We start from the raw sequence: 57671 nt of genomic DNA, 5'->3' as shown, positions 1-57671 counted from the left end.
CATTAAACTGGACCGCTATAATTTCACGACCAACGTAGACGCCAATATCACCAAGACGACCAAACTGGAGCTGGGCGTTAACGGTTTTATCATCAACAGCAACTATCCCGGCATTGGTACCGGCGCATTGTTCAACCTCGCCACGCAGGTGCCGCCGCACCTGATCCCGCCGCAATACTCCAACGGGCAATGGCCTAAGATACCCGGCGGCAGCTACCCCAGCCCATACCGCAATTTGACACAGTCCGGCTATGCAACAGAGTATCGCAACACCGTCCGCTCCAATATCAGGGTACGGCAGCAACTCGACTTTGTACTGAAAGGCTTGTCCTTCACCAGTATGTTTGCATTTGACTCCTACAGCTGGAATAACCTCAACAGAAAAAGAGAAGTGCAGACCTATTATGCCACCGGGCGCGATTCCGCCGGTAACCTGCTGACCCGCATCGTGGACCCGGGTTCCAACGTACTGGGCTTTGAAGTGTCCAGAGGCGGCGACCGGCGTTTCTATACCGAATCAGCACTAAACTATGCCCGTAAATTCGGGGACCACGACGTGTCGGCATTGTTGCTCTATAATCAGTCTGATTATATCAATGCAGATGCCGGTGATCTCATCAGCTCCATTCCTTTCCGTATCAGAGGTCTAAGCGGCAGAGCCACCTATGGCTATAAGAGGCGTTATTTTGCAGAAGCGAATTTCGGGTATAATGGCTCTGAGAACTTCACCCCTAAAAAACGTTATGGGCTCTTCCCTTCGTTTGGCGCCGGCTGGGTGGTATCTAACGAACATTTCTTCGAACCGCTCAGCAATGTTATTTCCTATTTCAAACTGCGTTACACCTATGGCCTGTCAGGCAACAGCAACACAGGCTCCCGTTTCCTCTTCCTTACCAGGATAAAAAGCAGTGGCGACCTCGGTTATACGTTTGGCGTTCCAGGCAACACCACCTCATTCAGTGGCCTGCAGGAAGACCAGATCGGTTCCGAGGTAAGCTGGGAAACCGGCAAACGGCAAAACCTGGGTATCGAGGTAAAAGCCTTTAAAGACGAACTGTCTGTTATCGTTGAACTGTTTAAAGAGAGAAGGACCGGTATCCTGTTGCGGCAATATGACATCCCTTACGCTTCCGGCTATACGTCAGACAACATTCCCTATCGTAATATCGGTATCACCGAAAACAAGGGAATTGATGTGACGATAGACTACAACAAGGCATTCTCCAAAAATTACTGGGTAGCGTTCCGGGGCAATTTTAACTTCAACATCAACAAAAACGTGTATGACGGCCTTCCACCGTGGCAGTACCCATGGCTCAACCGTACCGGCCACACCATTGACCAGCGTTTCGGTTATGTGGCACTGGGACTTTTCTCTGATTCCGCAGATATCCTTAAATCGCCCAAACAGGCCGGCGATGTGCGCCCCGGCGACATCAAATACGCAGACCTGAACGGCGATGGCATCATCAACAGCTTTGATCAGCAGGCCATTGGTTATGGCCCGGTGCCCCGCATCGTATATGGCCTTAACTTCAGTGTTGGCGCCAAAGGCTTTGACCTCAGCCTGTTCTTCCAGGGCGTGGCCATGGTGGACTTTATGTACAGCGGCGGTCATGGCACCAATCCGTTTTATGAAGGCCCCACTATCGGTAACCTATATACGGTAGCCACCGACCGCTGGACGCCGGACAACTCCAACAGCCAGCCTTTCTATCCACGTATGTCAACCCGTCAGGATATCACCACCAACTATTACGCCAGCACCTGGTGGCTCAAAAGAGCGGACTACATCCGCCTGAAGAGCGCCGAGCTGGGATATACCTTCAGCATGAACCGGCTGCAGAAATACGGTTTAAAAAACCTGCGCGCCTATGTTAACGGCACCAACCTCTTCACCATTTCGCCCTGGAAGATCTGGGACCCTGAATTGGGCGATGGCAGAGGAACCGCCTATCCCAACACCACTTCGTACAACTTCGGCATCCGCGCCAGCTTCAAATAAAACCTAATATCATGACCCATTCATACAAAAACATACTGCTGTTGTTCCTGCTGATACTGTGTGCGGCAGGTTGTAAAAAAGGTTACCTCGATACGGTGCCGGACAATATCACTACGCTGAAAGACGTGTTCACCAACCGTACCATGACAGAACAGTGGCTTGCGCGGCTGTACAATCCCATGCCCGACATGTGGAACCAGCCGTATGGCGTTCCCTGGACAGGCCAGTGCGATGAAGCCGACTATGCCTGGGTGCAGCCCGGCATCAACTCCGGCGCCATTACCCCCGACAATGCCAGTCCGTCGTATTGGAACAGCTACTATCAAACTATCCGGCAGGCGGCCATCTTCCTCCAGAACGCAGACCAGAACCAGGAGATCAAAGCATTGCCCGACGGTAACAGGCTGTTGAAACAGTACAAAGCAGAGGCCCGTTTTCTGCGCGCCTACTACTACTGGCTGCTGATGCGGCAATATGGCCCCGTTGTGCTGATGGGCGAAACGGCCAGTCTTCCCGAAGACAATTTCCAGATACCCCGCAGTCCGTGGGACGACTGTATCGGATTCGTGCTTTCCGAAATGGACAAAGCCTTCCCCGACCTTCCGGTGCAACATGTGAACCCGGTAGATCCCACACAGCCCGACGTAACGCAGACAGGGCGTATCACACAGCCTATCGTGCTGGCGGTTAAATCGCAGATACTGTTATATCATGCCAGCCCGCTGTTCAACGGCAACAAGGATTTCGCCTCTTTTACCAACCAGGACGGCACCGCGCTGTTTAACCAGGCTTATGACAAAGAGAGATGGAAACGGGCCGCCGATGCAGCCAAAGCGGTGATAGACCTCAATCGCTGGGATTTGTTTACCGTCTCCGATCCCGATCCATTCCGGGCCGCCTTTCTCTCCTGCCGCAACCTCTTCTTCGATGGCTGGCAGAAAGAAGCCATCTGGATACGCACCTCTTCCGGGCATGTCAGCAACTGGGAGCGCCACTGCTCTCCCCGCTGCGCCAATGGCCAGGGCTGGAACGGTATCGCGGTCACACAGGAGCAGGTGGATATATTCCGCATGGCCAGTGGTAAAACGATCAACGACGCCGGCAGCGGCTATTCCGAGAGTGGTTTTACCACCACCGCTACGCCTTACTATGTTAACGGCACTTACAATATGTACACTAACCGTGAAGCACGGTTTTATGTAGATGTGACCTTCAACGGCTCCACTATCCCTGTTGTTCCGGAATCAGGCCAGACAAGAGTGGAATTTTTCTTCACCGGCAATTCCGGCAAAAACGGCGCTCCCCGCGACTGGCCCTCCACCGGCTATACCGCACGTAAAAACATCCATCCCAACAACGATTTCAGAACAGGGAGGAACTTCGCGCGGCCGGCAATGATGATACGCCTCGCTGAAATTTATCTTAACTACGCCGAAGCGCTGAACGAATACACGCCCGGCCACGCCGACATTCTTAAATACCTCAACAAAATCCGCAACAGGGGCGGTCTTCCAGACCTGTTGCCCGGACTCTCACAGGACGAAATGCGGGCACAGATACGGCTCGAACGCCGCATTGAACTGATGTTTGAAGGGCACCGTTATTGGGACGTGCGCCGATGGAAAGTAGCCGACAACCCCGATCAGCACCAGGGCGGCGCCTTCCATGGCATGAATATCGAAAAAGGCAGCTCTTTGTCTGATCCGGAGTTTCATAAAAGAGTGACATCGTTCACAAGAGCAGCCTGGCAAAACAAATTTTATTTCTATCCTGTGCCGCAGAGTGAGATAGACAGAAACAAAAAGCTGGTGCAGTTCCCCGGATATTAAGAGTGGTAATAAAAAGCCCGCCCGGAACGAATCCGGGCGGGTTTCCAATAAAAACGCGTCTTCAGGCGTTCAAAAAAATCTGAACGAAAGACTGTAGAGCATCTTTAATATTCAACAGGATATCGGTTTATCGACATTCCTCCAACGATGCCAAGACCGTAAAGGACATTGTTGAATACAATTACTTTCTCCGATAATATATTGTCATTTTTTTCTTCTGCCATCATGGAACTGTACAAATAGTTGTAACTGGCGTAGGTTAAAGTTGTCACTTCAATAACAACCGGGTTTTTAAAGCCGAGCCAGCTGGTAGCGATAAAACTCAGGCGGCGCCTGCGACCGTCCAAAAACTGGTCATCTATGAATACTTCCTGTCGTTCTTTTTTTCCAAACATTACGTCAGATGGGTCGGAAGACTGGATGGGCAACTGGAGCAGTGATTTGTCAGTACCAACATCGTCGTGGTTTAGGTGTTCGTATATTCTGACACGGTAATAGTTCTTTATTCCCGGATCGCCCCGTATTTCAAAGCTCACATTCGCTTTAGCCTCCCGTTGATTATCAGATATTTTTTTTACGCTCATTTCACCTACAGCAACCGGCAATGGTATCGCGTCAGCACCTTCTACAGCCGGAATGTCGGGAGCGTCGGGAAGTTCGGCCCTAACAAAATATTTAAAGCCGGGTTTCGCGCCGAAAGTACTTAGATAATACGCATAATTTCCCTGTTTATGCATCGTCATGGTTTCCTTAAAGACATCGTTTTCGTACAAGAACACCCTTGCATTGCTTATTGTCTGTATGCTTCCCGAGGGGTCAGGTGCGTTCCTGATCTCAATATATTTCGACATCAATATTTGAGCGGTGATCAGGCTGTCCTTAGCCATCAGCAGATTCATCACCAGTTTATTACCCTCGTCCGGGATAGTTATTGTCACCTTTTTACTACAGCTGCCGGCTACCGCTGCCAACAACAGCATTAGTCTTATTTTCATGATCTAAAATTTCAGCTCATATGAAACACTGGGAAGAACAGGCACCAGGGAAACCGCATTCAGGGTTACTTTAGGTTGCCTTCTGTCAAAACTCTCCACATAGTAGAAGAACGGATTAAACCGGTTATAGGCATTTAACAAACTTACATTCCATGTCCGTACAAGTCCGTTTTTTTTGTATTTGATAAAACTAACGCCCAGGTCCAAACGGTGATATGCCTGTATACGCGTATTGTTACGTGCACTTACATAGTCGATGTGGCGGGAGGTACCCCAGTTCCCTGTGCTGGAAACGGGGTCCGTGATACCAAAATAGGACGTCAGCGGGATGGTAAAAGGAGCAGCACTCTGATAAGTCCAGGAGCCGGACAACTCTATACCTTTACGCAGCCTGTAAATCGCTACGATGTGAAAGTCATGCCGGCGATCGTATTTATAGGGAAACTGCCTGCCGAAGTTTACCTCCGGAAGCCGGCGGTTGGCCCATGCCAGCGTATATCCCACCCACCCGGTCAGCTTGCCGGTTTTCTTTTGCAGCAGCAGTTCCATTCCGTATGATTTTCCTTCGCCGGCTGTCACATGCTGTTCCCAGGTATCGCCTTTAGCAGCCGTCAGATAATTGGCCCCTTCCTTGTACTCAATTACGTTGTGCATGTATTTGTAATAAGCTTCTGCCGAAAATTCAAACTTCCCGCCAAACAGAAAATGCGTAACGCCCAGTGCGTACTGGTCAGCATCCTGGGGCTTCACCTTGTCGGTAGCAGGCACCCAGAGATCTGCCGGCAGGGATATGGAATTGTAAGCCAGCAAATGTATGTACTGGGTCATCCGGGTATATGAAGCCTTCAGCGCCCAGTCTCCGGGCAACAGGTAGCGGGCGCTCAGCCGGGGCTGTACAGACCGATAGTGGCGACCCTGCACGTTAAATCCACTCACATGTAACCCCGCATTCACCTTCAGCCTTTTAGATACTTCCCAGTCATCTTCCGCATAAAGGTTCATTTCCAGTGCATAGATGCCGTGGTTATTGTTGGAAGAATCTGCCAGCACCTCGTCATTTTCAGTTTGCCTTGATTCCAGTACGCCCGGTGTAAAAACGCGGTACATCACCTGCGCTCCCGCTTTGATGGTGTGCGCGGGGTTTAACTGATAGTCTAAATCTATTCTGCCGCCCAGGTCCCGGATACCGGAATTCAATTTCTGGTGATCTGTAAATTTGGTGGACGCTGCCTCCCCCACCTGGTCAAAGCGCGACTGAAAACGATAATCGCTTCCCATCAGCATCACATTGGAAAACAACTTCGGCGAGTACACATGGTTCCACCGGATGGTGCCCGTATAGTTGCCCCAGTGTATGCTGGTGTTAGACACATAATAGTTGAGAGCGTTCACACTATTGAAATCCACCTTTGTCGCCATCTTATCACGGCCGCCATAGAAGCTGAAGTATAATTTGTCTTTGTCCGAAAATTTATGATGAAGTTTGGCGTTCACATCATAAAAGTTCAGTTTGAATTTACCCGGATCACTGAGCTCTTTTTGGTTGTTCAGGTATATTCCGGCGGCGATGTCAGGGTATGATCTGCGGACAGATACCACAAAAGTTGTCTTCTCCTTTTTGATGGGCCCCTCCAGCATCGCCTGCGCTGAAAGCAGCCCCACAGAAAAATTTCCGTGTAGTTGGTGCATGTCTCCATCCTTTGTGGAGATGTCCACCACTGAGGACAGCCTGCCGCCGTAGCGCGCCGGGAATGCCCCTTTGTAAAGGGTCACATCTTTCAGTACACTGGTGTTGAAGTTGGAGAATAAGCCCATCAGGTGTACGGGGTTGTACAAGGGTGCGCCATCGAGCAAAATAAGGTTTTGGTCAGGAGTGCCGCCACGTACCAGCAAAGCGCTGGTAGCTTCGGTGCCTTGTTTAACACCAGGCATCAGCTGGAGGGTTTTGAACAGGTCCGGCTCCCCGAGAAGGCGGGGCGCTGACTGAACCAGTGATGCCGATATATTCACACGGCTCATCTGGGAAGAGGACACGATATTGTCTGTCCCCACACCCCGGATAGTCACTTCCCCCAGCTGGCTGCTGAGTGTCTTTAGGCGGAAGGAGAAACTCCTGGTGTTTTCCATGGTCACGAATGTGTCGAGGCGCTGATATCCAAGGTATGACAGCTGAATCCTGACAGTGTCTGCCGGCAAGGTAAGGCTGTAGAACCCATAACCATTGGTAACTGTGCCTGCTTCAAATTGAGGCGCCACTAACGATACGCCGATCAGTCTTTCGCCGGACGCGGCATCTTCAACGTATCCGCTAAGCGTATGGACCGCCTTCACTGCCGGTCCGACAATGATCTGGCCTCCCCGTCTTTTGAAAGTGAGGGATGTTCCTTTCAACAGGTAGGTAAGCATCGTTTCCAGTGGCGCCTCTTTAAAGCTGTGTGCTTTAATGGTTATTCCCTGTACTCTTGTGTATTCATAGGATATTTGTACGCCGGTTTGCTGTTCCAGTATTTTCAGCGCCCCTTCCAGCGTAGTGGCCGGGATGCTGATACTGAACCTGGCATCGTTTTGCTGACCGGCAGCTGCCAGTCCGCAGACTAAGAACAGAACGGTTAAAAAATGTCGCATTCATCGATTTTTGACAAACACAGCTCTCCCCTGCTGCCTTCAGGGCAGCTTTGCACAGGTGGAGCAAATGCAGTTACTGAATGATTATTGTTGTATACCGGTAACGGTTATACGGTCTTTACTAAGCGTGTAGGTCATACCACTCAGGTCATTTAGCATCCCGAATGTTTCCTGTAATGGTGTGTGGGCGGCAATCCGCAGGTTAAAACGATAGTTGGCCATCATGGCCGTGTCATAGGAAACCTGTACCCCGTAATGATTTTGGAGGATGCGGGCCACTTCCGCAAAGGAAGCGTTCAGTAATGTCAGGTCGCCATTCCTCCAGTCGTCTACCGGGCCGTCCGTCCGTGTAGCCGTATGCGTTCCCAATTGATATACGATCTGCTGGCCGGCTTCCAGTACGCCCAGCATTGTAGTGCTGTCCGCCACCTGTACCTTTCCCGAGCGAACGCTCACCTGTACATACCTTGTTTCCTGATATGCTTTCACACTGAACTCCGTGCCCAGCACTGTCGTTCGTATGCCAGCAGGAGTGCTGACCATGAACGGTGCTGATACACCTGGCGCCACCGAGAAATAGGCGAGGCCGTCCAGTATCTGCACGTCACGGCTTTTTTTGCCGAAAGCGTCCGCGTAACGCAGCCTGGAGCCTGGCTCCAGCCACATGGCAGAGCCGTCAGGCAATGAAACATGCAGCACATTTTTACCGGCCGGAGCAACTATTTCTGTATAGCTCATCGGCTCCGGCTTGCCCCGCAGGACATAAAAAAGGTCGCCGATGGCAATCAACAGCAGTATGGCCGCCGCTATCTGCCAGTACAGCCGCCGCAACGGCTTCCTCTCCGGCACCGCCTCCGCTGCACCGATTATCTCAAAGATCCCTGCCTTCATCAGTTCCCGCGTCGCCTTTCGCTCCGCTTCGTCTTCAAATACACGCCCTTCGGCCGGAAAGGACGCATACCACCTGTCGAGTACAGCACGCTCTTCCTCGGTACAGATACCCAGTGCATGCTTTTCAAGCAATCGATCGATGAGTGATTTATCAGGGAGGCTCATATGCTGTTGTTTAATAGACAATTGTCAGGTTCCGGTAGTACTATGCCGATGAAAAAAATTATTCCAAAAAGAAATTACCCAGTCCTTCTCTTAGTTTCTTTAGCGCGGATGAAAGCTGGTTTTTAACTGTTTGTTCCGACAGGCCGTGCTTTTCAGCTATTTCGCGGACAGACAGCCCGTGGTCGCGGCTCTCGATAAATACCTGCCGCATCTTATCGGGTAACCGTTGCAACTCCCGGCGGTAACTGGCCTCCAGGTCAGCGCCTGCCAGTGTCTCCTCTGTGGCATGCGTGATCTCCGGTATTTCCCGCCCCGCCAGTTGACTGTATTTATCTCTTGCCTGTTCTGATTTGAGGTGGTTGAGCACCTTAAACTTTACGGCCGTGCGAAAATAGGCTTCCACCGATTCGGTGATATGGATCTGTTCTCTTTTCTGCCAACAGTAAATAAATACTTCCTGTACAATATCTTTTGCAGCGTCTTTGTCGTACAGCCGCCAATAGGCGGTTTCATACAGGGTTTCCCAATAGCGTTCATATAATTCTCCATAAGCGGGCAGACTGTCCTGACGGGCCAGCTGCCATAATTCGGTATCCGTTGTGTCTTTGAGGATAGATGTTGACATGTAAATGGGCAAAATCAGGCGCGAAGGTAGTTTGTTATTTAGAAAAGAGGTAATAATTATCTTGTATAACGTCTACGGATATACAGAAAAACCCACCGGAAAGAATTCCGGTGGGTATCTTACAAAAAAACTGCGGCCTTAATTCCAAAAACACTTCTCCTGAATATAAGAGCGGAAAAAGCACACATTGGCATCTTACCTGTTTTTACTACATACATTCAGGCGTGGACGCTTGATAACGCTGATTGATAAACATGGTTTCCGGCGCCGCCTTCCTGGCAGCTTTATTGAGCTAATACATCGGTCAACATTCCCGCATTCGGGAGATGAATGTTGTCCCGTTGCTTAATAGACAACTGTCAAATTCCGGTAGTACTATGCGGGTGAAAAAAATTTCTCATTCATTTTTATCGTGCCAATGACAGCGGTGAAACGCGGGAGTAAAGGTAATCTTGTACCCCAACAGGGAAGGACATTGAACACGAATACCGGAAATCAGGACATGACCGACGTGTAACTCAGAATACCTTTTTTTAAAAGTCAGGAACAACAACCGCCTGGCAAAACGATAAGATTTGATGTATCTGAGCTCAGAAAAAAGCAAAAAAAAAGTACCCAAGCGTCGACGAACCTTTTAATAAATAAAATATAATCGATTCATTATCAAACAATTAAAAAACATCAGCAACACAAAACGAATACCAACCCACATGAAATACCTATCCAACCACCACAACTATACCGAACACTTAAATGAAAACTTAAAAAAAATCCTTCGCGTTTAGATCTTGTTAACAAATCCTATCTACGAAAATCGTTACTTGCACCTCGCAAGTTTATTAACCTGTTAAACGTCCACCAAATGACAATCTGAAACATCCACTACTAATTTGAACACTGTAGCACTATTCTGACAATTGACAGTTCAACCAATGTCAAATACAATGAAACAGGCTACGTTACTGAGAATCCACAACATTTAAACCGGAAAAAACCGACAAAAATGCCAGAGAACACATATCGGTCCTCGGGAGGGGACTTCCATGCCCATGAATACTTTCGATTATTTAGAGAAGGCAACCAGAAAGGAATGAACTATATCTATAATCTTCTGTACAACACCGTATTTAGTTGTGCCCGTACCATTATATCAGATGAATTCGAGATTATGACCATCATTCAAGACGCCTTTAATCTCATCTGGAACCGGCGGAGCATGATGGAAAATATAGAACATATTAAAAACTACCTGTGTAAACGTGTAAAATGGGATTGTTTAACCTACAGTGTAAAGGGGAAAAACCGTCCTCTCTCTTTAGAAAGTTTCCAGGAACAGGGCATTTCGTTAGCCATCTTTGACCCACAAGAAGAAGCGGCCCACCGCGAAAGACAATTGACTGATGAGGAAAATCTGGACCTTATCTGGAAAGCCCAGGAATATCTGCATCCAAAAGAAGGAAAACTGATCAAATTAATGCTGGAATGCTACAGTTATGCAGAGATTGTTACAATAACCGGATATACGCGCCAGTTCATTAACCGGGAAGAAAAGCGGCTTATAAAAAAACTGAGCCCATACATCGAGCGTTTAAAAAAAGCGTCCCAACAAGCTAATTACCAGTATGCGTCAAACATAGCCTACTACGAAAAATTCCTCACGCCGTTGCAGATCATGATCATGAAGCTGTATTATGAAAAAGGATACACTTTTCATCAGATATCAGAGGAACTGAATATTACAATAACAAAAGTGATGAAGGAATACCTCGCAGCGGAACAATGCATCAGGGACGCCCGCAAACACTAATTTGTACTATCCTATGAACCCTAATTTTCAGTTTAACAAACATTAAAAAAAACAACATGGAAGTACGTCCAATCTCCGATCTCTTTAAAAATATCATCATTCACAATAAACTAAGGTCTGTACGCAATGTGTTCCAGGTCAATACTGACCAATTCCATATCCTGAATTATAAACCTTCCTACCAACGCAAATATGTATGGACCGACGTAAAAGCAACCTATCTTATCGAGACCATTCTAGTACATGGAGAAATTCCTCCCATTGTGATATATATTAAGGGTAAAAACTGGGAAGTCATCGACGGCAGGCAGCGCTGCGAATCCATTGAGCGTTATATCAAAAATGGTTTTTCCCTGAAACCACATGGGCTGGATAAGTTATGGAACCTGGCAGGCAAAAAATTCTCACAACTGGATGAAAAACTTCAGGAACGCATCCTCAGTGCCTCACTACGGCTAATTCAGATAACAGCAGCCAGCGAAGCAGCTATCAGCAATTATGAAGAGGAAATCATTAAAAGGGAAATATTTAAGCGCTATAACTTAGGTATCTCTCCTTTGAAGAAGGAAGAAGTATTTAAAGCCCAGTATATCCAGGATGAAATCAACATCTATTTTAAAACACAGTTTGAAAAATATCCTGAGTTATATAACGAGGTAGCAGCATTATTTGATCATAGAAGCAAAAAACGGGAAACCATCATGCAGCATATCAGGCAGATGCTGGTATTACAACACATTCCTATCAACAAGTTCATTCACGACCGCGAAGATGTAGTGAATATGTATTATGACTACCTGTCCTTTAATACTGTCAACAAAGGCAACAAGTCACAGATTCCACTGATTTTTGGCCAATTCCGGGAAAAATGTAATTATCTCACCACTATTAAAACCAGACTACACGAATTAGGCTACCAAACGAACGGATTGGTACATGAATGTCTATTCTGGGCTTTATCCGTATGCGAAAAGGAGAATATAAATCCCGCTGAGTTCAATAGTCCTTCCTTTAAAGAGCGGCTGGTACAACACATTGGAAAACAAACGCAGAACTATCACACAGAACGCAACAACCATACACAAAGGATTATGAAGAGATATAGTACCGCCGCTGCATTTTTCACTTCCCAGCTGGACATATCCTTTGTCAGATATCTGAAAAGCGATGAAACTTTCGTTGTTGAGCATAAAGAGAAGATGCAAAAATACTTAGAAGAACGTTTCACGCCTGGCAAAGAGCAGGAGCATTTTTCTAAAATGGACCCTACTTCTTCGTCTGTCAGCGATATGCTCGACAGGATTAAAAGAGGAAAATTCAAATTAAAACCTCCCTATCAACGAAATGAAGTAATGAATATCTCCAAAGCATCATCATTAATAGAAAGTATGTTACTGGGCGTGAAAATACATCCGCTATACATCTACCTGAGAACAGATGGCACAGCAGAAGTTATTGACGGTCAGCAGCGGCTGCTGACGATTATCGGTTTCCTGGGAGAAAAATATGCTGATGAGCACGGGAAAATGGTCCGCTCGAAAAAAGATCGTTTTTCTCTTAACCTCCGTACCAGCCTAACACCCCATCTGCACGGCAAAAAGTTCAGTCAGCTTTCTCCTGAAGATCAATCCCGACTAACCAACTATGATCTGGAGGTAATAGAGATCAAAGAAGAAAACAATAAACACTTCCTTCCTGAAGAGTTGTTCAAACGCATCAACCACAAGCCGATGCCTATAAAGGAACACACTTTTGAATTCTGGAATGCATACGTTGATCATGATATCGTTGACGCCATCAAAGACATCTATGAGCGAAACACGTGGCTATATCTGAGAAAGGACGACAAAAGAATGCTCAATGAAGAACTTATCACAAGCCTGGGTTATCTGCACTACGTGAACTTAGGGGATGCCAATATGAAAAACATCAAGGATGTGCTGGATATTGGAAAACGTGGCTCCGCAGCTATCGCCAAATTAAAAAACAAGGCTAATATTACCCAGCTACTGGAAAGCAGGGCTTTTAAAGCTGAATTCCTATTGTCCTTAAATTGCTTTGAAGCCGAATTTGTTGAGAAAGTGAGACTATTGATCGGAAAATCAAATGGGAAATCATCTGAAGTATTCAGTGCCCGAAGGCTTGACGAGATCATTCATCAAACCAAAAGTGCAAGAATATCAATGAACTTCTATTTGTTGTGGGTCATCTTAAAAGGCATACCGGTCGATTACATCCGGGAATCGAAGACAGCGGTGCTTTATCGGATCACTAAGATATTCTCGGCACTAAGAAGTTATGATTCCGCCGAAAAAATTGAGAAAGTGATCAAAGAGACCTGGTCCTCTGTACAGAGCGGTCCGAATGCTACTCAGAACAGTCAATCATTGTTGGTTTAGCACCCCAAAAGACTTACTGCTTTAATTACCCATCAGCAGGACCTCCCAAAAATGTCCCGACTAAATGGAATGAAAAACACAGTCTTTTAGAAAGTAATCTTAACCGCAGCCTATATATTCAAAAGAAAGAGGGCGTCTCATTTACTTTTTGAGACGCCCTCTTTTTATTTATGTTGTATAATATTCTGTTGGCTTAAAACATCAGACAGCACCGACAGGGCTTAGTTGCTGGTCTTTTTTCCTCCCTCTCATATATACCACCAGTCCTGTGAAAGCGATTATCAGTATAACCGGAATGATCATGGTGGTATTTAATATTTCAGGTCCGGCAGCTTTCTTTGCCTCAGTCAACGCGGATGCCATGGCGGAACCGGGAGGCGCTTCGTTATACAGTTTCAGATCAGCTCCTGCCGGCAGTTTCTGCGCCAGCAATGTATCATAATGACCACCAATGAACATCATGTACACGGATACGGCAAACATACCTGCTCCTCCCATGAAGTTCAACCCTACAGCACCGGTACGTGGCAGATTCTCCGATACAAACCCCAGCATGGTAGGCCAGAAATAACATACGCCCACCCCAAATATCAGCGCACCCACAAAAATCATATTACCACTGGTATGCCCCAGCAAATAGATGCCCAGCGCAGCAAAAACAGATGACAACAACAACACGCCCTGCGGAGACAACCGGTGTACCACCGGCTCGGCCAGTCCCCGTCCTATTACCATCACACCGGTAGTAAGTGTAAGAATTAGAATGGCATTGCTGGTCACATTTCTCAGTAATACATCGATCCATTGATTGGTAAATAATTCTGTGATGGCTGTACCAAACATACATACCATCATAAAGATAAAAAGCGGATTTAATAAAGACCTGTACATATCGCCGGTAGAAACACCTGCCGCAATACGTTCGGTAACCGGGAATTTCAACCTGGAGAAAAGATATCCGTAAATAAGCGTGGGAATAAGCATAGTGGCCACCTGCACCTTCCATCCAAGGCCCATTTTATTAAACGCCAGTACCACCAGTGTTCCGATCACTATCCCACCCGGAAACCAAAGGTGAAAATGATTCAGCTTCGTTGTTTTATTATCCGGATAAATAGCCGCCACCAGCGGATTACAGGCTGCTTCCACGGTACCGTTGGCCACACCGATAAACAGCGTGGACAGGAAAAGCGTCCAGTAGCCGCCAGCTACAATAGTAAGCAGAATTCCCAGCAGGTGAAATACAAATGCAGTCACCAGCAGCTTCTTCATCCCGATAATGTCTACCACCATCCCTCCGATAATTACCGCCAGCGGGAAACCCCAGAAAGCGGAAGCGGAAATGATGCCAAGTTCACTTTTACTCAGGTTAAATTCGGTCCCCCAGGTATCCAGTAGCCCTGCACGGATACCAAATGACAGTGAAGTAACAAGTAGCGCGAAACAACTGGCCATGAAAAGCTGGCCGCGATGAATATTTGGTTGCATGTTAAGTGTGTTTTATCGTGGTAAATGGTAATAAAATCGTCATAACGTGGAAAGCGTATCTATTGCTGTCGGCAGGGAATATTGCGCTACTTCATTCTTTATTGGACTGATTGTCTGTTTCCAGTTCAAGGGCCCGCCGGCAACGGCCAAATGACCGGTCCGGCAGCGTGCATGTGTTTTTCCATTCAATTCGGGCGTCTATATACCTGGCAAATTCTTCCATACAAGTATAGTAAAAGTTTTTCCTTTTACATAGCGGGACCATTTTTATTTTCATTTTTTTCAAACACGCCTATACTTAACCATGCAACCGACTACTGGCTTCTACCAGGGAAAGTCAACACGTATCCATCTGGCGGTACTTACAGTATCCGGATTAAAAGGTTTCCGGTCCCATACATAGTCTACATACGAAGGTTTACATGAATAGTCCTGATCGCTTACCGGGTTAAAAATAATCTTGTTGTTTTGTACAAGGTTCGATGCGGACTGGGGATAAAGGCAGCTCCCGTTATGAGGGGAGTATTTAATGGCTGCATAAATCGTTTCCGGCACATTAGGATTAACGTTGGAGAATGAAGTCCATACAAGTTCCGGTGTATAATACCTGAACATACTGATCGGATCATAATCATACTTTAACGTTAGCACCGGATTTGATGACAGGGCGGTCGCCCGATAGGTAGGATTGGCCGGGCTGGTGGTGGCGTTATAAATGCCACAACTGGCGGAAAAGCTGTTAGTGTCTTCCATTACCGTGGCCGTAAGCGTACCGCTGGTTATCAACGGCACGTCGAAACTGACAGATATATTCGAACCGGCGCCCACATTTACCGTCTGCCAGCCCAGGAGCGATGATCCGGACGAACTGCTTTTTAATTGTATCGTAAAAAGTTCGGTACTGGCGGTATTATTAGTGAAATGCACGGTAGCCACCCCGTAACCGGTAGAGTAAATATAGTTTACATAAAGATCCGTTACCGCTGCGCCTGAAAGAAGGCTTGTGCCGGTATGCCCGGCTAATGCTGTCCGGACGGCCACGCCGGCTTTCTGTTGGATTTGCATTTCAGCAGGTTTACTACAGGAAAACAGTGCCAGTACGGCCACTGGAATGAGCAGATACATTTTCATGGGGGATATTTTTTTTGTGATGAATTAAGCAACAATATTCCAACACACCTGAATCCTATCGGGTAACTATGCAACACGGCTAAACGAAGTTAGCGGTCTCTGACTGGCAACTTCACCACATTCTTCGCAAAGACAGATGTTTTCTTTGCCCAACCTGCTATTCTGACTACAGCGACAGCGTTTTGCTGAAATTCATGCAGGTGATAAAAACGACAGGAAAAAACGCCCTTCGATACCTGCGGCACAGCCCGTAACTCCCCATGCACGCCAATTTTACCCGTAAGAAATTTGCTGTGATTTCAATAAAACACTATTTTTAATACCAACACAACGATCGTTTTTTATACACGTATTATCTTCGACAGAACTCAACAGTAACCATTTTTAATCTTTAACCATGTCCCAAACCCTTTCAGAAAAGCAGTTTTATGCCGGGCTACAGCATTTGCCTAAACCCAGGTATCCATTTCCGGATTTTATTCACCCGGACTTCCAACAACAACGACAGGAATATTATGATTGGATTGACAGAGAGTATACCTTTCATAGCGAAGCCGCCCGGAAAAAGCACAAACAGCATAACCTGGTGGATATCGCCGCCCGGGGATGTCCGTTCCTGAACACCCTTGCAGAATTACGCCCGCTTGCCAACTATACAGCCAATGGCGCCATGATGGATGATTATTTCGACCGTTGTTCGCACCATGAAATGCAAATGGTAACGAACCGTATCAAGAATATCCTATCGGGGGAAGATATTAGTGAGCCCGCCGACATGGGAATATTTCACCAGTTTTGGGTGCTGCGGCAAGATGCCATTAAATGCGTACCGGACCGGCACTACCGCAAATACATATCCGCTATACACAATGTATTCGTTGGCTATACAGAGGAGAGAACATATTACAGGACCAATACGACGCCGCCACTGCCTGTTTATCTGGTTATCAGGCTGCATACCAGCGGAGGACTTCCGTATTGCAAATATGTGGCCATGCAGAAAAACTATCGTGAGCTACCGGACGACGTACTGGAACATCCACATATCCTACGCCTCCACGATCTCTGCTCCTGGATGATAGGTATGCATAATGATTTTATTTCACTGCCCAAGGAACTGCATCGGGAAGGAGACACCATGAACCTGGTAAAAGTGATACAGCATGAACACAACATACCGCTCCATGAAGCCTACATGGAGGCGCTGAAGATCCATGACAGCTACCTGGATGAATTCAGGCTGTTACATCAGCACCTGCCGTCTTTCGGGGAACTGCAAGGCACTGTACACGACTACGTACAGGACCTGGGCATCATGGTAGCAGGTGTTTATGCATGGCATGTCAACGATGTGTCCCGCTATGTGAACGGCGGGTATGTGGAGGGAGAGTACGCCAGTAAGAAATCTTAGGCGTTGGGGCGATCTCTTCGGTCCATTGCCTCTAGCTACTTTATCAGATCATTCGTATATTGCTGTTGATGCAGTGACCGCTCATTTTAGATAAAAAAAATAATGATCATCTGGATTAATGGCGCATTCGGAGTTGGTAAAACACATACCAGCTATGAGCTTTGTCGAAGAATCGACAACGGATTTTTATTTGATCCCGAAAAGGTAGGATATTTTCTGCGAGAGAATCTGCCACGGGCCAAAGAATACGATGACTTCCAATATTTGCCGCTCTGGCGCAGACAGGTATTGGAGAACCTGATCTATTGCGAAGAAAAGCAGGTCATCACCATCGTCCCTATGACAATTGTCAACGATGAGATCTTTGATTTTATTATCGGTGGCCTGAGACGTCAGGGAGCAGATGTCAGGCATTTTTCATTGATGGCCGGCAAGGAGACCATAGAAAAACGGTTAACAAGACGGGGCGACAAAAACGCCTGGAATTTCAAACAAGTGGACAGGTGTTTGTCTGCGCTGATAAAACCCAAATACAATATGCATATTGATACCGATAAACACAGCATCGACGAAGTAGTGGAATTAATAGCGGACAACGTTCAGCTGACACTTTCAACAGGAAGACTAAAGGGGGTTTTAAAAGGCATAAACCGGATAAGAACAACCCTGAAAAATATCAGGTAAGGCTTATAACCGCTGTAACATAATATCCAATACCACGCAGCCAAACCTGGCACCAGGATCATCCACCTGCGTAACGTCATATACAAACTGCAGTATATTATCCGACAGCTGATGCACGGTGGTTGTAATATCATAAGGCACACCCACGGGCATAATACGTGCGGGATGGACAGCAACGCCATCTACCACCAGCCTGGTTTCAGGCAGTTCTCCCAGCACGTCCTTTATCCATTTTTCTGCTTCCAGGTGTAATAACCGGAACAGGAATAACGCCGGCACGCAGGGATATCCCTCGAAATGGCCGAGGCAATGTATTTCATCGACAGGAGATAACCTGGACTCATAATGCCAGGCATTCTCAAAAGAGACACGGCTGATAACAGGCAGGGGCACCAATTCGTTGTGTGCCGGTCTTCCGGTACTTTTGAGGGAAGCAAACTTACTCTTGAAGTCTGTTTCATTCCACATATAATAATCGTAAAGCACCTGGTAGACCATATCTCCCGCATCATCCAAAATACGGATAACACTCTTTCGCTTTCTTTTACTGATTTCCAGTGTATGAAGCACCACTTTTAAAGACGTATCTGCCAAAAAGTTGCCACTGCGCATGCACCTGAACCGCTCTGCCAGCATATACTGGTCTGTCCCTTCAGCGTACAGGCGGCAGGCGTTCCATCCTTCCGCCGACAGGCATTGCCGGATCATTACCACAAATTGAACACCCTGAAAATTACTGGCAGGCCCCAGGTCTACCTCCAGGTATTTCCCCCTGGTCACCAGAGCGGTAGCGGGCAACTGGAAAAAGGGAGGCCGCATGCCTGTTTGAATATCCCCCGCCGGAACAACCACCTCCTGGTATATCCTGAATACATAGTCACAATTGCTGTTTTCATCTACCGCAGACGCAAGTGTTGCTACCTTCCACCCCGGTGCGGCCACATCCCGTATCCCTTCCAGGAACGGCAGTATCACCGGCCATTTCAGGAGATGGGTTATTTGCAGCTGCTGACTGATCCGATGATAACGGTCTGTTCCGCGGATAGTGAAAACCACTTCAGCCGCCGAGTAGCTATTGACCTCGAAATTAAATTCGGGGCTGGCGGTAAAGATGGCAGCGATAATAATTTCGATAGCACCTCTGGGATCGCGCTCCAGCAAAGGATATGCGTCGATTATTCTCGCGGCTTTGTTTTTGCCCAGTGTATATATCAGTGAAGAAGAAAGGGCTTCCGCCATATCAGGTCCGTTCAGCACAACTGCCTGCTGTAGCAGCAAACCATAAAAAGAAGCAGTGATATCTGACATCCCCTGCATCAGCTGCTGTAAACTCCCCGGGGAATACCGGCTGAACACAGCAGCTGCATCCATATCCGGGTGATAACTGTCCTTGTTTCTGAGAGCGGATAATTCCTGCGCAAGCGCGGACAACGGATACTTTTCAGGAGACATGGTTACAAATATTAGACATAAAAAAATAGGGAAACAACAGGCGTCTTACGAAGCTATAGCCCCTCCATGCACTTTAGACAGCAGTTGAAATATGCCGTGCTACTTCAGCAGCTGTTGATAACTTTGAACAAGTTACTGTCCACTATCCATTTTGTTAGATATACTAATTGTTACCCCTTTTTACTATCTTAAAAAACCTGACTATGAAAAAGTGCAATGCGGTTGTCACAGCAGTCGGCGGATACGTCCCGCCTCACATCGTTTACAACGAAGAATTGGAACAAAAAATGAATATCCCGTCCGGGTGGATTCTTAAATATCTTGGCGTTAACGAGCGGCGGTATATCCGGGAGGAAGGCGTCGGCACTTCTGCCATATGCGTGCAGGCAGCCCTTGAAATCTGCCGTAAACGCGGCATACAGCCATCAGAACTGGATGCCATTGTACTGGCCACGGCCACGCCGGATATGATCACGCCTTCCACCAGCAATATTGTTGCCCGTGAAATCGGCGCCAGCAAAGCCTGGGCTATCGATATCAACGGCGCGTGCAGCGGTTTTCTCTCTGCCCTGGATATTGCCTCCCGGTATATAGAACAGAACATATACCGCTACGTGCTGGTACTGGGAGCAGATAAAATGAGCAGTATTATCGGCGGCCAGGACCGCATCACCTCCTGCCTTTTCGCCGATGGCGGAGGGGGTGTGTTACTGGAGCCCGGGCCTCCCGACAGCGGAATACAGCACTGTTTCCTTCGTACAGACGGCAGCGGCGCCGACCTGCTGTATGTGAAAGCCGGAGGTTCGCGCTGGCCGTCCTCTGCAGCCACGGTCAACAACCAGGAACATTATCTCTACATGGACGGCAAAGCTATCTTCGATTATGCAGTATTACGCCTCACGGAATCCATTACCAATACAATGGTGAAAAACGACCTGTCAGCACAGGACATCACCTGGCTGGTGCCCCATCAGGCTAATCAGCGGATCATTGACCGCACGGCAGAAGTGCTGTCTTTTCCTACTGAAAAAATAATGCGGAACGTTGACCGCTACGGCAACACCACTTCCGGTACAATTCCCCTGTGCCTGTGGGATTACGAGTCACAGCTGAAAAAAGGGGACCGCCTGCTGCTTGCCGCTTTCGGCGCCGGGTTCACCTGGGGAGCATTGTATATGATCTGGGGATATGATGGTCAGGGCTAGTATTGTCCGGTATGTCACGCCGGAGTTTATTCTTTACTATCTTTGCACCCAAAATATAAGATAAAAATCCCCGCTAATGCAAATATTTAACGGACGTTTGTATCCCGAAGAAATTATACCCTATCTGGAGCAGTTCGATAAAGAGGGTTATACAGCAGAGTTGAAAAGCGCCATTGACCAAGGGTTTCATAAGATCAGCCAGCATCCCGCTACGGCGTTGTACACCTGTTGTATTGCAACCGACATCTATAAAATGGAAACAACCGTCTCTTTCGATGATTTTGACACCAGCGGACAATACAGGAAAAACCTGTTTGCGGCTTTAGAAAAGCGGTACCGCCAAAAACTCGAACAAGGGAAACTGACCAAAAGAGACCGGATACCGGATATGAATAACATACCACGTAATTACGATGAACCGGATAAATATGCTTTCCCCCGCATCGCCAGTATAAAAAACACCTCCATCCCGAAAAATTTCGAGTTTTATACGCAAAGGAAATGCTGGTACGAGATCTTCCCGCTTCAGCAGGAGGTGCTGCAGTATGCCATCGGGCAACTGCACGTTTTACCTAACCTGCACCCTTCCTTCGAGATGTTTTTTATTGGCATGGAGTCGAAGGAAGGGTTTATTTACAAGAGGTGACAGGACGCCATCGGTTGATTTCAAAATTTAACGACTGACCAAAACGCTTTCTTGGGTTGCAACTCCTTGTCGAACAGCAATGGATAATCTTTTCTGCCACGCACCGGAAAGTTGTCCAGCCAGCTATACCGGTCGGAGATATTCCAAAACGTTACACCTGTCAGCACATCGCGATACTTGCGAAAAGATGCAAAACACCGGCGGTACTGCTCCAGCTGTTGTAGCTCCTTTGCTGCGGTAAACGCCGTGGCGCTGTCGCCCGCTTCCCGTTCCCTCATCTCATGTTCCTTGGGATACACGGAAACATCAAATTCAGTAATCTGTATTTTCAGTCCCAGTTTTGCAAAATCTGCCATCGTTTTATCCAGCTGCTCCGCCGATGGCTCATTTACGGCCCAATGCGCCTGCAATCCCACGCCGTGGACCGGCACTCCTTTGCTGACAAGGCCATTGAGCATACGGATAATTTTTTCCCGTTTTACGGTGTTTATCTCATTGTAGTCATTATAAAACAACAACGCATCAGGGTCTGCTTCATGGGCCCACTGAAATGCTTTTTCAATGTATTCTTCGCCACAGATCTGGTACCACAATGAATTCCGGTAAAACTCATCCTTACGGTCACTGATCACTTCATTGGCCACGTCCCAGGCATATACGACGCCTTTATATCTCTTTACAACAGTGGTAATATGTTCTTTCAGGCGTTGTAATAATACGTCTTTGGACACCTGTTGTCCGCCGGCATCCTTAAAAATCCATCCCGGGGCCTGATTATGCCAGACCAGGGTATGCCCCCTGAGCTTCATTCCGTTACGGCGGGCAAAAGCTGCGATAGAATCAGCATCCTTCCAGTTGTACAGCTGCTCCCCCGGATGAATTACGCCCATCTTCATAGCATTCTCCGGGGTAATGCTGTTGAATTGCCGGACCACCAGTCCGGCTTCCTCTGTATGCAGCGCACGCGCTGAAACGGCCACGCCTATAGGAAAATAATCCCTGTAATAGTCTTTTAGTCCCCGTGCCCCCGGCGCAACAAAAGAATGAGCCTGGTAGGCCACGCAGGAAAAACTTATGGCGACGGCCAGCAAAACAATAATAACGTGGCGGATATACTTCATATGTTGCCTGGTTCAATTAATTATTTACGAAAGGTGTTATCTGAATGCGCTTAACGTTTGAATAGTACCATCGCTGTTATACTTCAGCTCCATTACTTTGACGTTTCTCAGGTGTGTTTTACCCGACAGCTGCGTATCATGATAAAACAAATACCATTTATGCCCGATTTGGACAATCGAATGATGGTTGGTCCAGCCGTCAACCGGTTTCAGAATAACCCCCTGATAAGTGAAGGGACCATATGGGCTGTCTCCAATCGCATAAACAATATTGTGCGTATCGCCGGTTGAATAAGAGAAATAATATTTGCCATTGTACTTGTGCATCCAGGCCGCTTCAAAAAAGCGTTTGTCGTTCTCCTGCTCATTGTACAGCCGGCCGTTGCTGTCTGTTATTTTTACGGCCAACGGAGCGCTTTCCAGGCTTTTCATGTCCGGGGAGAGTTTTGCCACGCGGGGAAGAATAGCCACTTCATTTTTTTTACGCAGCGTTGCAGTGGCGTCATAGCGGTTATTATCCCAGTTTTGCAGTTGTCCTCCCCAGATACCGCCAAAGTACAAATAAAAAGAACCATCATCGTCCCTGAATACACAGGGGTCGATGCTGTAACTTCCGGCAATCGGTTCTTTTTCGGCCACAAAAGGACCAGTCGGCTGTCTGGAAGAAGCAACGCCGATTCTGAATACCCCTTCCTTATCCTTCGCCGGGAAATATAAATAATATATTCCTTTTGAAAATGCTGCATCCGGCGCCCACAGCTGTTTGGAAGCCCATGGCACATCATGCACCCGGAGCGCAATCCCATGGTCTGTTACCTTCCCGCCGATGGAGTCCATGGAAAAAATGTGGTAGTCCGCCATCTGGAAATGGTCTCCGTTATCACTTTCCTTCGTATTGGTGGCTGTATCATGCGAAGGATAGATATATATTTTTCCGTTGAAGAGATGTGCAGACGGGTCAGCGGTGTAGATATGTGATATCAGCGGGGGCGATGTATACGTTTGCTGCTTGTCATTGGCGAAGGTAAACCAGCTGAAACGGGCGGTGGACGGAGTTTCCCCCGTAAATGCAAACGTCAGCCGGTGCCTGCCGGCAAGCTGCTTCACAGGCACGCTGACCGTCGTATAGTTCAGCAGCGGTTCTTCGGGCACGGCCACTGTAGCATAGGGATTCAATGAATCATTATCGATATACACGTTTATACGCCCTCCGCGGGGCGCCACCCGCAGCAACAGGAATTGATATCCCTTGTCAAAATCCACCTGGTTAAACCGCACCCATGAACCGGCCGTCAAATGGGCTAACTCCTGCTGCCCCGGTCCGTCTCCATCGTTTCCGGGGACCACACGTGCACCGTAAATGTCATCATACATTTCCGCAGCAATACGGGAAGACGCCTTAAAGAGGTTAGGGGCTCCCTTCCGGGTATCCATATGAAACCAGTCCACATCAACATAGCCTCCGTTTTTAAGCGTGGCATAATTAAACAGCGTAAACCGGTTACCAGTAAACATTTTCAGGTTGAACTGCATATTCAGCGTATCACCCAGAGGGATATATGTCCTGTTATCGAAGCTATAACTGAAGTAGGCCTGATCTTTCATGGTATTAACGGAAGCCCTGAAGAACACCCGTTTTTCCTTTCCTATGGCAACACTGTCTTTCCTGCTGCCGGCATGCTCCATCACAATAAACTTTGCCGGCGCTCCGGCGCTGACACCGATAAAGGCATAGGGGAGTTGCAAAACAGCCAGTCCCGCCACATCACCTGCTTTCATTCCGCTAATATCGAATGCTGCGGTGGCTTCGGAGAAAGGGCCAAACATCCGTTGTGTGAGTGAATTCCGCGCATGCAGCAAATCAGCGGCGATGCCGGCGGTAGTGAGCCGCAGATAACCTTTCCGTTTTATTAAAGACCAGGCGCTGTCATCAGGATTGTGGTTCCAGGCCCATTGTATGCCAGGCTTATCGCCATCAAACTCATCACTGGTGGGAAGTATTTCTACCGGAACGACGGCTTCTGTACGTGGTTTAACATGGGTCACCACCGCTCTTCCGTTTTTTCCGGGGATAGGCCAGCCATCTATCCACTGCACCGGCTGCAAAGTCGGCACTCTTCCTACCCCTCCCCTGTCCTGAAAGATAATACTCCACCATTCCCCCTGGGGCGTTTCGACCAGCGCACCCTGATGAACACCTTTACCATAGAGGTTCATATCATCTTTCAGCACGGTTTTTTCCTCATAGGGGCCGTATATATTTTTTGACCGGAGGCAAACCTGGTAACCGTCTCCACCACCATAGGTTGCATAGATATAATAGTATCCGTTTTCCTTATAGACATGTGATCCCTCCAACCCCGGCCGTTGCACCTTGTCAAACACAATACTGTCTCTTCCAATGGGGGCAAGGTTAGCATCCACTTCTGTCACAGACAGTTTAGAATAACCGTGGGCGACGTAGATGCGCCCGTCCTCATCAAAAAACAATCCGGGGTCATAGTAGGGCCTCACCAGCTTTTGCACCTCCCAGGGCCCTTCCGCCCTGGCAGCGGTGCATAAAAACCCGCCTTCGTCCAGTGTCATGAATAGTATGTAGAACTTACCCTTGTGATAGCGGATACTGCTGGCCCACTGCCCTCTTCCATACCTGTTCCCGCCTTTAAAATCATAAAACGGATGCTGCCTGAACCGCGTCACGGCATTGGCAACATACGTCCAGTTCACCAGATCTTTCGACTGCAGTAATGGCACGCCGGGGAAAAAATACATGGTAGTAGCTACCATATAATAAGTATCCCCCACGCGGATTACATCGTTATCCGGGAAGTCGGACCAGATGACCGGATTGGTGTAAGTGCCGTCTTCATTATCAGACTGCTGCGCATAAAGCGAAGCACTACAAAAGAAAAGGAGTGCTATAACGAGGAATTTCTGATACATCTTTAAAAACATTATTCAGTCATATAGATTCTATGCATGATTGCTTCCGGATAAAACAGTCAGAAGACAAAAATACAGGGGCCAGTACTTTCCCGATAGCACATTTGTTGAAATTGATGGAAAAAATGTCTTTTATACAATTATTATCGTCCAAAACCAATGTATTAAGGCAATTTAGTATCATAATGTTTATAAATTTCATTACAATACTTAAATTGAGATACAAAGGACCACGTTATTACCATTCAACCAACATCTCGTTTTTTAATGATCGCTCCATATGTGTAAATATACATTTACGTTCCTGTGCTGTTTACTATGCCTTGCTAAAACCGGTCGGACCCAAACCGGACATCTCAACTTCACTTCGCTTACCGCTAAAGACGGACTGGTATCCAATGGGGTAAATGCCATCACGAAGGACCACTATGGTTTGATGTGGTTTGCTACCGATGATGGATTAAATAAATTTGACGGCACACACTTTACTGTTTACCGTCATCGCCCGGATGACGTTTCCAGCCTGAGAGCCAACGAGATACTGACGCTGCATGAAGACGAAGCCGGCAACCTCTGGATAGGTACCAGTGGCGGCGGGCTAAGTTTATACGACCGTAAAAAGGACGCCTTCGTTCACTTCCCCCTGCACGCAGATGCCCCGCAGTTGCCCCCTAACGCGGTAATACTGGATATATCCAGCGATACGTCCGGTAACATATGGATCGCACAGTTCGAACATCTATTTAAGCTCACGCCTGGCAGCCGTCATATTTCCCAGATCAATCTGGTAGCTGGAGAAGAGGGCCAGGAGACAAAACTGAACCCCCGCTGCCTTTTTGTTGACCGAAACCAACAGATCTGGATTGGTACCACTCATGGCCTGTACCGATATACCCCCTCCACCGGTGCCGTAAAACGGATAGCCAACAACAAAACCGGGTGTACCAGCCAGGATAACGAAATCAAGTCAATTACAGGCGACCATGACGGACAGATATGGGTTGGCACCGCCACAGGACTGTATACATTGCAACCCGACGGCACCAGCATCTCCCCATATCATACCATCCCGCTCCTGAACAATAAATTAATTAACTGCATCAGGCCTGACAAAGACCATCAGCTATGGATTGGTACCGAAGAAGGGCTCATGGTGCTAAATACCCGGACAAACACTGTTGATCAATATCTTCCCTCCGATGAGAACATTTACAGTCTTACCAACCAGTCGATAAGATGTATCTATAACGACAACCAGGGCATTTATTGGTTAGGCACTTTCAGGGGCGGGATTAATAAATATGACAAGAACCTGCACCTCTTTAATTTTAAACCAGGTACCGCTTTTCATGAAAATAGCCGTCAGTCGTCCATTGTCACTGCCTTTGCGGAAAACAGCGAAGGCAATGTTTTTGTGGCCACCGACGGCGGAGGCATGTTTGAATTCAACCGCAAAACAGGGAAAGTCCGTCCCATTGACATCCCGCTGCCGGTAAAGGGTAATAAAGCGGCCATTATGGCCCTCCAGTACACCCGCGACAAAAAACTATACATCGGCACGTATGCATTGGGCCTGCTTATCATAAACAGCGCTACCGGCAGCTATAAATACCTTACAAAAGTCGCGGGGAGCGACCATCCCGGCGCCAATGATATTTTTTGCCTAAAGGAAGACAGTAAAGGCAACGTTTGGGTTGGCACCAACGGAGAAGGGCTGAACGTTCTCAAAAATGAGCAGGTCGTTACCAGGTATACTCCTCATCCCGACCCTACCAGGCCCAATGAGAAAAAGCTGCCGTTTAACGGATATATCAGGGCCATTGAGGAAGATACGGAAGGCAATATCTGGATCGGCACCCATGGAGGCGGCGTTGGTGTTTATTATCCGGGCACGGGCCAGTGGGACATCTATACGCAAAGCAACAGCCTGTTGCCCAGTGACAAAGTGCAAACATTGTTGTGCGACAGTAAAGGCCGTATGTGGGCAGGCACCTTTGGCGGCCTGAGTTATTTTGACAAAACGCAAAAAAGGTTTATCAATTTTTCCGAAAAAGACGGCCTGCAAAACGTGACCATTTACAAAATCATTGAAGATAAAAGCGGTATTATCTGGCTAAGTACCAACATGGGCATCAGCAGTTTTCATGTTGAGTCAAAAAAATTCAGAAACTATACACGCTATAACGGCGTTCAAAATAACAACTTCGTTCATAACTCCGGGATACGCCTGTCTGACGGAGACCTGATGTTCGGCGGACTGGAAGGCATTAATTACTTTACGCCCTCCGACCTTACCCTCAATAAACATGCGCCGGCCGTACTGCTGACAGATTTAAAGGTATCCAACAAATCGATACTTCCCGATGAGGACGGTCCCCTTACAGCACATATTGCTGTAGCCGACAACATCCGCCTGGCCTACAAACAAAACTTTGTCATCAGTTTTGTAGCGCTCAACTATACCCTTCCCACCGAAAACCATTACGCCTACAAACTCGATGGATTTGATAAAGACTGGAACTATACCGGCACAGCCAACAGTGCCGCCTATACGAACCTTGATCCCGGAGAATACACCTTCCACGTCAAAGCCGCTAACAACGATGGAATCTGGAGCAGCAGGGACACCACCATAAAAATCCACGTCCGCCCGCCCTTTTGGCGTACTATCTATGCATACGTCTTTTATGTCTGCGCCATTTGCCTGTTATTGCTATATAGCCGTTACCTCGGCATTAAGCGGATAAGGAAAAAATTCCTGCTGGAACAGGAAAGGCTGGAAGTAAAAAGACTACAAGACATCGACCGGCTTAAAATTAAATTCCTCACCAACCTCAGCCATGATTTCAGAACACCCATTTCACTGATCATGGGCCCGGTGGAACAGCTCATTAGTGGAGAAAGCAGCGGTCCCCGCCTCGACAGGCTAAACATGATCAAAAGAAATTCCAGGCGGCTGCTTAACCTGGTCAACCAATTACTGGACTTCAGGAGAATGGAAGAACAGGAGCTAAAACTACAGCCGACAGCGGGAGATTTTGTAGCTTTTATCAGGGAGGTTACAGACTCTTTCCGTGATTTTGCCGAAAGAAAGAACATACAATTCACTTTTATCAGTGGCCCCGAAGTACTGTATGTTCTATTTGACCATGACAAAACAGAACGTATCCTTTTCAATCTGCTCTCCAACGCCTTTAAGTTTACATCGGAAAAAGGCGCGGTTACCGTCACGCTGCAGCTGTTGAACGCAGATGAAGCTGCCTGCCTGCAATGGGTCCGGATAACAGTAAAAGATACCGGCGTCGGCATTCCCAAAGATAAAAAAGACAGGATCTTCGAACATTTCTTTCAGACAGATACCGCTTCCACCATATTAAACCAGGGAATCGGCATAGGCCTGTCTATTACGAAAGAATTTGTAACAATACATGGCGGCACAATTGACGTAGACAGCGAACCGGGACAGGGCGCTACATTCACCATAGAACTGCCATTGAAAGCAGTAGCAGAAAACCCGGCAAAACAGGCGCCGCCTGACCATCCGTTGTTGTCCGTCGCTGAAACAACACCGCAGGAACAGGCAGCAGCAGCATCGCAGGCCCGCGGGGAATTGCCGGACAGTCAGGACAAGGCTGTTGTACTCATCGTGGAAGACAATGACGACTTCCGGTTCTATCTTAAAGATAACCTTTGCAGGAATTACAAAATAATAGAAGCCGCCAATGGGAAAGACGGCTGGCAAAAAGCCCTGTTACAGCATCCGCATTTGATCGTCAGTGATATCACTATGCCGCAAATGGATGGTATCAGCTTATTGCAAAAGTTAAAGTCGGATAAACGGACCAGTCATATACCGGTAATATTGCTCACCGCGCTCACCCATGAAGCCCAACAGATCGCTGGACTGGCAACAGGCGCCAACGACTATATTACCAAACCATTTAACTTCGAAATACTGCATGCCAAGATCAGAAACCTCCTGCATCTCAACCACACCCTGAAAAACACGTATACCAAACAAATAAAATTACTTGCGCCTGAAATTGAAAAGGTATCATCGGAAGAAAAGTTAATGGCGCGGATCGCGGGCCACCTGGAAGAAAACCTGACAGATTCCCAACTTTCGGTCGAAAGCCTGAGCAAGGAACTAGGGATGAGCAGGAGTTCGCTGTACAATAAATTACTGGAATTAACCGGCCAGACCCCGGTAGAATATATCCGGTCTTACCGCTTGGAAAAAGCCGCCATGCTGATGAAAAAAAGTGACCTGACCATTGCTGAAATCGCCTATCAGGTAGGCTTCTCCACGCCCAACTATTTCGCCAAATCATTCAAGGCAAAATACAATGTGCTGCCCTCCGAATTTATGGCCAGGATGCAAAGGGATAAGGCGCTTGAGTAGTCAAACAGCCAAAATGATAACAGCCCCGTGGCAAACAGGGGCTGTTATCATTTTGTGCCTTCGTCAGGGGTGAAATATTATTTACTCACAGGCGTAAATGTTTCCATGGTGACAGACCGGTCCCTGAGTACCAGCGTGTCCGATGAAGACACCTGCATACCAGGCAGGGTAACCTGGTAGGTAAGATAAAGCGCATCGCGGTCTTTGTTTCCCCAGCTGTTCTTCTCTCCCCTCTTTACAAATTGTCCATCTCCCGTAGCGCTGATATTGGCGGTTACTGCAGAAACCGTACATTTCCCGCCGTCCTGGAAGGAGAGCAGCAACGTACAGTTGATGTTATTGCCGTCTTTGTCTTTGTATACTACCGGAAACTCCAGTTCCTTCATGGACCTTGTACTTAACTTATTGACCTCATCTTTTTCCACATACTCCTTATGCCGCACGATGGTTTGATTTACGCTTCCTGATACAACATCTTTCCCTCTGCGCAGGTAGTTACCATGCCACTCATTCACGTATTTGACGGCATACAGAATAAAATCTTTTCCGCTCAGGACAGAATCCGCGCCTGATTTATCGGTTATACGTAATGGAATCACATAGGTATTCTTAATTGCCTTCGGATCATTAAAAAAGGCGTCCGCCAGCTGCACTTCCACGCCGCCGGCCAGGCTGCCTTTGGGAATAATGATTTTGTTGTCTGCCAATGAATAATACTTAGCGGGCATGGGCAGAATCTCATCTTTACCGGCGCCAAACAGCAACCCGTTCCCCAACAGGGTATTATCTACCGCTATACTGATGTTCACATCGTTTTTGCTGTAATAAACACCACCCGTTGCAGCCATGATTTTACATTTCCGCTGGTTATCCAGCTCTGTGCTGAAGATATCTTCTCCGAAAGTGATGGTGCGCACGGGGTATTGATAAGCGAAGTATACCGTTTGATAAGGATAGTCGGGAAACGTTACGTTTTTGTTACATGCTGCGAGCAGCAGTAATACCACGGGCATTAAAAACTTTTTCATCTTTGCTGTTTTCAAAAAATCAATTAAAAATGATCACCTGTCCTGCTTTTTATTAACGCCAGCCTTTGTTTTGTTCCAGCGCGCCAAACTTCAGTATTTCTCCATAAGGTATGGGGCCATAAGCCATGAATGGCTGGAACTGCCTGGGCTCCACATTTATCACGGCCGAAACATTATTCTTTATGCTCACTCCCCTAGCCGTTTCGCCAAGGTCCACCTTCCAGCGGCGCAGGTCCCAGAAGCGAAACCCTTCAAAGCACAATTCTATTCTCCGCTCATTCCTGATAAGGTCTCTCATCAGGTCTTTACTGCCTTTCGCTTCTTCCAGCCAGGCATCGCCATTGGTGGTGCCTACACCGGCTCTTTTCCGGATAGCCCTGATCACATCATAGGCGGAGATGCCATACCTTCCGGCTCCTAACGGGCCCCAGGCTTCATTGGCCGCCTCTGCGTAGTTGAGAAAAATCTCCGTATACCGGATATGCGGCTTGTAGTGCCGCTGGTTGTTGGTGGAAGTAGGATTCAGGTTTACGTCCTGCCGCAACAGCTTGCGGAGATAATAACCGGTCCTGGTAGATGTTCCCACTATGTTGAGCCCATCATTTGTGCCACCGTCCGCAGCAGTACTGATGACGGTATTATTCGGCCCGGCGGTACCGCCATTCACTAAAATAAACATGCGTAGCCGGGGGTCTCTATTGGCGTATGGTTTCGTTGCATCATAACCGCTGCCGGTATTGGTAATCGGTATTCCGTTAGCCATAGGAAAAGCGTCTACCAGGTTTTGTGTTGGATTGATACGCCCATTGCCAAACAGTCCCGGTGGATAGTTAGCCTGCTCCAGGTCGCGGTTATCGCCGTAATTGTTCCTCCAGAGTATTTCAGCGGGGTTGGCGCCATCAGCGAGACCGGCAATTTCACTTGCATTGGCATACCAGGTAAGGCCATTGGAAGCCAAAGCGCTGACGCCACCTTTCAGATAAAGCACTTCTCCTGCATAGTCGGCCGCATCGGCCCAGGTAGTGGTGCTACCTGCACTGAAAGCCGGACTGGCAGCCAGTAATGCGGCCTTTGACCGGATTGCCTTTGCTACGCGCCCCGTGAAGAATCCCCGGAAAGCGGAGCCGAAAGCACGGTCATACTGCTCTTTGGTAATAGTGCCATACTTCGCAGGAATGAATGCGGCACCTGCAATATTTTCGTAATCCAGCGGAAGCAAATCGTCCGCCATCGACAGGTCACTGTAAATTTGTTTCATACAAGCCTCAAAGGTTGCCCTGGGCGTATTGAAATCAGCATTAGGCCCCTGCACTGCGGTAATAATGGGTACTCCCAGCACAGCGCCGCTTTCAGATACACCGGCGTGGGCCTGCAGCAGATGGTAATAGAAAAGAGCGCGCAAACCGGCGGCCTCCCCTTTTATCCGCATGGCAAATAATTTACTTACTATGGGATCTGACACCCAGCGTACCGTATCCACGTCGCGCAAGACGATGTTAAGATACTGGATAGCCGCATAGGCGTTGGTCCACTGGCTCAACGGATTGTTATTGGCCGTCCACTGTCCGTTCGCTATTTTCAGGAAACTGTTGCTCTGGTCATTTGTCACTGCGTCGTCAGTGGCCACATCATTAAATGACCAGGAATTAGTGGGTATCCGGTTATAACCGTTGAGCAATACGCCAAATGGCAGCGCCGCGTCATTGGGAGGATATTTACCCGGATTCAGGTCCCGGATATTTTCAATTTCCGGCACCAGCAGATCTTTGCAGCCAGTCACCAGCAACAGACAGGCCAGTAAAATGACAATATTTATTTTCATAAAACGGGAACTTAATTATGCGAATGAAAAAGTTTAAAATGATCCCTTTATACCCAGATTATACAGGCGTGTTTGCGGAGCACCGCCTACATTCATTTCCAACACTTTTCGTTCTGCCGATATCGTTAGCAGGTTAAAAGCACTGACATATACTCCCATTTCTTTCAACACTTTCTTTTTACCCAGCAAACCGCTCATATCATAGGAAACCTGCACTTTCTCCAGGTCTATGCGATTGGTTTTATACAACCAGAAATCTGAATTGCGGAAATTATTATCGCTGGCGAGCGTAGTCAGGCGGGGATACGTGGCGGTTTCTGCTGTTTCCGGTGTCCAGCGGTCTCTCACGATAGTGGAATATTTACTTTCTCCGGCAACCCAAAACCAGGAATTATTCTTCATATCGTATGCGCCAAAGCGGCCCACCCCCAGGGCCAGAAAAGAGAAATTCCTCCACCTGGCGCTCAGATTGATGCCCAGCGTAAGCGGAGAACCAAACCAGCCGGCACGGCCGAGGTACACTTCATCACGGGCATCAATGATCCCGTCACCGTTTTGATCTTTATATTTGATATCACCCGGTTTTACCTGGCCAAAAGCCTGGGCAGGAGAATTTTTAATATCATTCTCATCACGGAAAAATCCCTGGCTTTGTAATCCCCATATGGCATCCAGTGGTTTTCCCTGGCGGCGTTGATAGTCGTCAGCATATAATTCTGCTCGTTTCGTGGCCATAGTTTTGTAGTAACTGCCTACCAACCCGATAGTATAGCTGACCTCTCTCAACTTATTATGAAAACTGAGGTTGAAGTCAAAACCCACCCGCTTATCATCATTATAATTGATATAGGGAATGAAAGAGGATAACGGGAACCCGGTGGTAAAGTAGGAAGGATAAAGTACATCCGGCTGTATGATGTTGCCGGTGATTTTATTGATAAAGAAATTACCGTTCAGTTTTATCAACTGATGAAAGAAAGAGCCATCCAGGCCAATGCTGAATTCTTCTCTCTTAGGGAAACGCATATCAGGGTTAGCTCCCCGACGCGACTCGGTAGCCTGTACACCGGTACCGTCTTTCCAGCCAAACCAGCTGCCCTGGGTGGTATAGGCCCCCTGGTACAAATAGTAGGATAAAATATCCAGGTCAGTGTGCAACACCCCTGCCGCAGCAGTCAAACGAAGGTCATCGATCGCTGATACGCTCCGCAGAAAAGGCGCATTACTGATTCGCCAGCCGAGTGACACTGTTGGAGAGAAAGCATTCCGGTTTCCTACTGGCAGTTTCGCACTGTGGACCATGGCACTGCTGAAATCAACATAGTAGGTATTGCTGAAATTATAGCCCAGTTGCAAACCCAGGTTGGCATTACTGGTGCGATGATAAATCGCAGACTCCGACTGCTGAAAACCATTCACCAGCAAAACAGCAGAGAGATGATGCTTATCACCGATAGTATTCAGGTAATTGAACTGACCGGTGGCAGCAATGGTTTGACGGTACCAGCTGTTGCTCACATTCTGCACACCGGACGTTGCATCTTGTCCATACTGCGTAAGACTGCTGATCACATCCTTATCGGAAGACGTGCTCCAGGTTGGCGCATATACGGCATAACTGTTATTGTAAGCGAGATTATAGGATGTATTATAATCCACCGCAAACGTAGCGTGGAAGGAAAGCCCTTTCAGCAAATTCCTGAGGTCTGCATTCACACCGGTATTAAACAGGAATTGCCGGCTTATATACCGGTTGTTGCCACCGGCATAGATAGCGGCAAAAGGATTGGTCTGGTCCAGCTGCGTGCCGCCCAGCAGATACTTCCCGTCAATAATATGGTTACTGTTCTTCACCAGCACATTGGATGCTTCATCATCCGGCCGTAGCATATCTATAGGAACAAGTGGCGCAAAACGATAAGGCCGCAACGTGGCCGCACTGCCCCAATAATCGGTATTTACGCCTCTTCCGGTATAAAAGATGGCGCCGGCATCTATATTACAGGAAATATAATCATTCAGGTTAACGTCTACGTTACCACGCAGATTGAGGCGGTCCGATTTTCCATTTTGGCGGGCCTCTCCAAAGTTGAGCAACGATCCGGTAGTCTGATAGCCGATATTGGTATAATAGCGGGCTTTATTATTTCCTCCTGATATCTCTGCCGTTACATCGTAACGGCTAAAAAATTTTTTAAGGTATTCATCTGAATAATAATCTACGTCGGGATACCTGTATTTATTTTTACCGGAGGCATATTGGGCAATAGTTTCAGGGGTATACAGGTCTGTGAGCCCGTCATTACGGCGTGCCTCATTATAGAGCGTCATATACTCGGCTGATCCCAGGTATGCGGGATAGGCTTTAGGCACCATGGTCCCTCCATTTGCCCTTACGTCTATCCGCTGGTTGCCGGCTTTTCCTCTTTTCGTAGTAATATATATCACGCCTTTCGCAGCCCGGCTGCCATATAATGCTACTGCATTCACCCCTTTGAGAAATGAAATCTGTTCTATTTCAGTGGGCAACACATTGGTGGCCTCACGGGGTACTCCGTCGATCACGAGCAGGTAACTTCCCATTCCCCACATACTATTGCCGTTAAAACCATTGGCCCAGCTCTCCATATTTTCGAGGCTGTAGTTCATATAGTTTTGTGTCATTTGTGATGCTACGTCCACCACTGAAATGCCACCCGGCAGTTCATTTTTATTCAATCTGCGGAATGCCGCCTGCGCGGTATTGCTGTCAGGAAGGTTTGATATAATGATGCCAGTAGTGTCCTGTGCCTGTGCCGTCTGCACGAGGCCTGTCAATACAATAGCGGCTATTAATGCTTTCATCTGGTTCATGAATTTTTGAAATTAGCGGTAACGGTACAAGCAGGAACTGCGCGTTTTACCAACCGGGATTCTGTTTAAAATCCAGGTACATATTGGCATCCGCATTTTTCAGCGGCAGCCAATAGTGTTTCTCTGAATATTTCCGCTCCAGGATTACAGCTTCACGTAAGTTGAGCACCTTGTTATTCCTGGGATCGGCCGTACTGAACGTGGACGACCGGTCAAATTCTACTGATTTTTTCAGGGTATACGGCCGCTGTATCAGCAACATCCACCTTCTCAGATCATTAAAACGATGACCTTCAAAAGCGAGTTCCACTGCCCGTTCGCGCCGAACTTCGCTCATAAATTCGTCCAGCGCGCCAGTAAAGCGCGGAGCCACATGTCCTGCTCCCGCCCGGTCACGGATGGTATTGATGGCGTCTAATGCCGTTTTGTTATAATTACCGGATTTTCCTGCTGCAGATCCATACCCTTCAGCAGCCGCTTCTGCATACATCAGGTATACGTCTGCCAGACGCATGTAAGGCAAATGGATATTGAGCGCCTTGTCGTAGCTCCAGCCGTTATCAAACCGATTAGCGGTCATGGGTACAAACTTGTGGAGTAAATAGCCGGACCGGCTGGCGCTGCTGACATCGCGGTAACTGCCACCGGTGAAGAGATTCGCATAGCGGTTGTTTTCATCCGTGGTGGCGCCCTGCACACATTTCACGCCATCGAAAACGATATCATTATAAAAACGGGGGTCCCTTCCCTTCCAGGGATATGCCGGATCGTAACCTGATTCCGGGTCTGCCTGTGTGATGTCTTTAATGGGCAGCCCGTTAGCCATGCCATAGTAATCCACATAGTTGGCAGTTGGCGCAAAGGTGATGGTTTCTCCTGTCAGCAAAGCGGAGCCATACTGTTTTGCGGTGCCATAGGTAGAGCCATGTGCGCCGTAGTAAGGGCCGCGAAAAATAGCTTCCGTGCCTCCCGGCATCAGCCAGTTCTGGCCGGCGCTATAGAAATTAGTATAGTACTTTGAAAAATCCACAAGGCTGTATGGCGCGTCGCCCGACTCGCAGCGTTGCAATAGTTCACCAAAAGCCTCGGCCGCCTTCTGACAGTAGGTTGCGTTATATGCTTTACTGCCGGTAGATACATAATTCATCAGGGGACTTCCTGCCCACAAATAATTTTTACCGAGGTAACCCAGTGCCATGATCTTATTAATACGCAGCTGATTTTTCCCCAGCGTCCTTTTACCGGCGGTGGTATTGTCCCAGTTCACCGGCAGTAGCCTTGCCGCCTCGGCGAAATCGGCGGCGGCCTTATCTGCACATTCGCTGTATTTGAGGCGGGGCAGTGTTAACTTCTGATCGCCGGGAAGTACTTTATCAATGTACGGCAGGCCACCGAAATACTGAATGAACATAAAATGAAACCATCCCCTGAAAAACAACAGCTGGCCTTTGATGAGGTCTTTTTCTTCCTGGGTGGCATCGGTGAGATAGTTGAGATTCTCGAGGCCCATATTGGCTTTACGAATGCCGTACCAGCCCAGCTTCCACAATGATTTTGCAAACCGGTCGTCATTGGTGCTGGTATTGTTCCGGTCCATCCAGCCAGCCTGCCAGCCATCGAATTGCGATTGCCAGCCCCAGAAATCACCGTTATCGATTTTTATAATGAAGTGAAAATCCCGCGAGGTCGATTGAATTTCATCTTCGCCCCAGTTCCAGGAATTTGTCCAGTAAGCGTTGGTAAAATCCGGTATACAATGATAGAGTTCTTCCGTATATCCCTGGAAACTGATGAAGGTTTTAAAGGCATTATCTGCCGATACGACAGATTGTGGTTCCCTGTCGAGGAATTTTGTGCAGGATGTCAGGCCAAGAAAGACAGTCAAGCCCAAGGTGGCCACTAACAGCTTTATATATTTATTCACAACGGTCATATTTAGAAGGTTAAATTGGCGCCGAGATTATAACGTTTTACAGTGGGGTAAGCTCCCTGCGATGCCCAACCGGTACCGGCAAAGTTTGATTCGCGGTCATCCGGCATTTTGCTCCAGGCCGCCAGGTTATTGCCATTGAGATATAGTCTCAGCGATTCAAGTCCCGCACGTTTGATAAATCCTGTATTAAACGTATAGGCAATTTCAGCGTTCTTTAATCGCAGATAGGAACCATCAAACATATATTGCGTACCCCGGTAATAATCTGCCGGCGTTGACAACCAGCGGGGCATTGGCACGTCTGCACCAGGGTTGTTCTTTGACCAGTAAGTGCCTTCATTATAAACGGTATGCCCCTGGGATGACAGGCTGTTAAAGACCACCTGACGGGTAACGTCATTGGCCGCATAGAACTGAACAAAGACACTCAGCCCTTTCCAGTCTACGCCCAAAGTGGCATTATAGGTATTGGCAGGCCAACCGCTATGCCCGTAAGGGATATTATCACGTGCATCAATCACCCCATCGCCATTGTAATCCACGAGATAGTAATTGCCCGGTAACTTCTGATTATCGTTGGTATTGTGCATGGTGCTCCCGTACAGCTCATCCCAGGTGTTATAAAATCCCTGGCTCACGTAAGAATAAGCCTGACCAATCTGCATGCCTTCTGATTTCTGATAGGCCGGCAGCAATGCGGGGTTATCAGCCTCGATGATTTTATTTTTTGTATGGGTCATATTCAGATCGGCCCAAACCCGGGTTTGTTTAGTTGCCTGGTAGTTGAAGTGCAGCTCCAGCTCATAACCCTGGGAATTTACCCTGCCCAGGTTAGCCACGGGTGGCGTGGCACCATAATAAGAAGGTACAGAAGTGCGGTTGGCCAATAATATTTTAGAGCGCTTATCCTGAAAGAAATCAGCCTTGCCTTTTATAAATCCATTGAATAATTCAAAATCGGTGCCCACGTTGATTTTTTCCGCCTGCTCCCATTGCACGTTGGGATTACCTACGGCGGCTTCCCGGTACCAGTTGTACGGGCTTTGCTCAGCGCCTTCACCCGTGGTGCCCAGTCGTGCCTGACCGCCGTATGCCCAGTCAGTGAGGTATAAGAAGCGGCCCGCCACATTATCAAAACCTGTTTGTCCGTATGAAGCACGGATTTTCAGCAGGTCAAGGAACCTGATGTTCTGCATGAATTTCTCATTGGAAACGATCCAGTTCACGCCGCCGGACGAAAAGAAGGCAAAACGGTATTTAGGCGCAAATTTTTCAGAGCCGTTATAGGCGCCATTGTACTCAAATGTATACTTGTCGTTGTAGGTATAAGTGGTACGAAACACCCAATCTTCCCGGTACGAAGGTATCATGCTGCCATAGGCTGTAACATTACGGTTCAGCAGCCCCATGGCTGTTACATTGTGTTTTTTTGCGATTGTCCTAGCATAATTCAGCTGCAACTGGTAAAACAACCTGCGCTGGTTATCGGTCACGGCGCCGGCCGCCGGCGACCATTTTGCCCCTTCCTGGAAATCGAAATTAGTAACGCCGTCAAAGGCGCTTCTGTAAAATACATTTCCTGTAGCCGGATCAATCCATTTCCGTTGCACATCATTGTAAAGATCATTTACCCCTCTGTTGCTTTCCACAAAAGTGTTGTCCATAGAAAGCGTGCCGTTAAACTTCAGGCCATGGAGTAGCATATCCAGGTTTTGTTCAACCGTAAAATCGGTGGTAATGCGGGTAGTGGTCTGATATTGAATACCGCCTACCGCCAGGTTTCTCGCCGAATTCTCCGCCCTTCCTTCATTAGGCGCATAATATCCCCAGGAACCGTCGGCATATACCGGCAGGAACACGTCCGGCGCGGTGGTATAGGCGTCTATCCACGATCCGTACTGGTTTCCTGAAAATCCCCACGGACTTTTCCTTACGCCGTACGACCCGGCAAGATTTACTTTAAAGAGTGTAGAAGATGTTAATTGAAAATCCAGGTTAGACCGGACATTCACGCGGTTGAAGCCGAAACCGGGTTTATACCCGCGTTTGTTATCATAAATTTTGAAAAGATCGCCTTCATGCAGAAAGTCTGCGCTGGTGAAGTATTTGACAAAACGTGTCCCTCCGCTGATATTCACATTGGCATTTTGTGACATCGCGTAATTTTTGAATAAGGTCTTTGCCCAGTCTACATTGGGATAACGTTCTGCTTCTTCCAGGTTAGCCGGATGCCGGTATTTATCTAAAATGGCCTGGGGGTAATAGTTATTCCAGCTTTCAGGCTTTAATGCCAGTTCATACTCGATAGCTTCATTAACGGTACGCAGGGCATTATAGGAATCTGCCTTACCGGGTAATTTAGAAGGAGCTTTCAGTGTGGTGTTGACCGTTGCACGGATTGAAGCCTTCCCTGCTTTTCCTCTTTTGGTGGTAATGAGGATAACGCCGTTGGCGCCCCGTGAACCAAATACCGCGGTCGCCGAAGCATCTTTCAGTACGGTTACTGTTTCTACAGAACCAATATCCACACTGTTCATAGGACGTTCCACCCCATCCACCAGTATCAGCGGGTTACTGTTATTCCAGGTGCTGAGACCGCGGACAATCAGCTGGGGATCTTCTTCGCCGGGCAGACCGGTGCTCTGGGCGGTAATCAGCCCGGGCACATTTCCGGTGAGGGCAGCACCGATATTTGATACGCCGCCCGCCCGTTCAAGCACCTTGCCGGAAGTTTGCGAAACAGCAGCAACCACACTGGCCTGTTTCTGACGGCCATAGCCCACCACCACTACATCTTCCAGACCCACTACCTTGTCTTTCATATAAACAGTTATCTCCGGCCGGGTTAGGATATTTACCTCCTGGGTCACTTTTCCTATGTAACTAAAAACGAGCACCTGTTTGCCGGACGGAACATGAATGAGGAACCTACCATCACCGTCAGTACTGGTGCTGACCTTCGTTTCTTTTACCAGTATCGTTATACCAGGGATGGGCGTCTTTTTTTCATCCAGCACTACTCCCCGGACCACACCTGCATCCTGGGCGTGTAATGGTGAATAGCCAGGTACTGCCGACAGCATTAGCGCAATCAGTGCCAGCCATTTCCATGACATCTGCGAAAGAATCATTTTAAACATGGAATTCAGAATATTTAATGTTAGGGCAATACGGGTCCTGACAGCCGGTAAAAGGCCGTCACGCCGGAATACCGGCAGGAACAATCACAATGCGATAAAAGACAGTATCGTTACAGAGATACGGATACTACCTGGTCAGGAATGAAACTGAAATTGGTTGATACGGGACGTGGTAACCCGGGTGCATTGAAATTTCATAAGTAATCATTTAACGTTTAAGTGGAATTTTTTTTCATAACGTAACAGTCGAAAATCAGTCAGAAGACATTGACACTAAAAAACAACAGTCGAATCTACAATAGAGACGTATATATCAATGCTACGAATCTCCAAAAGGATAGCAATAATGTTTAAATAACCTTAAACAGTATATCCTCCTGTATATATTAATGTCCTGTACAGCAATTATTTAAAAAGCTGCTGCGCAAAATTGAACAGGTTATTTCTCCATACCGGCCAGGTATGACCACCAGGATATTCGCTATAAGTATGTTTGATCTTTAGCTCATCCAGTTTTGCCAGCATCAGCTGGCAGTTTTTATAGGCGATATCTTCTTTTCCTCCCATTGCGATCCACAGCACTTTCAGGTTGTTATTAATCATGGCTGTGTTAGCGCCCATAAAATCGTACTGGGCTGCTGCAATACCACTCTGCCGGGGTTGCATCCAGCCCGAGCTGAATACCCCCAGGCAGGAAAACAGGTCCGTATTCCGGATGCCGGTATAAAGCGTATGGATGCCTCCCATGGATAAACCCGCCAATGCCCTTTTGGCTGCAACGGTTTCAACACGGAAATTTTTTTCTACCAGGGGAATGATCACTTCCTTCAGTTCCGACTCGAATGTTTTCAGCCCGGATTCATCGAAAGCAACGCCGCCTACGTTGGCATCAGGCATCACGACCAACATTGGTTCGGCTTTTTTGGCGGCAATCAGGTTATCCATGATCAGGTCTGTTTTACCCTGCGTGGCCCAGCCGGTTTCATCTTCACCGCCACCGTGTAAAATATAGAGCACAGGATATCTTCCACCTGTATTTACGTCATAGCCAGGCGGGGTATAGATGTACAACTGCCGCCAGGAGCGGGTGACTTTTGAGAAATATTTCCTGATCCGGACATCTCCGTGTGGCACATCTCTTAATGCGTAATAGTTATCGCCGGTAAGGGGTATTTCAATACCGCTTGCCATTCTGCCCATGCCGTAAAAAGTTTTACTGGCAGGATCAGCTATGGCCATGCCGTCAATCAATAATGAATAATAGTGAAATCCTTCGCTGATGGAGTCTGTCGTCACTGTCCATAATCCGCCGGTATCTTTCGTCATGTCATATCTGCGGCCCAGGTCAACCTGCACCTTCTGCGCTTCCGGCGCCTTAACGCGGAAAATCACGCGATGGTCCGGCAATATCTGCGGATATCCGGCAGTACGCACGTTAGTTTCAGCTGGCGTGCCCGCCACCGGGTATTTTGAAAATGTGGTGGTATCCACCGGTTTAAAGATCAGCTGGGAAAACATATACAGACCGTTCTTCCAGACTTTAAAATCGTGTACGCCCGGCTCTATGTAATAGATATGTGGTACATTGTTTTTTTGCAGGTATTCATGGGTGCGTCTGCTGAAGGTGATTAACCCGTCACTGGCGCCGCAGGAGAGCCACAGCAGTTTTATCTGCTGCCTTGCAGCCGCAGGGTCGGGCACCAGCTCCTCCGGCAGTTTTGTATTGGGGGCAGATGAAAAACCACCTATCCATGCAAACTTATCCAGGTTACCGAGGCCAAAATTCAGTGACTGCCCACCTCCCATCGACAGTCCTGCGATGGCCCGGTGGTCCCTGTCGGCGTACACGGGGTAGTTCTTTTGTATATAGGGAATGAGGTCATGTAACAGGTCTTTTTCAAAGGTAGCAAACGCCTGTACTTTGTCGGGCGTCATGATGTTGCCGACGGCCCTGTCGTCTTTCATGGCCCTGCCGTTGGGCATAACAACGATCATGGGTTCAATTTTTCCCTGTGCATAGAGGTTGTCGAGGATTACCTGGGGCGTGCCGCCGTTTAACCATTCCTTTTCGTCACCACCGATGCCATGCAGCAGGTAAAGTACCGGGTATTTTTTCTGCCGCGAAAATCCGGGGGGCGTATATATCAATGCTTTTCGCTGGTTACCTACTGTTGTGGAATTATACCTGACAGTATCAATCCTGCCGTGTGGTATAGCTGCCTGCGGGGTGTCAAAACCGGGGACTGCCTGCTCAACAACGTTTTGTGTAAAAGCCGGCATGATAAATAATAGAAAAAGGGAAAGACTAAGTACCGTAGTTTTCATATCGTGGAATTTTTCTGTTGTTAAATTAATAAATGTCATTCAAACAAATAATATTATCATTAACGCAATTAAAGCAAAACGGGTGTTATTTTTCTGCTCTTAATAAGCGGATGTTTTGAATGATGACATCTCCGGAAGTACCAGCGGGGAACCGGATAAAAAGATCATGCTGACCGGACACCTGGCGCAAACTGCCTGTATGCAACTTGTTGTTTCCTGGCTTAACCTGCACCACAGCGATTTGGCGGCCCAGTTCCAGGTCGTCAGTGAACAGTTCCAATTTGCCGCCTTTGGTTGCACGGCCCACTATTTCAACAGCCTTCGCCTCACCGGCAGTTCCAAAATCCACTCCCGATATCATCAGCCATCCGCCGTTTACAGTAGAATTGGTGACAGCTGTTTCTTCTGCCTCTTTTATTTTCCTGATGCCGTAATAATTGCTGCTTCCCACCGCAGGCAGCCGGGAGAATCCATCTTTACAAACAAAAAACCGGAAGTCGACCGGACCTTTTTCCGCAAATAAGCCAACGCTGGTTCCTACCCAGCTGTTAAAATCGGGTTGTGCTTTATCAATGGACGTTGCACTCACCGGCGGGCCAACCGGTTGCCAGTTTTTACCATCCGCGCTAAAGAAGCCGGTCAACTGATGCCCCTGCCGTTCCAGTTTCAGCCAAACATCTTTTCCTTTGCGACAGGGCATTTCCCGTATCGCAGTATCCAACTGCAATACAATACGCGGGTTATTATTATGGTCATAATAAAGACGGGCAAACGCACTTTGTTTTCCGTTGGTAAGATAAATACCACCATGTGCCTCCGGAATACGGGCATCCACACTTACCCGGGTAACGGCCGTATAATAATGGTCTGTTTCTTTCTGCAGCAGGTGAGCGCCGGCACTGTCAGGAGACAGGCGTAGCCACCCTTTGCGCTGTGACAGCGAATAGGCCGCAGCGGCGCGTTGCGACAGGAAATGCCACCAGGGCCCCAGGCTGTCGCTGTCAAAATGATCTGTATGCACGCTGCGCCATGGCGTGTTATTATTATCCAGTGCCGGTTTTACCACAGGTCCGCTGACCGGCGCCTCTCCCCAGGGACGGTCGCCTTCCCAGACCACCCGGTAAAGGGAGGTTTGCCGTCCCATACCGGACCAGTCGTCGTTGCCCTGCTTTTCATAGCTCTGACCTATTGTCCACCAGGTGCCATCTGCCAGTTGTACAGGAGCTGAAATATGGTTAGGGCGCGGGAAGGTATTGTCCGGGTCTGTAATGGGTTTGAAAAAATCACCCAGTCGTTCCCACTTAGAGGAATCCGCTGTTAGCGTCGTTGACCGCAAAACATACTGACCACCTGATACATCACCGGCAGGGAAATAGTAATAATATCCGTTACGCTTGCACATGACAGGGCCTTCTGCCCAGCTGTACTGCAGTCCGGCATTCATCCAGTCCAGGTTGATGACAGTATCAGTGAGTTGCCCGTCCTGCCCGAGTGCCTGTATCCTGTTTACTTTCTGGCCATTTTTTATCAACATATAGGGCTTGCCATCATCATCAACAAAAATGGAGTTATCATACCCGAGCGGTCCTGTACGAACATTTTCCCGTACCCGCACCGGAGCCGACCATGGCCCTGCCGGTGATGAAGCCTTGGCAAACCATTGTCCATTTGAAGAAAAATAGATCCGGTAAGAACCATAAAAATACGTGATGGCGCCCTGCCATACGCCGGCCCCCGGACGGTCCGTTACCATACCGGTATTCGAAGGCGTCAAAACGCGGCCGATCACTTTCCAGTGTACCAGGTCTTTGGAATGATAGATGGGGAGATAGGGGTTAAAATGGAAAGAGGAACCGCAATGATAAAAGTCATCACCGACCTTTAGCAACGTTGGATCAGGGTGATCGCCAGGCAAAACCGGATTGACATAGGTATTTACCCCCGAGTAAAAACGTGCGGCGCCGGTATCCGCCACAGGTTGGTGATTGGCTTGCCCTGCCGGGTAATTTTGTTGGGCAAGGCCGTTTTGTATCATCAAATTTAAACATACAATGACAAAAGCAACAGGTCTTAAAAACATTTGGCAAACGAATTTTGTGACGACAAGATACCCCTGTGCGCTTCAGCAGAATGCCACAAATGTTGAAATGAAGAGTAAAAATGTTTTGTCCGGGAATATGCTCTTTGGGAATATAGATGAACAACCAGCAGCGTATGAACATTTGTGTAACAAATTTGGCGATTATTAGCAGTGTTCCATTTTTAAATATGTTTTTTTTGTTTCTCTAACAAAATAACCACGATATGAAAAAACAAAACCCACTAACAAGCGCAACCAGGAAGGTTGCTTTTGGCGCTGCTGCCATTGTTGTACTTGCAGGCGCTACAATTTTAACAGGCTGTAAAAAAGAGGAAAAGACCCAGCCCGATGTAGCGGGTATTGAGCGTCCTTCCAAAGCCGTGACCGAAACCTACCAATCGGGTACACATAACGGCTTCTTTTGGTCACTTTGGCAAAGTGATGGCGCCACCGGCACGGTTAATTACGCCAATGGCCCCGGCGGAAACTACAGCGTTAACTGGAATGGATTTAATGGCAATTTTACATGCGGCAAAGGCTATTCGGCAGGTTCTCCATCCTACAAAATAGGCTATAATCTGGGTACCTATTCAAATTCCGGTGGCGGTACTTTCGGCTGGTACGGATGGAGCAGGAACCCCTATTATGAGTATTATGTGAATGAAACGTGGGGTGCAGTGTCACCGCACACCGGCACTTATTTAGGGACATTTGAAAGCGATGGCGCAGGTTATAACGTATGGACCCGTTGGATGACAGGTAAAAATATCGATGGTGGCGATGGCTTCAGACAGATTTACAGTTCCAGGGTCAACAAAGTAAGTACCGGACAAAATCACGTCATTACTTTTGCCAACCACTATAACAAGTGGAGCAGTTTAGGGTATACCCTCGGCCAGTTAAATATTCCGGCTATTATGGTTTCAGAGACCTGGGGCTCTAATACCAACGGCAATATTAACTGCACTATCTGGATGCAATAAACACCGGTTTAAATTAATGACACACAAATACTGCCTGACGACGAGCCAGGCAGTATTTAGTGCGGGTATTTCAGAACCATTCAACCACCAGCTATAATGAGATCAATACCTTACTTTCTTGCATCTTTCATTTTTGCGCTTTCAGCCTGCGATTCACCCAATCTTAAAAACATAGAAGGAAACAAAAAATATTTGACCGGAAAATGGCATAGATTTTCAATGGAAAATGGATATAGCGAATTTGACATTGATTCGCAATACATCATTTTTTACAATCAGAAAGTCGGCCGGTTCGGGCTTCCCTACAAAATAGAAAATGATTCCCTGAAATACCTTACCAATCCTTACGCGGCCAGGATCATAGACTACGGTGACTCCATCCTTCTCGAAGGCAACGACAGCACAAAAGCTACTTTATACAGGTTTAAAGAATCGAATGTTCCTTTTAAGGAAATTCCTGAAACAAAAGATTCTTTGTCATTTGCATCTTACATTGCAGGTTTCGATAAAAGATTAATCCGGGCATTTGAAAAAGCAGGAATAAAAATTTCTAATGGTATGGAAAAGCCGGAAGAGCCGCCGTATGAAGAACTATTAAAAAAAAGGCGATAACTGATATGCCATTAACTGTAAAACAAAGCCGGCAGCAAACTAAAAAACTGTTCTTTTTAATCATTAACCTAAAATGTGCAATAATTCTTAGCTTTGGTTACCGGATCGGGTATCTGATCCTAAAAAATAAAAGGACGAAAAGATTGCGAAATGCCTGACATACTTGAAAATTACCTATCCTCAACAGGAGGACTATCAGCAGAGGAAATCAACTTTTCTGCGCAGTTCTTCAAACCGGTCCGTTTAAAAAAAGGTGATTTTTTTGTTCGTGAGGGTGAATCCTGCCGCCATATTGGTTTCATCGCCAATGGCGGTGTTAAAGCATATGCTACCGACAAAGAAGGAAAGGAAAATATAACCTGCTTCAAATTTGAAAATGAATTTGTCACCTCGTTCCAGGAGTTTGTGACGCAGGAAAAATCCGGAAGGAGTATCAGGGCCATAGAAGATAGCGTAATCTATAGGATAAGCTACCCGGACTATCAGTATCTGCTTGATCAGGTGGCCGCCTGGAACGGAGTTATAAAATCAGTGATGGAGCAGGAGTATAAGCAAAAGGAACGTTACCTGCTGAATTACAATAACAGGTCAGCGGTGGATAAATACCGTCATGTCCTGTCCAGCGAACCGATGCTCGTTCAACGCGTAGCGACGCAGGACCTGGCATCATACCTGGGCATCACGCAGCGATCGCTTACGCGGGCGAAGGGAGAAATACACAGATCCAACCTATTATAGGACAAATGTCCTTATCCAGCTCTGCCCGGCGATGTAGCTTTGCACAAAAAAATGCTACGTCAAATTGCGCCCGAAGTGTTCCAGATTCCACTGATGCCACGGAACAGTATCAACTGCTATATTATCGAAGGTGTATTGGTAGACTCCGGAATACGGAGTTCCTATACTACTGTGAGGAAAGCTCTTCGGAAAGTCCCCGTTCATCAACATATACTCACCCATGCACATGCAGACCACCAGGGCTGCAGCGATCAGATATGTGCTGAATTCGCGATCCCCCTGCTCTGCCATCCCGACGAGGTTTTCAGGACCGAAACCGGCATGGTCACCAACGACTATCCCACTCCGCAACATTGGGTGGCAAAGCTTCAACAAAAGTATTGGGCTGGTCAGGGGCATAAAGTTGACCAGACAATTGTTGAAAACGACCGGATCGGAAACTTCCGGGTAATAGAAACGCCGGGACATGCGGCAGGTCATATTTCTTTGTTCCGTGAGCAAGATGGTGTACTGATCATCGGAGATGCCGCGGTAAATATGAACCTGCTCACAACAGCAACCGGTCTGCGGCTTCCGCCCAGCATATTCACCACGGACCAGCAACGCAACATCAAATCGCTACGAAAGTTAGCAAAACTGAACCCGGCCATTATATGCTTCGGTCACGGGCCGGTATTGCGAAATACAGATCGGAAGTTTGAGGAATTTGTAGCGAAATGCGGCGCGGGTATCTAAAGGTGGCAATTACGGTTTAAAGGAAGAATCATCTATTGGATAACAATTTTATGACAGATAGCTCTTATCCGTCAACAAATATTTACTGTAACTGAAATAACTCATCACGCTAATTGAAGGATTGTTTAAATTCTGTTGGCGTCAGGCTTGTCTTCTTTTTAAACAGCTTGTTGAACGACTGCGAATGTTCAAAACCCAATTGATAAGCGATTTCTGAAACAGATAAATTTGTCGTTGTCAGGTACTCCTTAGCCTTATCAATCAACTTGTCATGGATGTGTTGTTGTGCATTTTGCCCTGTGTGAGAACGTAACATGTCACTTAAATAACGTGGCGAAACATTCAATTTACCCGCCAAATATTCAACTGTAAGGAGCCTATCCTGTGACGTGTCTATTTGTTCAAAATGGTCGTTCAATATATTCTCCATTCGCACGACCAAATCGGTATTTGCAGCTTCTCTTGTAATGAACTGCCGTTTATAAAATCGCTTACTGTAATTGAGCAAAACTTCGATATAAGAAACAACTACATCCTGACTAAAATCGTCAATATTGGCATTAAGTTCTTCTTTTATATTATCAAAGATGGAGAAAACAATCTGCTTTTCCTTGTCAGATACAAACAGCGCCTCATTTGCCGAGTATGAAAAGAAACCGTAATTTTTTATCCTGGTCAAAAGTGAATAATTACGAATAAAATCAGGATGTATAAGCAAAGTAAATCCGGAATAGCTTTCCTCAATTTCTGCGCATGATATAATCTGGTTAGGTGAAACAAAAGATAAACCACCCTCGTCAAAATCATAATAATTCTGTCCGTATTTTATTTTCTCCGGAGTGCTTTCCATGTAAGAAACTTTATAGAAATTCAGCAGCAGTATTTTGGGCAGTTCACTGTAAGGTATTTTTATATCTGCGTAATTCACTAAACTAACCAATGGATGTAATGGTTTTGGGAACCCCAACAGCTTATGGAATTCCGAAATGGAATTGAATCTTTGGGGTATATTGTTATCTTTTTTCATTACAACAAATTTAAACTATTTCCACTAAACACCATTTAATGCTACGTCTATTCAGGAGAAACTGAAAGCATCACGGCAAGCGAGTCCATATAATCACGCCAATGAGTTATTTTCCTGTCTTTAATGGTTACGATAGAACAGAAACGATTATCATAAGCCTTGCCTGTCGATGGAACAGTCCCATGAACCTGATATTCCAATACAATTACATTTTCTGGATTTGCAGATTTATATATCCGTAAATTGTCAGAAGAATGAAGAACATTGCTATATCCGCCAAACCAGTCCATATATGCCTTTCGCCCCTTAATCTCATTAGTAAATCCAGGAATATTGTACAGGAATTCAAACACAGCATTTTCTGCCACGGCATCCCAAAAATGCTCTCCGTCAACTTCTCCTTTCAGTCCCTCCATTACAATTCTGTAAAATGGTTCTGAATTTTTGTTAAATGCGGGATGATTTCTATCTACTTTTCCCGCCACGGTTGTTTTCTTTTCCATAGTGAAAGAAATTTTTTCTGTTTAAAAATTATAAAGAATTATACAATGGCAGGAATGCCTCTTGTATAAAAACCTCTGCCGATGTTGGGGTTGTGTTTTCAGCAGTTCTTTTTTCGTAGTTCATCACCCCGGTTTTCAGGGAATTTTCCATACCAGTTATATCTTTAGCGACATCAGCAGAAAGACCTTGTTCAACCATTGCTTGTATTGACTGTTCAACCGGGAATTGAATATACTGCAATTCCGGCTTCCCAATCGCCTTGCCGATAATTCCGGTTATTTCTTTAAATGAGTAATTTCTTTGCCCAAGTATAGCCCGAACACTTTTTCCATCGAAATCCAGCTTGTTCAGATAAGCTGCCGCAACCGCCGCAATATCCTTTGTTGCAACCATTGGAATTTCGTGATCTGCATCGGCAGTAGTGCCATTTATCCCCATTTGTTTTATTAGTTGTGCATTTAACAACATATTATCCAAAAAATAAGCCGGGCGCAAATGCAATACATTAACATCTTTCAGTTGGTTTAATTTTACCTCCTGTTCGGCAAGACCACCAATAAGACCATTACCTTCGTGCATGTGACCACCACAACTACTTAGGTTTACAATATATTTTATCCCAGACTTTTTAACCGATTCAATAACAGCATCTCCAACTTGTCGCTGAAACACCCGATAGCTGGCAGCGCCAAAATCAGGTGGTGTCATGACATAAGCACCATCAGCGTTACGAAATGCTTCAGTTAATGCATTCACATCTGTAATGTCTGCCGGAATTACTTCAGCACCCATATCCTTAAACCTTTTGAGCTTGCTATCCGTTTGAGCAATTAATTTTAAACTGAATCCATCCTTCAAAAGGAGTTCCGAAATCTTACTGCCAACCTTTCCGGTTGCGCCTAATAATGCGATTGTTTTTTTCATATTCCTGCCTTTGATTTTTGTTTGGATTTGACAATACAAAATTGTGCAGAAATTATTACTCTTCTGTTGCCAGATTGAGTTAGGTTGTATCCAAAATGACGATCGATGGATTAATTGATATACCAGGCCCCTTGTCCACTACTTAAATAAATGAGATAAAAACAGCATTTTTTTAACTGCGATGGCCGCAGTCGTTGATTATCAACTATGTCAGAGATACCGGTCGTTTCCCCGAAATTGAATCTGGTTTGAACTGCGTAAATACGCTGTTGTTATGTTAGAATACAACAAGACAATGTCTGATGATGTTGACAGTATTGTGGGGGCAATAAAAAAAGCTTCTCATCTTTCAAACTTCGGCGGCCCATTGCTGAGCGGCCAGCATATTGGTGTGGGTATTTCAGATGGTACAGGCGCAGGGTGGCTGTGCAGGTTTAAAACTGACAGGCCGGGCAAATACGTCGTCAGGATGTAGTGTATTAACAAGTTGGGTAACCCCGGCGCCATCCAGGGAGCGCCGGCGACGCGGAATGGTGTAGCCCTACCTCTCCCCTCACTGATATTGGTCGCGGACTTGCGCAATACCTGAGTGGCAGTTCTTCTAATCCAATTTCACTGCTTTGAAGTAATCCGCCTGCAAAGTGGAGTTTTTGGAAACCGCAAACCCCGACTTATCAAGTGACCCACCGGTAGATGGCATATTAAACACTTCCTGGGTATTGATATAAAAGTGAAGCGAACCATTAACCAATGTGATGCGAAGCGTATTAAAGTCGCTATTCCGGATCGCGCTGTTCGATACCCAGTCTTTATACACAACGAATGGCTTATCTGTTCCGTTCGGGTATCCCCATATGGTATAATACCCATCATATGATATTCCAAAATAATAACGCACATTGCTGTTGTTATTTTCTTTGGATCCCCAAATCAGTCCTCCGCTTCCATCACTGCTGCTACCGGTTGTGCTTAGTTTTACACTTGCCTCCACAGCGGTACCGCCATCAACGCCTGAAAAAACAGCCCAGGTCCATACATCCCTTCCCTGCGAGCCTGCCACCAGGGTATAGTATCCGTTGCTGATGGTTGCCATTGCCCCGGCACTGCCAAGGGCCCCTACAGACCAGTGTCCGTCCTCACTGCTAAAATCCGCTTCATACAGGACTGTCTCCCTGGATTTAACATTGTCTTTCTTACAGGAGGCGAAGATGGCTGCAACTAAAAATACGACTGCAAAGATGGGGGTATATTTCATTTGATTATCTTTATATTCAAAGTTGGGCATCAGCTGCCATCCTAACAATACTCCCCTGGGAGTATTTTAAACCGGTACTTTTATATTTCTCAGGAAATTTCTGTAACATTACGTCGCAATCTTTTACCAGGTGACCCGCCTATCTCTTTTCCTTATTGCGTGCATTTGCAGCACAGTAGTACTGATGGCACAACCATACCAGCAACAAGTCGACAGTTTACATAAGTTGCTGCAAAAGGCCACCAGCGACACGACCCGCATTCGTTTACTGCGCGGTCTGGCACTCGCCTATGCCCAGATGAATGAAGGGGAAAAAGCTATCCGGATCGGAAATGAGGCTTTATCACTTTGCCGGCAAAAGCACCTGAAATTTGAAGAAGCCAGGACCCGATACAGCCTCGGTACGGTTTACCTGTACCTGCAAAATACGGACAGCGCGATCGCACATTATAGCATAACCAGACAATTAATAGAGAACGAGTCTGGCCCTGATGCAAAAAAACTTTATGCGCGCACTTTGGGGAACCTGTCAAATGCTTATAGCCTGAAAGGTTTCGAAGGTATTTCATTACAGTTGCTGATTTCGGCGCTACCCATATTCGAAGAAATGTCAGATACCGGATCGTACGCAATTACCTTGCATAATATTGCCAATAAATTCCTCAATGCAAACGAATTCAGGAAGGCATATCCTTATTTTTTAAAAAGCGTTTCACTTATTGAAAAAGACCCTTCCGTCCCCGGAAAGGCAGGGGTATACCTGTCAGTAGCCTATCTGATGCTTGAATTGGACAGCATGGACCGCGTAAAACATTACCTCGATAAGGCAGAACAGGCATTGACAGCTGTCGGCCAGACACGGGAATGGTCAAATTATTATGCTTATAAAGCATCTTATTACACCAAATCAGGGAAATTTTCGCTTGCCGACTCCTTATGCAGAAAGGCCATCGCACAGCAGGCAGTGTATCCTGACAGGATGAATTTACACAATGCCTATTCCATGCTTCAGGAAAACTTCTTTGTCCAACGCCGTTACCGGGAGGCAAAGGTATATGCAGCGCTGATCAACAGAATGGCCAGGGAGGACAATATACCCACATTTCTGATTGCTTCACTTCATGATCTATCGGACCTTTCCAAAAAAACGGGAAATATTACTGATGCTTACCGGTATCTTTCTGAGTATACGCAGTTGAAGGACAGTATCGACAAGAAAGAGGCAGCTATTAAGCTAAGTGAAATGGAGATGCAATTCCAGTCTTCCAGAAAAGAACAGCAGATATTCGAGCTGCAAAGCAGGGCAAAGATGCAGAAGCTTCTGTTATGGGGTATCGTTATCCCCCTGATACTCGTTATACTTTTTTTCCTCTACCTGTTCAAACAGAGAAAAGTGCGGACCCTCCAGCAGCTGCAGTCATTGGAGCAGCGGCAGCAGATAGAAGTCACACAGGCCCTGCTTACAGGGGAGGAAAAAGAACGCCACCGCCTGGCCCGGGACCTGCACGATGGTTTAGGGGGAATGCTGGCCGGTGTAAAGCTTAATCTCTCACGGATGGCCGAAGAAGAGGCGCCACAAAACACAACACTGCACTCCGCCATTGATCAATTGGGCTCCTCTGTCAATGAACTCCGTCGGATAGCCCGCAATATGATGCCGGAATCATTGCTCAAATCCGGCTTGCAGACAGCGCTTAAAGAACTATGTGAAAACAGCATGTCTCCAAAAGTACAGATCATATTCCATGCATTCAATATAAACGTGAACATACCATCGCAAATACAGATTATTATATACCGTATGATACAGGAGATCCTGGGCAATGCCGTAAAACACTCCGGCGCCAGCTGGATCATGGTGCAATGCAGCCAGGCGGAGGATACCTTTTTTATTACCGTAGAGGACAACGGTAAAGGATTTGATGCCGCACAGGAATATGAAGGTATGGGATTACACAATATCCGCAGCCGTGTAACCTTCCTGAAAGGCAATATTCATATCGATTCTTCAGACAATGGTACCATTATTAATATTGAACTAAATGTGGCAGCATAACCCCAACATAAGCATTGCTATTGTAGATGATCACCCTGTTGTAATAGAAGGACTGAAAAATCTGCTGGAAGCAGAATATGGCTTTTGTGTAAAAGCGCGGTTCACCACTGGCGGCGACTTATTGTCCTACCTGAAAGATAATACAGTAGACATTGTCCTGCTGGATATTACACTGCCTGACGGCAGCGGCATCCACTTCTGCAAAGAAATATGCAGACGGTATCCCGAAATGAAAATACTGGCCATCAGCAACCTGAGCGAAAGGAGCATTATACGGCTGATGTTACAAAGCGGCGCCCATGGTTACCTGCTCAAAACTGCCACGGCAAAGGATATCCTGGAATGTATCCGGCTTGCGCTTGAAGGCGGGACTGCACTGAGCAGCGAGGTCAAGGCGATCATGTCCGGTCCGGAACTGGGAACTATTACAGATACCCCGAACCTTACCAAAAGGGAGAAGCAGATTTTGCAGCTATTGGCTGAAGGGAAGAAGTCTGCCCAAATAGCGGCGGAACTGTTTATAAGCCCCCTCACTGTAAAAACACATCGCGCAACATTACTTCAGAAATTCCAGACCAATAATATAGTGACGCTTATCAAACTAGCCAAAGAATACCAGTTGCTCTGACCCTAAAAAATACTCCCCAGGGAGTATTGTTCTGACACATTATCTTCCGCAATTTTGGGTACCGGATCTTCTCCGGTGCTCTAACCCTCATCACCCCTATAAATTAATCGAAATGAAGATGCAGCCCCCATTGTGCCGTTCATTCCTTGCATTATTGCTGCTGTGCTGCAGTTGCAGCAAGAAAAATGATAATCCCGGCCCGGACAACGGCGGGGCAAACCGGAATTACGGCGCCGGCGTAATTTATTACGACTGGGCCAATGATGGTATACTGAAATTCAAACTGCAGAACGGGACCATATCGGTGCAGCGGCAACATACTTCCGGTGATAACGGATGGGACATCAGCCTGGATGGAACAAAGATGCTGCAGTCCATAGACAATCCGGACGACTACGATTCGGAGATTTACATGCTGATGAACGTCGCCGATGGCACGGTGGTAAGTAAATTTGTAAGACAATCCGGCTATGCCAGTCATACTCACCCGCTTCTATCGCCGGATATGCAACTGATTGCCGTACCACCCACTTTTGATGATGGATTGATAGTCCTGGACACGAAAGGAAAAATACTGTATAACCTTGCCACTTACCAGGGAAAGAAGATTGAAGGAAACGTTAACTGGATGCCGGACAAGACCCTGGTTTTCAGCATCGGCAATAACCTGTACCGCACCAACAGCACTTTTACGCAGGGCACGCTTGTCAAAACATTTAGCTTCAGCGAATGGGGCTATCTCTCTGTTAGCCGCGACGGCAGCAAAATGGCGCTGGCAGCAAACAATCATATCTGGATGATGAATGCCGACGGTAGCAACCTTGTCCAGGTGACCAGCAGCGATAACGTAGAGATAATGCCCCTCTTTTCTCCGGATGGCAAATATCTGCTGGTAGGAACAAATTACCGGGCCACCGGCCCTTACTCACATATATGGAATATGGCAGTGATCCCCGCGGACGGGCGGCGCTATAATGTAAACGAAGGCGCGGACGGGAATGTAGTACCACTTGTAAAGCAAGGAGGAGATTCGCCGGAGACATGTGACGAAGAGATGTGCTGGCGTTAGGCAACTACCTCCAAAGTACGGGAAAGAAATCGGGGTTATGCCCCCTTTCTAAGTTAACACAATCATATACAATACATACCTAACGGCGGAGTAAGCTAAAATTTGGAATTGATTTATATCCGAAATTAATTGCCGACATTTGAGTTTATTACGCCAAATGCAAGAGGATGAAATATACACAAATACAGCCGGCTACGAAGTTGCGACCGTACATACGCCATTTCGGATTACTGGAAAGTAACGGCCGTTGTGATCAAATAAAAACATTTAAGATAATTGCAGATGCTAACCCTGGCCTCGTATTTCAGGAAACCACCTGTTTTATAGGCATTAATAATGAAAAGTTACCTCCACTTTATCTGCATGGTCTGACAAGTTCTAATTCGCAAAAAACGGTCAGCGATGGCTATTGCAACCTTATCGTATGTTTTCAGACCAATGCCATTAAATCAATTTTCGGAATTGATGCTAATGAGTTGACAGATAGTTATTTTCATTTAGATGATGTTGTAAAAAATAACTTAACAGCGCAATTGCTGGAAGAGAGACGTTTAAATAAAAGAATTACTATTACCTCCGATTTCATCTCACAGTTGATTACAAAAAATAAGCATCGTGAAAATCTATACGCTTCATATGCAGTAGCAAATTTGAATATAAACAATGACGATGGATTACATAGAATTCAGACTGAACTTAATATTACAGAACGTTCTTTGCAAAGGATGTTTAAAACGAATATAGGCATACCTCCAAAGTTATACTTTCGTATTTGCCGCTTTCAGGCAGCGCTGGACCATATTCGTAGCCGAAAATTTACATCTTATACTAAAATAGCCTATCAGCATTCTTATGCGGACCAGGCACATTTTATCCGTGATTTTAAATCGTTTACCGGCACTACTCCGAAATTGTTTTCGCAGCAGGCAAATGAACAAGTATTAAATTTTCCGGAATGGTTGTCTTAAAAATGTCGGGTTTGTTCAATTTTCCTTTTTTCCGTTAAGATAGTTTTGAGCCATAAATCAAAATCTTTCAAAATGGAAAATAATAAAATTACCGTTTTTGGTGCATCTGGCAATATCGGTTCATTGCTGATCCACCTGTTATACAAAGCCCAAATTGAAACAATCGCAGTAACCCGGAACTGCCACAATACTACTGACTTCCCCTTTGTACAATGGGTACAGGCAGATATGTCCCATAAGGAAAGTTTGTATGCGACAATGGAAAACAGTAAGGCTGTTTTTTTATTATCTGGAAATAGCCCCACAGTTGTAGAAGATCAAAAAAATGTGATTGATGTGGCAAAAGAAATGGGGATTAAGCATATTGTGAAGCTTTCCTCAGGTGCCGCTGACCTCAACTCCAGGCTTTATATACCACGTAGCCACGGACAGATCGAAAATTATTTAATCGCATCTGGAATCCATTATACGATCCTACGTCCCAATGGAATTATGCAGAATTGGTTAGGTGAAATAGCCGATGCTGTGCGTAAGGAACGGAAATTCTATGAAGCAACCGGTGATGGAAAGAGAGCACATGTGGACAGGAGGGATATTTCAGATGTGGCTTTTAAATGTCTGACAGTACCCGAAACTCACTTTGATAAAATATATCTCCTTACCAGCGATAAGGCAGTAAACTATTATGATGTTGCGACGGCCATCAGCAATGTTATTCATGAAAAAGTAATCTACTGTCCCATTTCTTTTGAACAGGCAAAGCAGGATATGGAAGAAAAGAACATGCCGGCCGCATTAATCGAAACTTTTCTGGCTTACGACGCTGAACAGCTTAATGGAGAAACTGAAATTGTTACAGACTGTGTAAGGACAATACTGGGTTGTCCACCACGAACCTTAGAAGTTTTCATTGCAGATCATGCTACATACTTCAAATAACAGATTATCCTGACATCTGCACAAATATTTTACCACTTCGCCGGAGCGACTTCCAACGAAACTAAAAAGGGCAGGCTTTCAGTTTCGAAAGCCTGTCCTAATGTAAGTACCCCATTTAGGTGACAGTGATTATTTGGATTTTTTTCATATCCTGAAGTTGCGTAGTCCACTCATGTGGCGTGAGATTATTCAAAGATTCATGTGGTCTTCGCTGGTTGTACTCATCTA

41 protein-coding genes and 1 pseudogene (1 of these 42 running past the window's edge) are annotated in these 57671 nt (G+C 46.8%); 20 read left to right on the top strand and 22 right to left on the bottom strand.

The window, feature by feature from the left end:
• Both HGH92_RS23880 and HGH92_RS23875 read left to right on the top strand, forming a co-directional pair.
• Window positions 1–2005: the 3' portion of a SusC/RagA family TonB-linked outer membrane protein gene (locus HGH92_RS23880; RefSeq protein WP_168873335.1), read on the top strand. The gene continues 1406 nt to the left of window position 1, outside the view; only the last 2005 of its 3411 coding nucleotides appear in the window; its start codon lies beyond the left edge, outside the window; the stop codon is at window positions 2003–2005.
• Between the two features lie 11 nt (window positions 2006–2016).
• Window positions 2017–3834, top strand: coding sequence for a RagB/SusD family nutrient uptake outer membrane protein (locus HGH92_RS23875; RefSeq protein WP_168873334.1), 1818 nt, complete (start codon window positions 2017–2019; stop codon window positions 3832–3834).
• Window positions 3835–3938: 104 nt separating this feature from the next.
• Here the strand turns inward: HGH92_RS23875 and HGH92_RS23870 are convergent, their stop codons facing one another.
• From HGH92_RS23870 to HGH92_RS23855, 4 genes are all read right to left on the bottom strand, one after another.
• The gene (locus HGH92_RS23870; RefSeq protein ID WP_168873333.1) at window positions 3939–4829 is read right to left on the bottom strand and encodes a DUF4249 domain-containing protein; all 891 of its coding nucleotides are present in this window, start codon (window positions 4827–4829) and stop codon (window positions 3939–3941) included.
• A gap of 3 nt (window positions 4830–4832) precedes the next feature.
• Window positions 4833–7454 carry a TonB-dependent receptor gene (locus HGH92_RS23865; RefSeq protein ID WP_168873332.1) on the bottom strand — a complete coding sequence of 874 codons (2622 nt, stop codon included), beginning with the start codon at window positions 7452–7454 and terminating at the stop codon, window positions 4833–4835.
• Between the two features lie 84 nt (window positions 7455–7538).
• A complete protein-coding gene (locus HGH92_RS23860; protein WP_168873331.1) occupies window positions 7539–8510 on the bottom strand; it encodes a FecR family protein in 972 nt (323 codons plus the stop codon).
• Window positions 8511–8568: 58 nt separating this feature from the next.
• Window positions 8569–9135 carry an RNA polymerase sigma factor gene (locus HGH92_RS23855; RefSeq protein ID WP_168873330.1) on the bottom strand — a complete coding sequence of 189 codons (567 nt, stop codon included), beginning with the start codon at window positions 9133–9135 and terminating at the stop codon, window positions 8569–8571.
• Window positions 9136–10303: 1168 nt separating this feature from the next.
• Between HGH92_RS23855 and HGH92_RS23850 the strand changes: the two genes are divergently transcribed.
• Together HGH92_RS23850 and HGH92_RS23845 are read left to right on the top strand one after the other, a co-directional pair.
• A complete protein-coding gene (locus HGH92_RS23850; protein WP_168873329.1) occupies window positions 10304–10942 on the top strand; it encodes an RNA polymerase sigma factor in 639 nt (212 codons plus the stop codon).
• Between the two features lie 56 nt (window positions 10943–10998).
• Window positions 10999–13341: a DUF262 domain-containing protein gene (locus HGH92_RS23845; protein ID WP_168873328.1), complete on the top strand. Its 2343-nt coding sequence runs from the start codon at window positions 10999–11001 to the stop codon at window positions 13339–13341.
• A gap of 201 nt (window positions 13342–13542) precedes the next feature.
• Here the strand turns inward: HGH92_RS23845 and HGH92_RS23840 are convergent, their stop codons facing one another.
• The 3 genes from HGH92_RS23840 to HGH92_RS23835 all read right to left on the bottom strand — a co-directional run bounded on the left by HGH92_RS23840 (window position 13543) and on the right by HGH92_RS23835 (window position 15960).
• Entirely contained in the window at window positions 13543–14829 is a 1287-nt protein-coding gene (locus HGH92_RS23840; protein WP_168873327.1) for an MFS transporter, read from the bottom strand.
• A 91-nt stretch (window positions 14830–14920) separates the two neighbouring features.
• Window positions 14921–15052, bottom strand: coding sequence for a hypothetical protein (locus HGH92_RS34075; protein ID WP_262888810.1), 132 nt, complete (start codon window positions 15050–15052; stop codon window positions 14921–14923).
• Window positions 15053–15153: 101 nt separating this feature from the next.
• Window positions 15154–15960, bottom strand: coding sequence for a hypothetical protein (locus tag HGH92_RS23835; protein ID WP_168873326.1), 807 nt, complete (start codon window positions 15958–15960; stop codon window positions 15154–15156).
• A gap of 397 nt (window positions 15961–16357) precedes the next feature.
• Between HGH92_RS23835 and HGH92_RS23830 the strand changes: the two genes are divergently transcribed.
• Window positions 16358–17371, top strand: a complete 1014-nt coding sequence (locus tag HGH92_RS23830) for a terpene synthase family protein (protein WP_168873325.1) — start codon at window positions 16358–16360, stop codon at window positions 17369–17371.
• 102 nt (window positions 17372–17473) lie between these two features.
• Window positions 17474–18055 carry a tunicamycin resistance protein gene (locus tag HGH92_RS23825; RefSeq protein ID WP_168873324.1) on the top strand — a complete coding sequence of 194 codons (582 nt, stop codon included), beginning with the start codon at window positions 17474–17476 and terminating at the stop codon, window positions 18053–18055.
• A gap of 3 nt (window positions 18056–18058) precedes the next feature.
• On the opposite strand, the gene HGH92_RS23820 is transcribed toward HGH92_RS23825, so the two are convergent.
• Window positions 18059–19507 carry a hypothetical protein gene (locus tag HGH92_RS23820; protein WP_168873323.1) on the bottom strand — a complete coding sequence of 483 codons (1449 nt, stop codon included), beginning with the start codon at window positions 19505–19507 and terminating at the stop codon, window positions 18059–18061.
• A 203-nt stretch (window positions 19508–19710) separates the two neighbouring features.
• On the opposite strand from HGH92_RS23820, the gene HGH92_RS23815 reads away from it, so the two are divergent.
• Both HGH92_RS23815 and HGH92_RS23810 read left to right on the top strand, forming a co-directional pair.
• Window positions 19711–20712: a 3-oxoacyl-ACP synthase III family protein gene (locus tag HGH92_RS23815; protein WP_168873322.1), complete on the top strand. Its 1002-nt coding sequence runs from the start codon at window positions 19711–19713 to the stop codon at window positions 20710–20712.
• A 76-nt stretch (window positions 20713–20788) separates the two neighbouring features.
• Complete coding sequence (locus HGH92_RS23810; RefSeq protein ID WP_168873321.1) at window positions 20789–21358, top strand: hypothetical protein; 570 nt, start codon at window positions 20789–20791, stop codon at window positions 21356–21358.
• A 20-nt stretch (window positions 21359–21378) separates the two neighbouring features.
• Here the strand turns inward: HGH92_RS23810 and HGH92_RS23805 are convergent, their stop codons facing one another.
• Complete coding sequence (locus tag HGH92_RS23805) at window positions 21379–22479, bottom strand: endo-1,4-beta-xylanase (protein WP_168873320.1); 1101 nt, start codon at window positions 22477–22479, stop codon at window positions 21379–21381.
• A 36-nt stretch (window positions 22480–22515) separates the two neighbouring features.
• Window positions 22516–25422 (bottom strand): family 43 glycosylhydrolase, encoded by a 2907-nt coding sequence (locus HGH92_RS23800; RefSeq protein ID WP_168873319.1) that lies wholly within the window; start codon window positions 25420–25422, stop codon window positions 22516–22518.
• Between the two features lie 280 nt (window positions 25423–25702).
• Here HGH92_RS23800 and HGH92_RS23795 point away from each other — a divergent pair, with 280 nt between their 5' ends.
• Entirely contained in the window at window positions 25703–29824 is a 4122-nt protein-coding gene (locus tag HGH92_RS23795; protein ID WP_168873318.1) for a hybrid sensor histidine kinase/response regulator transcription factor, read from the top strand.
• Between the two features lie 77 nt (window positions 29825–29901).
• Here the strand turns inward: HGH92_RS23795 and HGH92_RS23790 are convergent, their stop codons facing one another.
• From HGH92_RS23790 to HGH92_RS23760, 7 genes are all read right to left on the bottom strand, one after another.
• Entirely contained in the window at window positions 29902–30852 is a 951-nt protein-coding gene (locus tag HGH92_RS23790; RefSeq protein WP_168873317.1) for a DUF5627 domain-containing protein, read from the bottom strand.
• Window positions 30853–30904: 52 nt separating this feature from the next.
• Entirely contained in the window at window positions 30905–32674 is a 1770-nt protein-coding gene (locus HGH92_RS23785) for a RagB/SusD family nutrient uptake outer membrane protein (RefSeq protein ID WP_168873316.1), read from the bottom strand.
• 33 nt (window positions 32675–32707) lie between these two features.
• Window positions 32708–35518, bottom strand: a complete 2811-nt coding sequence (locus HGH92_RS23780; RefSeq protein ID WP_211092731.1) for a SusC/RagA family TonB-linked outer membrane protein — start codon at window positions 35516–35518, stop codon at window positions 32708–32710.
• Window positions 35519–35573: 55 nt separating this feature from the next.
• Window positions 35574–37451, bottom strand: coding sequence for a RagB/SusD family nutrient uptake outer membrane protein (locus HGH92_RS23775; protein WP_211092730.1), 1878 nt, complete (start codon window positions 37449–37451; stop codon window positions 35574–35576).
• A gap of 11 nt (window positions 37452–37462) precedes the next feature.
• A complete protein-coding gene (locus HGH92_RS23770) occupies window positions 37463–40600 on the bottom strand; it encodes a SusC/RagA family TonB-linked outer membrane protein (protein WP_211092729.1) in 3138 nt (1045 codons plus the stop codon).
• Between the two features lie 405 nt (window positions 40601–41005).
• Window positions 41006–42925, bottom strand: a complete 1920-nt coding sequence (locus HGH92_RS23765) for an alpha/beta hydrolase-fold protein (protein ID WP_168873313.1) — start codon at window positions 42923–42925, stop codon at window positions 41006–41008.
• Between the two features lie 85 nt (window positions 42926–43010).
• On the bottom strand, window positions 43011–44960 hold the full coding sequence (locus HGH92_RS23760; RefSeq protein WP_168874388.1) for a family 43 glycosylhydrolase: 1950 nt from the start codon (window positions 44958–44960) through the stop codon (window positions 43011–43013).
• A 16-nt stretch (window positions 44961–44976) separates the two neighbouring features.
• Between HGH92_RS23760 and HGH92_RS23755 the strand changes: the two genes are divergently transcribed.
• The 5 genes from HGH92_RS23755 to HGH92_RS23735 all read left to right on the top strand — a co-directional run bounded on the left by HGH92_RS23755 (window position 44977) and on the right by HGH92_RS23735 (window position 48073).
• Window positions 44977–45174 (top strand): hypothetical protein, encoded by a 198-nt coding sequence (locus HGH92_RS23755; RefSeq protein WP_168873312.1) that lies wholly within the window; start codon window positions 44977–44979, stop codon window positions 45172–45174.
• 55 nt (window positions 45175–45229) lie between these two features.
• Complete coding sequence (locus tag HGH92_RS23750; protein WP_168873311.1) at window positions 45230–45988, top strand: glycoside hydrolase family 11 protein; 759 nt, start codon at window positions 45230–45232, stop codon at window positions 45986–45988.
• 96 nt (window positions 45989–46084) lie between these two features.
• Window positions 46085–46600 (top strand): hypothetical protein, encoded by a 516-nt coding sequence (locus HGH92_RS23745; protein ID WP_168873310.1) that lies wholly within the window; start codon window positions 46085–46087, stop codon window positions 46598–46600.
• 150 nt (window positions 46601–46750) lie between these two features.
• The gene (locus tag HGH92_RS23740) at window positions 46751–47338 is read left to right on the top strand and encodes a Crp/Fnr family transcriptional regulator (RefSeq protein ID WP_168873309.1); all 588 of its coding nucleotides are present in this window, start codon (window positions 46751–46753) and stop codon (window positions 47336–47338) included.
• A gap of 51 nt (window positions 47339–47389) precedes the next feature.
• Window positions 47390–48073, top strand: a complete 684-nt coding sequence (locus HGH92_RS23735; protein WP_168873308.1) for an MBL fold metallo-hydrolase — start codon at window positions 47390–47392, stop codon at window positions 48071–48073.
• Between the two features lie 109 nt (window positions 48074–48182).
• Here the strand turns inward: HGH92_RS23735 and HGH92_RS23730 are convergent, their stop codons facing one another.
• Genes HGH92_RS23730 through HGH92_RS23720 form a run of 3 tightly spaced genes read right to left on the bottom strand, consistent with a single transcriptional unit; the run spans window position 48183 to window position 50528 of the window.
• The gene (locus HGH92_RS23730) at window positions 48183–49100 is read right to left on the bottom strand and encodes a helix-turn-helix domain-containing protein (protein WP_168873307.1); all 918 of its coding nucleotides are present in this window, start codon (window positions 49098–49100) and stop codon (window positions 48183–48185) included.
• Between the two features lie 47 nt (window positions 49101–49147).
• Complete coding sequence (locus HGH92_RS23725) at window positions 49148–49603, bottom strand: nuclear transport factor 2 family protein (RefSeq protein ID WP_168873306.1); 456 nt, start codon at window positions 49601–49603, stop codon at window positions 49148–49150.
• 28 nt (window positions 49604–49631) lie between these two features.
• Window positions 49632–50528: an NAD(P)H-binding protein gene (locus HGH92_RS23720; RefSeq protein ID WP_168873305.1), complete on the bottom strand. Its 897-nt coding sequence runs from the start codon at window positions 50526–50528 to the stop codon at window positions 49632–49634.
• Between the two features lie 274 nt (window positions 50529–50802).
• On the opposite strand from HGH92_RS23720, the gene HGH92_RS33925 reads away from it, so the two are divergent.
• Entirely contained in the window at window positions 50803–51003 is a 201-nt protein-coding gene (locus tag HGH92_RS33925; protein WP_247655043.1) for a hypothetical protein, read from the top strand.
• 32 nt (window positions 51004–51035) lie between these two features.
• On the opposite strand, the pseudogene HGH92_RS34375 reads toward HGH92_RS33925, so the two are convergent.
• Window positions 51036–51110: pseudogene (locus HGH92_RS34375) on the bottom strand (hypothetical protein); the annotation flags it as partial.
• Between the two features lie 19 nt (window positions 51111–51129).
• Window positions 51130–51783 (bottom strand): hypothetical protein, encoded by a 654-nt coding sequence (locus HGH92_RS23710; RefSeq protein WP_168873303.1) that lies wholly within the window; start codon window positions 51781–51783, stop codon window positions 51130–51132.
• Window positions 51784–51967: 184 nt separating this feature from the next.
• On the opposite strand from HGH92_RS23710, the gene HGH92_RS23705 reads away from it, so the two are divergent.
• The 5 genes from HGH92_RS23705 (at window position 51968) to HGH92_RS23685 (ending at window position 57443) form a co-directional block, all read left to right on the top strand.
• Entirely contained in the window at window positions 51968–53839 is a 1872-nt protein-coding gene (locus HGH92_RS23705) for a sensor histidine kinase (protein ID WP_168873302.1), read from the top strand.
• Window positions 53826–54467: a response regulator gene (locus tag HGH92_RS23700; RefSeq protein ID WP_168873301.1), complete on the top strand. Its 642-nt coding sequence runs from the start codon at window positions 53826–53828 to the stop codon at window positions 54465–54467. Before HGH92_RS23705 ends, HGH92_RS23700 begins: the two co-directional genes overlap by 14 nt.
• A gap of 112 nt (window positions 54468–54579) precedes the next feature.
• Window positions 54580–55536 (top strand): TolB family protein, encoded by a 957-nt coding sequence (locus tag HGH92_RS23695; protein ID WP_168873300.1) that lies wholly within the window; start codon window positions 54580–54582, stop codon window positions 55534–55536.
• Window positions 55537–55703: 167 nt separating this feature from the next.
• On the top strand, window positions 55704–56504 hold the full coding sequence (locus HGH92_RS23690; RefSeq protein WP_168873299.1) for a helix-turn-helix domain-containing protein: 801 nt from the start codon (window positions 55704–55706) through the stop codon (window positions 56502–56504).
• Between the two features lie 72 nt (window positions 56505–56576).
• Window positions 56577–57443, top strand: coding sequence for an NmrA family NAD(P)-binding protein (locus HGH92_RS23685; protein ID WP_168873298.1), 867 nt, complete (start codon window positions 56577–56579; stop codon window positions 57441–57443).
• The last annotated feature ends 228 nt before the right edge of the window (window positions 57444–57671 follow it).

Origin of the sequence: Chitinophaga varians, from assembly GCF_012641275.1 — a bacterium.
GTDB lineage: Bacteria > Bacteroidota > Bacteroidia > Chitinophagales > Chitinophagaceae > Chitinophaga > Chitinophaga varians_A.
Note: the sequence above shows the minus strand (reverse complement) of the source record. Positions and strands in the feature narration are given on the sequence as shown.

Excerpts from the sequence above, each read along its gene's own strand:
- HGH92_RS23870 (WP_168873333.1), bottom strand. The coding sequence starts at position 4,829 with ATGAAAATAAGACTAATGCTGTTGTTGGCAGCGGTAGCCGGCAGCTGT.
- HGH92_RS23815 (WP_168873322.1), top strand. The coding sequence starts at position 19,711 with ATGAAAAAGTGCAATGCGGTTGTCACAGCAGTCGGCGGATACGTCCCG.
- HGH92_RS23730 (WP_168873307.1), bottom strand. The coding sequence starts at position 49,100 with ATGAAAAAAGATAACAATATACCCCAAAGATTCAATTCCATTTCGGAA.
- HGH92_RS23700 (WP_168873301.1), top strand. The coding sequence starts at position 53,826 with ATGTGGCAGCATAACCCCAACATAAGCATTGCTATTGTAGATGATCAC.
- HGH92_RS23705 (WP_168873302.1), top strand. The coding sequence starts at position 51,968 with ATGGCACAACCATACCAGCAACAAGTCGACAGTTTACATAAGTTGCTG.
- HGH92_RS23865 (WP_168873332.1), bottom strand. The coding sequence starts at position 7,454 with ATGCGACATTTTTTAACCGTTCTGTTCTTAGTCTGCGGACTGGCAGCT.
- HGH92_RS23720 (WP_168873305.1), bottom strand. The coding sequence starts at position 50,528 with ATGAAAAAAACAATCGCATTATTAGGCGCAACCGGAAAGGTTGGCAGT.
- HGH92_RS23860 (WP_168873331.1), bottom strand. The coding sequence starts at position 8,510 with ATGAGCCTCCCTGATAAATCACTCATCGATCGATTGCTTGAAAAGCAT.
- HGH92_RS23795 (WP_168873318.1), top strand. The coding sequence starts at position 25,703 with ATGTGTAAATATACATTTACGTTCCTGTGCTGTTTACTATGCCTTGCT.
- HGH92_RS23855 (WP_168873330.1), bottom strand. The coding sequence starts at position 9,135 with ATGTCAACATCTATCCTCAAAGACACAACGGATACCGAATTATGGCAG.
- HGH92_RS23725 (WP_168873306.1), bottom strand. The coding sequence starts at position 49,603 with ATGGAAAAGAAAACAACCGTGGCGGGAAAAGTAGATAGAAATCATCCC.
- HGH92_RS23750 (WP_168873311.1), top strand. The coding sequence starts at position 45,230 with ATGAAAAAACAAAACCCACTAACAAGCGCAACCAGGAAGGTTGCTTTT.
- HGH92_RS23755 (WP_168873312.1), top strand. The coding sequence starts at position 44,977 with ATGACAAAAGCAACAGGTCTTAAAAACATTTGGCAAACGAATTTTGTG.
- HGH92_RS23805 (WP_168873320.1), bottom strand. The coding sequence starts at position 22,479 with ATGAAGTATATCCGCCACGTTATTATTGTTTTGCTGGCCGTCGCCATA.
- HGH92_RS23830 (WP_168873325.1), top strand. The coding sequence starts at position 16,358 with ATGTCCCAAACCCTTTCAGAAAAGCAGTTTTATGCCGGGCTACAGCAT.
- HGH92_RS33925 (WP_247655043.1), top strand. The coding sequence starts at position 50,803 with ATGTTAGAATACAACAAGACAATGTCTGATGATGTTGACAGTATTGTG.
- HGH92_RS23740 (WP_168873309.1), top strand. The coding sequence starts at position 46,751 with ATGCCTGACATACTTGAAAATTACCTATCCTCAACAGGAGGACTATCA.
- HGH92_RS23810 (WP_168873321.1), top strand. The coding sequence starts at position 20,789 with ATGCAAATATTTAACGGACGTTTGTATCCCGAAGAAATTATACCCTAT.
- HGH92_RS23710 (WP_168873303.1), bottom strand. The coding sequence starts at position 51,783 with ATGAAATATACCCCCATCTTTGCAGTCGTATTTTTAGTTGCAGCCATC.
- HGH92_RS23745 (WP_168873310.1), top strand. The coding sequence starts at position 46,085 with ATGAGATCAATACCTTACTTTCTTGCATCTTTCATTTTTGCGCTTTCA.
- HGH92_RS23735 (WP_168873308.1), top strand. The coding sequence starts at position 47,390 with ATGCTACGTCAAATTGCGCCCGAAGTGTTCCAGATTCCACTGATGCCA.
- HGH92_RS34075 (WP_262888810.1), bottom strand. The coding sequence starts at position 15,052 with ATGGAAGAATTTGCCAGGTATATAGACGCCCGAATTGAATGGAAAAAC.
- HGH92_RS23820 (WP_168873323.1), bottom strand. The coding sequence starts at position 19,507 with ATGTCTCCTGAAAAGTATCCGTTGTCCGCGCTTGCGCAGGAATTATCC.
- HGH92_RS23695 (WP_168873300.1), top strand. The coding sequence starts at position 54,580 with ATGAAGATGCAGCCCCCATTGTGCCGTTCATTCCTTGCATTATTGCTG.
- HGH92_RS23825 (WP_168873324.1), top strand. The coding sequence starts at position 17,474 with ATGATCATCTGGATTAATGGCGCATTCGGAGTTGGTAAAACACATACC.
- HGH92_RS23875 (WP_168873334.1), top strand. The coding sequence starts at position 2,017 with ATGACCCATTCATACAAAAACATACTGCTGTTGTTCCTGCTGATACTG.
- HGH92_RS23760 (WP_168874388.1), bottom strand. The coding sequence starts at position 44,960 with ATGATACAAAACGGCCTTGCCCAACAAAATTACCCGGCAGGGCAAGCC.
- HGH92_RS23690 (WP_168873299.1), top strand. The coding sequence starts at position 55,704 with ATGAAATATACACAAATACAGCCGGCTACGAAGTTGCGACCGTACATA.
- HGH92_RS23685 (WP_168873298.1), top strand. The coding sequence starts at position 56,577 with ATGGAAAATAATAAAATTACCGTTTTTGGTGCATCTGGCAATATCGGT.
- HGH92_RS23845 (WP_168873328.1), top strand. The coding sequence starts at position 10,999 with ATGGAAGTACGTCCAATCTCCGATCTCTTTAAAAATATCATCATTCAC.
- HGH92_RS23850 (WP_168873329.1), top strand. The coding sequence starts at position 10,304 with ATGACCATCATTCAAGACGCCTTTAATCTCATCTGGAACCGGCGGAGC.
- HGH92_RS23765 (WP_168873313.1), bottom strand. The coding sequence starts at position 42,925 with ATGAAAACTACGGTACTTAGTCTTTCCCTTTTTCTATTATTTATCATG.
- HGH92_RS23780 (WP_211092731.1), bottom strand. The coding sequence starts at position 35,518 with ATGAAAGCATTAATAGCCGCTATTGTATTGACAGGCCTCGTGCAGACG.
- HGH92_RS23790 (WP_168873317.1), bottom strand. The coding sequence starts at position 30,852 with ATGAAAAAGTTTTTAATGCCCGTGGTATTACTGCTGCTCGCAGCATGT.
- HGH92_RS23835 (WP_168873326.1), bottom strand. The coding sequence starts at position 15,960 with ATGAAAATGTATCTGCTCATTCCAGTGGCCGTACTGGCACTGTTTTCC.
- HGH92_RS23840 (WP_168873327.1), bottom strand. The coding sequence starts at position 14,829 with ATGCAACCAAATATTCATCGCGGCCAGCTTTTCATGGCCAGTTGTTTC.
- HGH92_RS23770 (WP_211092729.1), bottom strand. The coding sequence starts at position 40,600 with ATGTTTAAAATGATTCTTTCGCAGATGTCATGGAAATGGCTGGCACTG.
- HGH92_RS23785 (WP_168873316.1), bottom strand. The coding sequence starts at position 32,674 with ATGAAAATAAATATTGTCATTTTACTGGCCTGTCTGTTGCTGGTGACT.
- HGH92_RS23800 (WP_168873319.1), bottom strand. The coding sequence starts at position 25,422 with ATGTATCAGAAATTCCTCGTTATAGCACTCCTTTTCTTTTGTAGTGCT.